41 protein-coding genes, 2 pseudogenes and 1 riboswitch (2 of these 44 cut by a window edge) are annotated in these 57,671 nt (G+C 70.3%); of the genes and pseudogenes, 23 read left to right on the top strand and 20 right to left on the bottom strand.

Going from position 1 to position 57,671, the window contains the following annotated elements:
* A protein-coding gene (locus EJG53_RS09220; RefSeq protein WP_125044456.1) for an MmgE/PrpD family protein crosses the window boundary here: on the bottom strand, window positions 1-500 show its beginning. Its footprint begins 1,018 nt before the window's first position; 500 of the gene's 1,518 nt are visible here — the first part of the coding sequence; it begins with the start codon at window positions 498-500; the stop codon falls past the left edge of the window.
* 198 nt (window positions 501-698) lie between these two features.
* On the opposite strand from EJG53_RS09220, the pseudogene EJG53_RS09215 reads away from it, so the two are divergent.
* Window positions 699-2,158, top strand: a pseudogene (locus tag EJG53_RS09215) (short-chain fatty acyl-CoA regulator family protein).
* Here EJG53_RS09215 and EJG53_RS09210 read toward each other — a convergent pair.
* The 6 genes from EJG53_RS09210 to EJG53_RS09185 form a co-directional block, all read right to left on the bottom strand.
* Window positions 2,149-2,958, bottom strand: coding sequence for an enoyl-CoA hydratase (locus EJG53_RS09210; RefSeq protein WP_125044455.1), 810 nt, complete (start codon window positions 2,956-2,958; stop codon window positions 2,149-2,151). The pseudogene EJG53_RS09215 and the gene EJG53_RS09210 sit on opposite strands and share 10 nt — an antisense overlap.
* A complete protein-coding gene (mmsB, locus tag EJG53_RS09205) occupies window positions 2,955-3,926 on the bottom strand; it encodes a 3-hydroxyisobutyrate dehydrogenase (RefSeq protein WP_280526760.1) in 972 nt (323 codons plus the stop codon). The genes EJG53_RS09210 and mmsB overlap by 4 nt, the downstream gene beginning before the upstream one ends.
* Window positions 3,923-4,993 (bottom strand): enoyl-CoA hydratase/isomerase family protein, encoded by a 1,071-nt coding sequence (locus EJG53_RS09200; RefSeq protein ID WP_125044454.1) that lies wholly within the window; start codon window positions 4,991-4,993, stop codon window positions 3,923-3,925. The genes mmsB and EJG53_RS09200 overlap by 4 nt, the downstream gene beginning before the upstream one ends.
* Entirely contained in the window at window positions 4,990-6,201 is a 1,212-nt protein-coding gene (locus tag EJG53_RS09195) for an acyl-CoA dehydrogenase family protein (protein ID WP_371858670.1), read from the bottom strand. Before EJG53_RS09195 ends, EJG53_RS09200 begins: the two co-directional genes overlap by 4 nt.
* Before the next feature lie 5 nt (window positions 6,202-6,206).
* Entirely contained in the window at window positions 6,207-7,706 is a 1,500-nt protein-coding gene (locus EJG53_RS09190) for a CoA-acylating methylmalonate-semialdehyde dehydrogenase (RefSeq protein WP_125044453.1), read from the bottom strand.
* Between the two features lie 205 nt (window positions 7,707-7,911).
* A riboswitch (cobalamin riboswitch) is annotated at window positions 7,912-8,084 on the bottom strand.
* 76 nt (window positions 8,085-8,160) lie between these two features.
* A complete protein-coding gene (locus tag EJG53_RS09185) occupies window positions 8,161-9,570 on the bottom strand; it encodes a short-chain fatty acyl-CoA regulator family protein (protein WP_125044452.1) in 1,410 nt (469 codons plus the stop codon).
* Window positions 9,571-9,904: 334 nt separating this feature from the next.
* Here EJG53_RS09185 and aceA point away from each other — a divergent pair, with 334 nt between their 5' ends.
* Window positions 9,905-11,188 carry an isocitrate lyase gene (gene aceA / locus EJG53_RS09180; RefSeq protein ID WP_125044451.1) on the top strand — a complete coding sequence of 428 codons (1,284 nt, stop codon included), beginning with the start codon at window positions 9,905-9,907 and terminating at the stop codon, window positions 11,186-11,188.
* Between the two features lie 110 nt (window positions 11,189-11,298).
* Window positions 11,299-11,649, top strand: a complete 351-nt coding sequence (locus EJG53_RS09175) for a hypothetical protein (RefSeq protein WP_125044450.1) — start codon at window positions 11,299-11,301, stop codon at window positions 11,647-11,649.
* A gap of 106 nt (window positions 11,650-11,755) precedes the next feature.
* On the opposite strand, the gene EJG53_RS09170 is transcribed toward EJG53_RS09175, so the two are convergent.
* From EJG53_RS09170 to EJG53_RS09155, 4 genes are all read right to left on the bottom strand, one after another.
* A complete protein-coding gene (locus EJG53_RS09170) occupies window positions 11,756-12,772 on the bottom strand; it encodes a zinc-dependent alcohol dehydrogenase (RefSeq protein ID WP_167515081.1) in 1,017 nt (338 codons plus the stop codon).
* Window positions 12,769-13,728 (bottom strand): inositol monophosphatase family protein, encoded by a 960-nt coding sequence (locus EJG53_RS09165; RefSeq protein WP_125044448.1) that lies wholly within the window; start codon window positions 13,726-13,728, stop codon window positions 12,769-12,771. The genes EJG53_RS09170 and EJG53_RS09165 overlap by 4 nt, the downstream gene beginning before the upstream one ends.
* Window positions 13,725-14,993, bottom strand: coding sequence for an aspartate aminotransferase family protein (locus EJG53_RS09160; RefSeq protein WP_125044447.1), 1,269 nt, complete (start codon window positions 14,991-14,993; stop codon window positions 13,725-13,727). The genes EJG53_RS09165 and EJG53_RS09160 overlap by 4 nt, the downstream gene beginning before the upstream one ends.
* 627 nt (window positions 14,994-15,620) lie before the next feature.
* On the bottom strand, window positions 15,621-16,211 hold the full coding sequence (locus EJG53_RS09155; protein ID WP_125044446.1) for an HAD family hydrolase: 591 nt from the start codon (window positions 16,209-16,211) through the stop codon (window positions 15,621-15,623).
* Between the two features lie 164 nt (window positions 16,212-16,375).
* On the opposite strand from EJG53_RS09155, the gene EJG53_RS09150 reads away from it, so the two are divergent.
* The 15 genes from EJG53_RS09150 to EJG53_RS09080 all read left to right on the top strand — a co-directional run bounded on the left by EJG53_RS09150 (window position 16,376) and on the right by EJG53_RS09080 (window position 33,576).
* Window positions 16,376-17,134, top strand: a complete 759-nt coding sequence (locus EJG53_RS09150) for a DeoR/GlpR family DNA-binding transcription regulator (RefSeq protein WP_032927885.1) — start codon at window positions 16,376-16,378, stop codon at window positions 17,132-17,134.
* A 170-nt stretch (window positions 17,135-17,304) separates the two neighbouring features.
* Complete coding sequence (locus EJG53_RS09145; protein WP_125044445.1) at window positions 17,305-18,564, top strand: MFS transporter; 1,260 nt, start codon at window positions 17,305-17,307, stop codon at window positions 18,562-18,564.
* Complete coding sequence (locus EJG53_RS09140) at window positions 18,561-19,265, top strand: PTS sugar transporter subunit IIA (RefSeq protein ID WP_125044444.1); 705 nt, start codon at window positions 18,561-18,563, stop codon at window positions 19,263-19,265. Before EJG53_RS09145 ends, EJG53_RS09140 begins: the two co-directional genes overlap by 4 nt.
* Window positions 19,266-19,589: 324 nt before the next feature.
* Window positions 19,590-20,426 (top strand): vWA domain-containing protein, encoded by an 837-nt coding sequence (locus EJG53_RS09135; RefSeq protein ID WP_125044443.1) that lies wholly within the window; start codon window positions 19,590-19,592, stop codon window positions 20,424-20,426.
* Complete coding sequence (locus tag EJG53_RS09130) at window positions 20,423-21,286, top strand: hypothetical protein (protein WP_125044442.1); 864 nt, start codon at window positions 20,423-20,425, stop codon at window positions 21,284-21,286. The genes EJG53_RS09135 and EJG53_RS09130 overlap by 4 nt, the downstream gene beginning before the upstream one ends.
* A gap of 2 nt (window positions 21,287-21,288) precedes the next feature.
* Entirely contained in the window at window positions 21,289-23,469 is a 2,181-nt protein-coding gene (locus EJG53_RS09125; protein ID WP_244955063.1) for a hypothetical protein, read from the top strand.
* A 674-nt stretch (window positions 23,470-24,143) separates the two neighbouring features.
* Window positions 24,144-24,800 (top strand): Crp/Fnr family transcriptional regulator, encoded by a 657-nt coding sequence (locus EJG53_RS09120; protein ID WP_125044440.1) that lies wholly within the window; start codon window positions 24,144-24,146, stop codon window positions 24,798-24,800.
* A 148-nt stretch (window positions 24,801-24,948) separates the two neighbouring features.
* Complete coding sequence (locus EJG53_RS09115; RefSeq protein ID WP_125044439.1) at window positions 24,949-25,878, top strand: hypothetical protein; 930 nt, start codon at window positions 24,949-24,951, stop codon at window positions 25,876-25,878.
* Complete coding sequence (locus EJG53_RS09110) at window positions 25,875-28,058, top strand: hypothetical protein (RefSeq protein WP_125044438.1); 2,184 nt, start codon at window positions 25,875-25,877, stop codon at window positions 28,056-28,058. Before EJG53_RS09115 ends, EJG53_RS09110 begins: the two co-directional genes overlap by 4 nt.
* Entirely contained in the window at window positions 28,055-28,939 is an 885-nt protein-coding gene (locus tag EJG53_RS09105) for a hypothetical protein (protein ID WP_125044437.1), read from the top strand. The genes EJG53_RS09110 and EJG53_RS09105 overlap by 4 nt, the downstream gene beginning before the upstream one ends.
* A gap of 232 nt (window positions 28,940-29,171) precedes the next feature.
* Window positions 29,172-29,417 carry an S-type pyocin domain-containing protein gene (locus EJG53_RS09100; protein WP_125044436.1) on the top strand — a complete coding sequence of 82 codons (246 nt, stop codon included), beginning with the start codon at window positions 29,172-29,174 and terminating at the stop codon, window positions 29,415-29,417.
* The gene (locus EJG53_RS09095; protein ID WP_125044435.1) at window positions 29,407-31,434 is read left to right on the top strand and encodes a hypothetical protein; all 2,028 of its coding nucleotides are present in this window, start codon (window positions 29,407-29,409) and stop codon (window positions 31,432-31,434) included. Before EJG53_RS09100 ends, EJG53_RS09095 begins: the two co-directional genes overlap by 11 nt.
* A 208-nt stretch (window positions 31,435-31,642) precedes the next feature.
* A complete protein-coding gene (locus EJG53_RS09090) occupies window positions 31,643-32,176 on the top strand; it encodes a hypothetical protein (RefSeq protein ID WP_244955062.1) in 534 nt (177 codons plus the stop codon).
* Window positions 32,173-32,445 carry a DNA-binding protein gene (locus tag EJG53_RS09085; RefSeq protein ID WP_125044434.1) on the top strand — a complete coding sequence of 91 codons (273 nt, stop codon included), beginning with the start codon at window positions 32,173-32,175 and terminating at the stop codon, window positions 32,443-32,445. The genes EJG53_RS09090 and EJG53_RS09085 overlap by 4 nt, the downstream gene beginning before the upstream one ends.
* A gap of 249 nt (window positions 32,446-32,694) precedes the next feature.
* Window positions 32,695-33,576, top strand: a complete 882-nt coding sequence (locus tag EJG53_RS09080; protein ID WP_244955061.1) for a hypothetical protein — start codon at window positions 32,695-32,697, stop codon at window positions 33,574-33,576.
* Between the two features lie 662 nt (window positions 33,577-34,238).
* Here EJG53_RS09080 and EJG53_RS09075 read toward each other — a convergent pair.
* From EJG53_RS09075 to EJG53_RS09065, 3 genes and pseudogenes are all read right to left on the bottom strand, one after another.
* Window positions 34,239-34,472, bottom strand: a complete 234-nt coding sequence (locus EJG53_RS09075) for a hypothetical protein (protein ID WP_125044432.1) — start codon at window positions 34,470-34,472, stop codon at window positions 34,239-34,241.
* Window positions 34,473-34,833: 361 nt separating this feature from the next.
* Window positions 34,834-41,559, bottom strand: a complete 6,726-nt coding sequence (locus tag EJG53_RS09070) for a DUF3320 domain-containing protein (RefSeq protein ID WP_244955060.1) — start codon at window positions 41,557-41,559, stop codon at window positions 34,834-34,836.
* Between the two features lie 349 nt (window positions 41,560-41,908).
* Window positions 41,909-43,436: pseudogene (locus tag EJG53_RS09065) on the bottom strand (helix-turn-helix domain-containing protein).
* Window positions 43,437-43,537: 101 nt separating this feature from the next.
* Between EJG53_RS09065 and EJG53_RS09060 the strand changes: the two are divergent.
* The 3 genes from EJG53_RS09060 to EJG53_RS09050 all read left to right on the top strand — a co-directional run bounded on the left by EJG53_RS09060 (window position 43,538) and on the right by EJG53_RS09050 (window position 46,157).
* The gene (locus EJG53_RS09060) at window positions 43,538-44,584 is read left to right on the top strand and encodes a DUF1648 domain-containing protein (RefSeq protein ID WP_125044431.1); all 1,047 of its coding nucleotides are present in this window, start codon (window positions 43,538-43,540) and stop codon (window positions 44,582-44,584) included.
* A 1-nt stretch (window position 44,585) separates the two neighbouring features.
* Window positions 44,586-44,945 carry a GntR family transcriptional regulator gene (locus EJG53_RS09055; RefSeq protein WP_125044430.1) on the top strand — a complete coding sequence of 120 codons (360 nt, stop codon included), beginning with the start codon at window positions 44,586-44,588 and terminating at the stop codon, window positions 44,943-44,945.
* A gap of 123 nt (window positions 44,946-45,068) precedes the next feature.
* Window positions 45,069-46,157: an NAD(P)/FAD-dependent oxidoreductase gene (locus EJG53_RS09050; protein WP_125044429.1), complete on the top strand. Its 1,089-nt coding sequence runs from the start codon at window positions 45,069-45,071 to the stop codon at window positions 46,155-46,157.
* Here the strand turns inward: EJG53_RS09050 and EJG53_RS09045 are convergent.
* Window positions 46,136-47,083: a LysR family transcriptional regulator gene (locus EJG53_RS09045; RefSeq protein ID WP_125044428.1), complete on the bottom strand. Its 948-nt coding sequence runs from the start codon at window positions 47,081-47,083 to the stop codon at window positions 46,136-46,138. The two genes, EJG53_RS09050 and EJG53_RS09045, sit on opposite strands and share 22 nt — an antisense overlap.
* A 151-nt stretch (window positions 47,084-47,234) precedes the next feature.
* Between EJG53_RS09045 and dnaE the strand changes: the two genes are divergently transcribed.
* Entirely contained in the window at window positions 47,235-50,843 is a 3,609-nt protein-coding gene (gene dnaE / locus EJG53_RS09040) for a DNA polymerase III subunit alpha (protein ID WP_167515080.1), read from the top strand.
* 21 nt (window positions 50,844-50,864) lie between these two features.
* Here the strand turns inward: dnaE and EJG53_RS09035 are convergent, their stop codons facing one another.
* The 5 genes from EJG53_RS09035 to EJG53_RS09015 form a co-directional block, all read right to left on the bottom strand.
* Window positions 50,865-51,740, bottom strand: coding sequence for an alpha/beta fold hydrolase (locus EJG53_RS09035; protein ID WP_125044426.1), 876 nt, complete (start codon window positions 51,738-51,740; stop codon window positions 50,865-50,867).
* Window positions 51,737-52,165, bottom strand: coding sequence for a helix-turn-helix domain-containing protein (locus EJG53_RS09030; protein WP_125044425.1), 429 nt, complete (start codon window positions 52,163-52,165; stop codon window positions 51,737-51,739). Before EJG53_RS09030 ends, EJG53_RS09035 begins: the two co-directional genes overlap by 4 nt.
* Before the next feature lie 75 nt (window positions 52,166-52,240).
* Window positions 52,241-54,316: an iron ABC transporter permease gene (locus tag EJG53_RS09025; RefSeq protein WP_125044424.1), complete on the bottom strand. Its 2,076-nt coding sequence runs from the start codon at window positions 54,314-54,316 to the stop codon at window positions 52,241-52,243.
* Window positions 54,317-54,338: 22 nt separating this feature from the next.
* A complete protein-coding gene (locus EJG53_RS09020) occupies window positions 54,339-55,316 on the bottom strand; it encodes an ABC transporter substrate-binding protein (RefSeq protein WP_125044423.1) in 978 nt (325 codons plus the stop codon).
* Window positions 55,313-56,230, bottom strand: coding sequence for an ABC transporter ATP-binding protein (locus EJG53_RS09015; RefSeq protein ID WP_125044422.1), 918 nt, complete (start codon window positions 56,228-56,230; stop codon window positions 55,313-55,315). The genes EJG53_RS09020 and EJG53_RS09015 overlap by 4 nt, the downstream gene beginning before the upstream one ends.
* Before the next feature lie 264 nt (window positions 56,231-56,494).
* Here EJG53_RS09015 and acnA point away from each other — a divergent pair, with 264 nt between their 5' ends.
* Window positions 56,495-57,671: the 5' portion of an aconitate hydratase AcnA gene (gene acnA / locus EJG53_RS09010; protein WP_125044421.1), read on the top strand. It continues 1,541 nt past the right edge of the window; the window shows 1,177 of its 2,718 coding nt (coding positions 1-1,177); its start codon is at window positions 56,495-56,497; its stop codon lies off the right edge, out of view.

Below are 57,671 nucleotides of genomic sequence, written 5' to 3'. Positions count from 1 at the left end.
CGGTGCCGGTGCAGGCAGATGCCCCGTACGAGCGCGACGTGCACCTCGTACGCGGCGATGATGCCGCGCAGCAGGTCGGCGCCGCCGCGCCCGGTGTGCTGGGCGACGGCCAGCAGCGGCGGGATGCTGTCGCCCGGGTGGGCGTAGTCCGCGGCCAGGAACGTGTCGTGGAAGTCCAGCTCCCGTACGGCGGTGCCGTTGGCCCAGGCCGCCCACTCGGGCGAGGCCCGCAGACCGCCCGCACCGAAGACCGAGGCGCCCGGAGCGCCCGGATGCGGCCCGGCCTGGGCCCGGGCCACGGCGACCGGGCGGCGGCGCAGCGAGGCCATGGCCACCGCGGCGTTGTCGACGATCCGGTCGGCGGCCATCGCCGCCGCGTCCGGGTCGAGGTCCGGTGCGTCCTGGGTGCCGGTGGCGACGGCCGCCAGCTTCCAGGCCAGTTGCTCCTCGCGCGGCAGCCGGTCGGCGCTGGGGTGGACACGTACCTGATGATCGATCACGGGACTCCTCGGAGGCGGTGCGGAATGCGGCGTCCTACGCTGCCGAGCCTGCCCCGCCGAGCGCCCCGCCGCGACCGCTCCACCCTGCGGATTTCCTCCCGTGCCGGACTGCGGATCGGCGAAAGCTGCGAATCCTGCGGATGCTACGTTCGCACGAGGCGACGGAACGTCGGCGCACGCCACGAAGGGGGCAGCGGTATGACACGACCGCCCGTCCGCAAGATCTACGCGCACGCCAAGCTGCGCCGGCTCCGCCGCGAGCACGGCCTCAACCAGGTGCAGCTCGCCCGCGCGCTGGGCATCTCCACCAGCTACCTCAACCAGATCGAACAGAGCCAGCGGCCGCTCACCGCCCCCGTCCTGCTGCGCATCGCGGAAGTCCTGGGCGTCGACGCCGAGTACTTCTCCGAGGCCGGCGAGGAACGCCTCACCACCGACCTGCGCGCCGCCCTCGGCGACGAGGCGTGCGGCACCCCGCCGCCCGCCGAGGAGATCGCCGAGGTCGCCCGCGACCACCCCGAGGTGGCCCGCGCCCTGGTCGCCCTGCACCGCCGCTACCGCTACGCCACCGAACAGGCCGCCGCCCTCGCCGGACCGGACGACACCGCCGTCCTGCCGCCCGCCGAACCGCACGACGAGGTACGGGACTTCTTCCACGTCCAGCACAACCACGTCGACCCCCTGGACGCCGCCGCCGAGCGCACCGCCGCCGAACTGGGCCTGCGCCCCGCCAGGGCGGCCGACGCCCTCACCGCCCGCCTCGCCGAACGGCACGGCGTACGGGTCGTCCAGGCCGCCCCGGGCCGGTCCCCCGACGTCCGCCGCTACGATCCCGAAGCGGGCCTGCTCTTCCTCTCACCCTGGCTCACCGAAGGCCGCCGGGCCTTCCAACTGGCCACTCAACTGGCCTTACTGGAACAGGGCAGCCTCCTCGACACCCTCACCGCCACCGCCCACCCCTCCTCGCCCGAATCCGCCGCCCTCACCCGCATCGGCCTCGCCGACTACTTCGCGGGCGCGCTCCTCATGCCGTACACCGCCTTCCACGCGGCCGCCGAGGAACTCCACTACGACATCGAACTCCTCCAGGCCCGCTTCGGCGTCGGCTTCGAAACGGTCTGCCACCGCCTCAGCACCCTCCAGCGCACCGGCCGGCGCGGCGTCCCCTTCGCCTTCCTGCGCGTGGACCGGGCCGGCAACATCTCCAAACGCCAGTCCGCCACCGACTTCCACTTCTCCCGCCTGGGCGGCACCTGCCCCCTGTGGACGGTCTACGAGGCGTTCGCCGCCCCCGGCCGCGTCCTCACCCAGGTCGCCGAGATGCCGGACGGCAAACGCCACTTCTGGATCGCCCGCACCGTGACCCGAGGTGGCTTCGGCCACCACGCCCCCCGCGCCGACTTCGCCGTCGCCCTCGGCTGCGAACTCCGCCACGCCCACCGCCTCGTCTACGCGGCAGGCATCGCCCTCGACGACCCCGAGCGGCCACCCCCATCGGCCTCGGCTGCCGCCTCTGCGAACGCCGCGACTGCACCCAGCGCGCCCGGCCCCCGGCGGGCGGCCGCCTCGCGGTGGACCCGGATCGGCGGACGCATGTGCCGTATCCGGTGGTCGGGGCCCGTCCCGGCGTGGCGGGCCCCGAGGACGCTCACCGGTGAGTGAACTCCGCCGCCCGCTTCTCCACGAACGCCGTCATGCCCTCCTTCTGGTCCGCGGTGGCGAATACCGCGTGGAACAGGCGGCGTTCGAAGCGGACGCCCTCGGCGAGGGTGGTTTCGAAGGCGCGGTTGACGGCTTCCTTGGCCATCATGGCGACCGGCGCGGACATCGCCGCCACCTGTCCGGCGACGGTGCGGGCCTCGGTCAGCAGGTCGGCGGCCGGTACCACCCGGGAGACGAGTCCGGCGCGTTCGGCCTCCGTGGCGTCCATGGTGCGGCCGGTCAGGCAGAGGTCCATCGCCCTGGCCTTGCCGACGGCGCGGGTGAGGCGCTGGGAACCGCCGATGCCCGGGATGACGCCCAGTTTGATCTCGGGCTGGCCGAAGACGGCGGTGTCGGCGGCGAGCAGGATGTCGCAGAGCATCGCCAGTTCGCAGCCGCCGCCCAGCGCGTGCCCGGCGACTGCCGCGACGGTGGGGGTGCGGAGGGCGCCGAGGCGGTCCCAGGCGGTGAACCAGTCGCTGAGGTACATGTCCATGTACGACTGCGGGCGCATCTCCTTGATGTCGGCTCCGGCGGCGAACGCCTTCACCGAGCCGGTGATGACGATGCAGCCGATGTCCGGGTCGCGGTCCAGTTCCTCGGTGGCCGCCACGACCTCGGTCATCACCTGGAGGTTGAGGGCGTTGAGCGCCTTGGGGCGGTTGAGGGTGAGGGTGGCGGTGCGGCCGGTGCGCTCGACGAGGATCGTTTCGTACGGGTGGGTACGGGCGTCGGCGGGGGTGGTGGTGTCGGTCATGCGGTGGGGGTTCCGTTCTCAGTGGTAGTGCCGGTGCCTGTGCCCGTGCCGGAGCGCTGTCTGATGGTGCGGACGATGCCGGAGAAGTCCTCGGCCGCGCCGTCGCCCTCGGCGAACGCCGCGTACAGTTCGGCGGCCCGCAGGCCGAGTTCCGCGTCCACACCGGCGGCGCGGACCGCGTTGGCGGCCAGGCCCAGGTCCTTGGCCATCAGCGGCGCAGCGAACCCGGGGCGGTAGTCGTGGTTGGCGGGGCTGCCCGGGACCGGGCCCGGCACCGGGCAGTTGACGCTCAGGGCCCAGCACTGGCCGCTGGCGGTGGACGCCACGTCGTACAGGGCCTGGTGGGACAGGCCCAGGCTCTCCCCGAGGACGAACGCCTCGCTGACGCCGATCATCGATATGCCGAGGATCATGTTGTTGCAGATCTTCGCGGCCTGCCCGGCGCCCGCCGCGCCGCAGTGCACCGCCTTCTTGCCCATCGCCGCGAGCAGCGGTTCGGCGCGCGCGAACTCCGCCTCGCCGCCGCCCGCCATGAACGTCAGCGTCCCGGCCTCGGCCCCGACCACACCGCCCGAGACCGGTGCGTCCAGCGCCTGGTGGCCGGCCCGTACGGCGGCTTCGTGGGCGGCGCGGGCGTCGGCCACGTCGATGGTCGAGCAGTCGATGAACAGGGTGCCGGGGCGCGCTGCCGCGAGCAGCCCGCCGTCCTGGTAGAGGGCCAGGACGTGCCGTCCGGCGGGCAGCATGGTGATCACCACGTCCGCGTCCGTCACGGCGGCGGTCGCCGAGGCGGCCGGTGTGACGCCGACGTCGGCGGCGGTCGCCAGTGCTTCCGGTACGAGGTCGAAACCGGTCACCCGGTGACCGGCCTTGACCAGGTTGGCGGCCATCGGACCGCCCATGTTGCCGAGGCCGATGAATCCGACGGCGGTGGGTCCGCTGTTCCTGTGCGGTGTCTCCGTGCTCACCACGGCACCTCCTGTGGGGCGGCGCCGTCGGCGAGTCCCAGTTCGCGGGCGCCGAGCGGGGCGAAGAACCGGGCCACGTCCTGGTCCGTGACCTCGGTGAGGGTGGCGGGGGACCAGCGCGGCCGGCGGTCCTTGTCGATCACCTGCGCGCGGATGCCCTCGACCAGGTCCGGCGCGGTCAGCGCCGCGCACGAGACGCGGTACTCCTGGTCCAGGACCCGCTCCAGCGGCCCCAGGTCGCGGGCCCGGCGCAGGGCGGCCAGGGTGACCTTCAGCGAGGTGGGGGACTTGGCGAGGATCGTCTCGGCGGCCTCCTTGGCCTCCGGGACGCCGCTGCCGAGCAGCCGGTCCACGATCTCCTCGACGGTGCCGGCCGCGTAGCAGGGGTCGATCCACTCGCGGTGGGCCGCCAGTTCGCCCTCGGGCGCTTCCTGTACGTACCGGGGCAGTACCTCGGGCACCGCGTCGGCGGCGAGGTCCGTCAGGAGTTCCGGCACCCGGTCCGACGGGACGAAGTGGTCGGCGAGCCCGCACAGCAGCGCGTCCCCGGCCCCCACCGGCGCCCCGGTGAGCGCCAGGTGCGTGCCCAGTTCCCCGGGCGCGAGCGCCAGCAGATAGGTGCCGCCGACGTCCGGTACGAAGCCGATGCCGGTCTCCGGCATGGCGACCTTGGAGCGCTCGGTGACGATCCGTACGCTGCCGTGCGCCGAGACGCCGACGCCGCCGCCCATCACGATGCCGTCCATGACGGCGACGTACGGCTTGGGGAAGCGGGCGATACGGGCGTTGAGTCGGTACTCGTCGCGCCAGAACGCGGCGGACGCGGCGCCGCCGCCGGAGCGCGCGTCCTCGTGGATGGCGCGGATGTCGCCGCCCGCGCACAGCCCGCGCTCACCGGCACCCGTGATCACCACGGTGCCGACCGCCGGGTCGTGCTCCCATGCGTCCAGGGCCGCGGCGATCCGGCGCACCATGGCGTGGTCGAGGGCGTTGAGCGCCTTGGGCCGGTTGAGGGTGAGGTACGCCGTGCGGCCCTCGGTCCGCAGCAGTACGGAGTCGTCGGTCATCGGGCGGCCCCCGCCCCGGCGCGGGTGCCGCCGGTCTTCGCCCCGGTCAGCCCGCGGGCCACGATCACGCGCATGATCTCGTTCGTCCCTTCCAGGATCTGGTGCACCCGAAGATCGCGGACGATCTTCTCGATGCCGTACTCACTCAGGTAGCCATAGCCCCCGTGCAGTTGCAGCGCACGGTCGGCGACGGAGTAGCCCGTGTCGGTGGCGAACCGCTTGGCCATCGCGCAGAGCTGCGGCGCCTGCGGGTCGGCCCGGTCCAGCGCCTCGGCCGCCTGCCGCACCAGCGCGCGGGCGGCGGCCAGCTCGGTCGCCATGTCGGCGAGCCGGAACTGCAGCGCCTGCGCCTCCAGCAGCCGGCCCCCGAACGCCTCCCGGTCCGCGAGGTACGCCTGCGCCGCGTGCAGCGCGCTCTGCCCGCCGCCGAGGGAGCAGGCGGCGATGCCGAGGCGGCCGCCGTTCAGCCCGCTCATCGCGATACGGAAGCCGTCGCCCTCGGCACCCAGCAGCCGGTCGGCGGGGACACGCACCTCGTCGAGGAGCACCTGCCGGGTGGGCTGCGCGTTCCAGCCCATCTTCTTCTCGTTGGCGCCGAACGACAGCCCCGGATCGTCCCGCTCGACCAGGAACGCCGAGATGCCGCCGGGCCCGTCCTCGCCGGTACGGGCCATCACCACGTACACCTGCGAGGTTCCGGCGCCGGAGATGAACTGCTTCACGCCGGTCAGCACGTAGTCGTCGCCGTCGCGCACCGCGCGGGTGCGCAGCGCCGCCGCGTCCGACCCGGCGCCCGGCTCGGTCAGGCAGTAGCTGCCCAGGTCGGCCATCGAGCACAGGCCGGGCAGCCAACGGGCGCGCTGCGCTTCGTTCCCGTACCGGTCGATCATCCAGGCGACCATGTTGTGGATGGAGAGATAGCCCGCGATGGACGGGCATGCGGTGGCCAGTACTTCGAAGACCAGCACGCCGTCCGCGCGGCTCAGCGCGGACCCGCCGTGCTCCTCCCGTACGTAGATCCCGCCGAGCCCGAGCCCGGCGGCCTTGCGGAGCACGTCCACGGGGAAGTGCTTGTCCTGGTCCCAGGCCACGGCGTGCGGCGCGATGTGCTCCTGCGCGAAGTCCAGCGTCGTCTCGACGATGGCGAGCTGGTCGGCGGTGAGCGAGGTCAGCGCGGCGGCCGGGGTGGCGGTGGTCATGACGCTCATCGCTCTCAGCCCATCGTCGGGAGGGTGAAGCTCGCGCCCTCCTTGACCCCGGAGGGCCAGCGCGAGGTGACGGTCTTGGTGCGGGTGTAGAAGCGGATCGCGTCCGGGCCGTGCTGGTTGAGGTCGCCGAAGCCGGACCGCTTCCAGCCGCCGAAGGTGTGGTACGCGACCGGCACCGGGATCGGCACGTTCACGCCGATCATGCCGGTGTTCACCCGGCGGCTGAAGTCCCGCGCGGTGTCGCCGTCGCGGGTGAAGATGGCCACGCCGTTGCCGTACGGGTGCTCCGTGGGCAGCCGCAGCGCCTCCTCGTAGTCCGCGGCCCGTACCACCGACAGGACCGGGCCGAAGATCTCCTCCTGGTAGATCCGCATGTCCGGGGTGACCCGGTCGAAGAGCGACGCGCCCGCGAAGAAGCCGTCCTCGTGGCCGGGGAGGGTGAAGTCCCGCCCGTCGACGACCAGTTCGGCGCCCTCGGTGACGCCGAGGTCCACGTAGGCACGGACCCGGTCCAGCGCGTCCCGGCTCACCAGCGGCCCGAAGTCGGCGTGCGGGTCGTCGGAGCGGCCGATGCGCAGCGTGCCGACCCGCTCCTTGAGCCGCGCCACCAGCGCGTCGGCGGTCTCCTCGCCCACCGGCACGGCGACCGAGACCGCCATGCAGCGCTCGCCCGCCGACCCGTACCCGGCGCCGACCAGCGCGTCCACCACCTGGTCGAGGTCGGCGTCCGGCATCACGATCAGGTGGTTCTTGGCGCCGCCGAAGCACTGGGCGCGCTTGCCGTGCGCGGCGGCGGTCGCGTAGATGTGGGCGGCGATCGGGGTCGACCCGACGAAGCCGAGCGCCTCGACCCGCGGGTCCTCCAGCAGCGTGTCCACCGACTCCTTGCCGCCGTGCACGACGTTGAGGACGCCCGGCGGCAGCCCCGCCTCCAGGAACAGCTCGGCCAGCCGCAGCGGCACCGAAGGCGCCCGCTCGGACGGCTTGAGGATGAACGCGTTGCCGCAGGCGACGGCCGGCGCGATCTTCCACAGCGGGATCATCGCGGGGAAGTTGAACGGGGTGATCCCGGCCACCACGCCGATGGGACGGCGCAGCGAGTGCACGTCGATGCCGGTCCCGGCGTTGTCGGTGAACTCGCCCTTGAGCAGGTGCGGGATGCCGGCCGCGAACTCCACCACCTCCAGGCCGCGCTGGAGGTCGCCGTGCGCGTCCGCGACCGTCTTGCCGTGCTCGCTGGACAGCAGCCGGGCCAGCGCGTCCCGCTCGCCCTCCACCAGGCGCAGGAAGTTCAGCAGGACGCGGGCGCGCCGCTGCGGGTTCCACTCGCCCCACTCGGGCTGGGCGGCCGCGGCGTCGGCGACGGCGGCCGCCGTCTCGCCCGGGTCCGCGAGCGGCACCCGGGCCTGCACGGTGCCGGTGTTGGGGTCGTACACGTCGCCGTAAGCACCCGATGTTCCCGGTACGTGCTTGCCGCCGATGAAATGGGTCAGTTCTCGGACCATGGGGGCCTGCTCTCGTCAGGTGTGATCCGGGGATGGCACGGCCGGGCCCGCGGGCCGCGCGGATGGCGCGCGGTCCGTGGCGGGGCCGTGGGACGCGAAAGGCGTGGAACCGTCAGCGCGCGGGCGGTGCCGCGGGCCGGGCCGGATCACCTGGGCTGGGGGTACGCACCGGTGCCATGCGTGTCTGCTCCATCCTCGTGGACAACACGGAACAACACCCGCGGCCGGTATCCTGGCTTCCGGATCTCCGTGCGCCGCCCGCCTTCCCGACGCACCCGCGTCAGTGGCGTGTTGCCCGACGTCGCACTCCCCGGTCACAGTGGCGGGACCACGCCGGATTCGCACCGGCTTCCCTGCACCGCGGGCCTACGTCACGAACATATAGTTGGACGTCCTAGTAAGTCCAGGGGGATCGGTGATCCGCAGGGTGCTCCGGGGCGCGTGGGTGGGCCCGTCAGTCCTCCCGCACCGGATACGGCACGAACGTGCTGCTGTTCTCGTCGATGACCAGCGCGCGGCCGAGGGGCGGCACGGCGCGCTGCGGGCACTCCAGGCGTTCGCAGACCCGGCAGCCCATGCCGATGGGGGTGGCGGCCCCGGCGTTGTCCAGGTCGAGGCCGTCGGAGTAGACCAGCCGGGACGCGTGCCGGATCTCGCAGCCGAGGCCGATGGCGAAGGTCTTGCCCGGGTCGCCCCAGCCGCCGCGGTGCCGGGTGACGGTGCGGGCCGTCCACAGGTAGCGGCGGCCGTCCGGCATGGCGGCGATCTGGACGTGGATACGGCTGGGCGCGGTGAACGCCTCGTAGACGTTCCACAGCGGGCAGGTGCCGCCCGCCCGCGAGAAGTGGAAGCCGGTGGCGGACTGCCGCTTGGACATGTTGCCGGCCCGGTCGACGCGGACGAAGGAGAACGGGACCCCGCGCCGGCGCGGCCGTTGCAGGGTGCTCAGCCGGTGGCACACCGTCTCGTACCCGAGGCCGAACCGGTCGGTCAGCCGCTCGATGTCGTACCGCAGCTCCTCGGCCGCGGCGTGGAACGGGCCGTACGGCAGCACCAGCGCCGCCGCGAAGTAGTTGGCGACCCCGATCCTCGCCAGCGACCAGGCCGTCGTGCCCTCCTCGAAGTCCTCGGAGGCGGGCCGCGACAGCTCCTCCCCGGCCTCCAGCAGCGCCAGTTGGGTCGCCATGCGGAAGGCGCGCTGCCCGGGCCGCAGCCCCGCCGACAGGCGCAGCACCCGGGAGGACGGATCGTAGTGGTGCAGCGGACCGTCGGGTGTGTCCACGAGGTGTACGCCGTGCCTTTCGGTGAGCCGGGCGGTCAGGGCGCGTCCCACCTCACCGGGGCGGATACCCAGCTCGGCGGCGAGTGCCTCGGCGGTGGTGTCGGCCTCGTGCAGATAGTTCTGCCGCCGGTAGAAGAACTCGCGGATCTCCTCGTGCGGGGAGAGCGGCGCGGCCGGGTCGCTGCCGTTGCCGTCCCGGCCCTCCGCCACCTCCGCCAGGCGCTCGGTAAGCGCCTGGTTGCGCTGCCCGAGGCCGAGCAGCACCGACGCCACCGCGGGCTGCCGGGAGGCCAGTTCGGACAGGTCGGTGGGGGAGACCCGGCCGGCGGCCAGCTCGTCGGCGAGCGCCTCGCGCAGGTCGGCCAGCATCCGGCTGGTGTCGCGCGCGGAGAAGAAGCCGGGGTCCACCCCGAAGGTCTCGGTCAGCCGCAGCAGTACGGGCACGGTCAGCGGCCGTGAGTCGTGCTCCATCTGGTTCAGGTAGCTGGGCGAGATGGCCAGGACGCGGGCCAGCGCCGCCTGGCTGAAGCCGCGCTCCTCCCGCAGCCGGCGCAGCCGCGCCCCGGCGTAGATCTTGCTCACGGTGCCCCCTCCGTCGCCGCCGCGCTCACCCTAGTCGCCGTACGGCAGTCGCAAACCTTTGCAACCTTGGCAAAAGTGCGCCACAAGATTGGCAGAACTTGGCGGCGGTCCACCGTTGCTGGCACCAAGTGCCACTGTCAGAGTCGGCAGTGCGGCCCCCGGCAGCATTGCTCACCCCGCCACCGGGACCTCCGGCGGGCCGCACTTCAGCAGTCCGGGGCACTGGTACGGCACTCGGTGCACTCAGTGCCCGGGAATTCGCACCCTTCACCAGTAGTCCACCACAACAGTCCACCCCAGAACAGCGGTCCGAGCGAACATCCGGGAGATGGTCATGGCACAGGCAGGTACCGAGACGGCCGAGGAACTGGCCCGGCGGTGGGCGACCGACCCGCGGTGGCAGGGCACCACCCGTACCCACAGCGCCGCCGACGTGCTGCGGCTGTCCGGCAGCGTCCGTGAGGAGCACACCCTGGCCCGCCGCGGCGCCGAGCGCCTGTGGCGGCAACTGCACGAGCAGGACTACATCCATGCCCTCGGCGCGCTGACCGGCGGCCAGGCCGTGCAGCAGGTCAAGGCCGGACTTCAGGCGGTCTACCTCTCGGGCTGGCAGGTCGCCGCCGACGCCAACCAGGCCGGCCACACCTACCCCGACCAGAGCCTCTACCCGGTCAACTCGGTGCCGCAGGTGGTGCGCCGCATCAACAACGCGCTGCTGCGCGCCGACCAGATCGCCACCGCCGAGGCGGCCGGGGACACGACGGACTGGCTGGTGCCGATCGTCGCCGACGCCGAGGCCGGGTTCGGCGGCCCGCTCAACGCCTTCGAGCTGACCAAGGCGATGATCGAGGCGGGCGCGGCCGGCATCCACTACGAGGACCAGCTCGCCTCGGAGAAGAAGTGCGGCCACCTCGGCGGCAAGGTCCTGGTGCCCACCTCGCAGCACATCCGTACCCTGGGCGCGGCCCGCCTCGCCGCCGACATCGCCGACGTGCCGACGGTGGTCGTCGCCCGTACCGACGCCCTCGCCGCCAACCTGCTGACCAGCGACGTCGACGAGAACGACGCCCGCTTCTGCACCGGCGAGCGCACCGCCGAGGGCTTCTACCGGGTCGAGAACGGCATGGCCCCCGCCATCGCCCGCGGCCTGGCGTACGCCCCGTACGCGGACCTGCTGTGGATGGAGACCGGCACACCCGACCTGGCCCAGGCCCGCGAGTTCGCCGAGGCCGTCCACGCGCGGTACCCCGACCAGTTGCTGGCCTACAACTGCTCGCCGTCCTTCAACTGGAAGGCGGCGCTGGACGACGACCAGATCGCCAAGTTCCAGCGCGAGCTGGGCGCGATGGACTACCGCTTCCAGTTCATCACCCTGGCCGGCTTCCACTCCCTCAACCACGGCATGTTCGACCTCGCCCGCGGCTACGCCGAACACGGTATGACCGCCTACGTCGACCTCCAGGAGCGCGAGTTCGCCGCCCAGCAGCACGGCTTCACCGCCGTCAAGCACCAGCGCGAGGTCGGCACCGGCTACTTCGACCTGGTCGCCGGCGCCGTCAACCCGGCCTCCGAGACGACCGCGCTGCGCGGCTCGACGGAAGAGGAGCAGTTCCACTGATCACGCGCTGCCCGGAAGGCGGGGGGCTCGCGGGACTGAGTACGAAGCCCACCAGGGCTTGAGTACGCGCACCGATGCCGCGGCGCCCCGCCCTGGGCACGCTGATGATCATGAGCACACCGGCCCCCGCACCCGCCCCCGCCGACCTGTCGGCGCACGATCCGTTCGCGCCGTCCACCAGGGCGCTGTGGGTGTTCGCCGCTCTCGGCCTCCCGCTGCTCGCCGTCGCGTACGTCCTCTTCATGATCATCGTGCTGGGTCAGGCGTACACCGGTGACGGTGCGAGCGGGCCGCTGGCCGGTGCCGCGAACACGGCGCTGGCGCTGTCGCCCGTCGCGGGCCTGATCGCGCTCTGCGTCCCGGCCGCCGCGATGAGCCACTCGGCACGGCGCACCACCGTGTGGCTCCAGTACGGCCTGCTCGTCGCGGGCCCGGTGCTGGCGGCCGTCGACTTCTCCTGACGGACTCTCCTGACGCGAACGGCCCCGTACGGGCACGCCGCGACGGCCCCTCCGGCCGGCACCGTGCGCCGGTCGAAGGGGCCGTCCGCCGCGGATCACCCGCGGATCACTCCGGTACGAGCACCACCTTGAGCGCCGAGTACGGCGTCCCGGGCGCCGCGGCCAGCGCCGCGAACGCCTCCTCGTGCCGCTCCAGCGGGAAGCGGTGGGTCACCAGCCGCTCCAGCGGCAGCCACCTGGCCAGCTCGATCGCCTTCGGGAACAGCCGGCTGTTGTAGTCACCGGCCCCGATGATCTGGAGCCCGCGCTGCAGGATCTCCAGCGGCCGCACGGTGGCCGACGCCTTGCTGTTGTACCCCATGATCACCACGCGTCCGCGGGCCGCGGCGTACTCCAGGCTCGGCTCCAGCAGACTGCCCACGGTGTCGACGACCACGTCGCCGCGCCGCGCCAACTCGGCCTCGTCCGGCGTGTGCACGGTCACCCGGCCGTCACCGTCCTGTGCGAACACCTTGCGGCACAGCTCCTGCCGGTACGGATCCGGCTCGATCAGCAGGACCCGGGCGCCGTAGTGCCGGGCCGCCATCGCGCAGACCACGCCCACCGGCCCGCCGCCGACGATCACCGCGGTCTCGCCCGCTTCCAGCCGGCCCGCCTCGATGTTGTTCAGCGCGCAGGCCAGCGGCTCCACGACCACCGCGCGGTCGAAGTCCATGCCCTCGGGCAGGGTGTGGACGAACCGCTCCGGCAGCCGGATGAACTCGGCGAACGCGCCGTCCAGGTCCAGCCCGACCTCCGTACCGGCCTTGTTGGCACAGAAGTCCCAGTGCCCGCGCAGGCAGGACGGGCAGTTGCCGCAGTACAGCGTCGGGTTGATGATCACCCGGTCGCCCGGTTTGTGCGCGGTCACCGCCGACCCCACCGCGTCCACGAACCCGACCGCCTCGTGCCCCATCACCACACCCGGCTCGGCGGGGAACTTGCCCACCAGCACGCTGCGGTCGGTGCCGCAGATGCCGGTCTGCACGACCCGCACCACGACGTCGGTGGGCGCGGACGCCTCCGGCTTCGGGTGGTCGACCAGCGACACCGTGCGCCGCTCGTTCAGGATCAGGGCCTTCACCGGGTTCCTCCTGTGGTGGTGGGGGTGGCGCCGGGGAGGTCCCACCGGATGGCGCCGAGCAGTTCCTTGTGGAGCTGGGGGGTGGCCGCCGCGATGCACGACTTCTGGTTCATCGGGTCCAGGTCGAGCAGTTGGGTGGTCCCCAGGTCGTCGCCGTAGGCGTCGGTGATGGTGACCCCGGCGCGCTTGGCGAGGTAGACCGCGGCGGCGATGTCGTACGGGAACAGGTGCAGGATCGAGCCGCGCCCGGCCTCCAGGAAGTCCGGCTCGGTCGCCGGGTGGTCGCGCAGCACGCGGTTGCCGATGTCCACGTACGCGTCGAGCTGGCCGGTGATGATGCGCGAGACGGAGAAGGTGGCGCTGTTGAACACGAAGATGCCGCCGGTGTTGGCGGACCGGTCCACCAGATGCGCGTACGCCGCCGTCATCAGGTGCATGGGGTGGCCGTTGAACTCGATCGACCAGAACATCTTCGCCGGGTCGGTGGTACGGCTGAGGCGGGGCAGCGCGTGCGGGAAGCCGCCGTGCGTCAGCCCCTCGTCGTCACCGTAGATCCACGCGCCCGACTTAATCTCCAGCAGGTACGCCGCGGTGACGTCGTCCAGCGTCGGTGCGGACCGCGCCAGCGGCGCCGCGGCGATCGAGACCATGCCCATCTCCAGTCCGGCCGAGGTCGGCCGGGTGCCGTCGATGGGGTCCACGACCAGCACGTACCGCGGCTCGGGTGCCAGCTCGACCAGCGAGCCGTCCTCGGTGTAGACCGCGAGCGGTACGTCCGCGTGCTCGCGCAGATACGTCAGGACGGCCCGCTCGGCCACCTCGTCCACGTCGAACTGCGCGTCGCCGCCGGGGGAGTCGCCGTGCACCTGCCGGGCCAGGCCCCGGTCGGCGTAGGTCGTCAGCTCGGCCCTGACGTGCTGTCCGAGCCCCGTCAGCAGGTTCTTCAGCCGGGTCATGCGGCCAGCTCCGCGCGGAAGAGGTTCTCCAGGCGGTCGCACAGCAGCTCGGCCTGGTCGAGGGTGAGGATCAGCGGCGGCCGGATCTTGAGGACGTTGCCGTAGCCGTAGCGGGAGGTGCGCAGGATCAGTCCGTGCTGCCCGGCCGCGCCCGCCAGGTGGTTGGTCAGCTTGACGGCGGGCTTGCCGTCGGGGTGGGTGATCTCGAAACCGATCATGAGGCCGACGCCGCGGACGTCGGCGATGGCCGGGTAGCGGGTCTGCATGTCCGCGAGCCGGCCGAGGATGTAGTTGCCGGTGGCCCGGACGTTGGCCAGGAACTCCGGCTGCCGGACGATGTCCAGGGTGACGTTGGCCGCCGAGGCCGCCAGCAGGTTGGCGCCGTAGGTGAAGGAGTGGTGGTTGGCCGGCAGGCCCGCCAGCCGCTCGTTGGTCAGGATCGCCGCGACCTGCGCGCCCGAACCGCCGAGCCCCTTCGCGGTGGTGATGGCGTCGGGCTCCACGTCGAAGTGCTGCGCCGCGAACATCTGCCCCGTACGGCCGATGCCGGTCTGGATCTCGTCGAAGATCAGCACGATGTCGTGCTCGTCGCAGAAGGCCCGCAGCTTCGGGAAATAGCCGTCCGGCGGCACGATGTTGCCGCCGTTGCCGGAGATCGGCTCCACGATGATGGCGGCGACCTGGCCGGTGCTGGCGTACTCCAGGAAGTCCTCGATGCGGTCGACGCACATCATCCCGCAACTGCCCTGCTCCTGCCCGTAGAAGCAGCGGAAGCAGTACGGGTCCGGCACCTGGAGGGTGCGCGGGAAGAGCGAGGGGAACGGCTCCTTGCGGAAGGCGTTGCCGGACATCGAGGTCATCATCATGGTCTGCCCGAGGTGGCTGCGGAACAGGGAGATGACCTCCGAGCGCCCCGTGGCGTGCTGCGCCATCTTGATGACGCCCTCGTTGGCGGTGGACCCGCCGGAGACCTTCGGGTGCACCTTGGTCAGGTTGTCGGGGGAGACCTCCACCAGCCGGCGGACCAGGCCGTTGATCGGGTCGCTCTGCACGGAGGAGGTCAGATGGGTGAAGACGTCCAACTGGTCCTTCATCGCCTGGATGACCGCCGGGTGGGAGTACCCGAGGCTGAGGTTGAAGGTGGCGGAGGCGCAGTCGAGGTATTCGTTGCCGTCCTCGTCGTAAAGGAAGATCCCTTCGCCGCGCACCATCTTCTGGGCGCTGACGGGGTAATAGAGCAGATCACGTACGTTGGTGGCGTCCATGAACAGTTCTCCTCGAAGAAGACATGCTGTTGCCAGATATGGATGACGGGATGCGCGGGCACGCCGACTCGGCCCCTTGCGGCCGCCGGCCGTGCGGGCCTGGAGGCCGGCCGGTGGCGGGGTGGCGGAAGGGGTGGCGTGCTGTCCGGTGGGGCCCGGACACCGCGGGATGGTCGAGCCCCGGCCGGGCGCTTCAACTTCTGACGCCAACGACACTAACAGTCGAGATGTTCGTTTTTCATGATCTTTTGTGAATCGGCTGGAATCCATCAGATCGGCGGTCGGCCGACGTTCCGGGTGAAGCCCTGATGAGGCGGTTGAGCTGCGCAGACGGGGTGGCACGGGGGAGGGGCGGAGTTCAGCCGTGCGGTGGCGCAGTTCCGTCGCCGGGGCCGCAGAAGACTTCGACAAGGCTCTAAGGGGTGGCATACGGAGAGCCGTCGTGTTCGTTTCACGGCCTTACGCAAATTTCAAACACTGTTGATGAGAACTTTGGCGTCGTTTTTGTCCGGGCCGGGCGCGCACGGCGAGGCGCCGGGGCGGGAGTGTCAGGTCCCCCGCCCCGGCGCCGGTATGGAAGGGTGCGCCGGGCGTCCGCCGGGCGCACCGGCCGGTCGGCCGTCGTCGTCAGTCCAGCGCCGGGCGCAGCTCCGCGAGCGACGTGAACAGATGGCCGCGCATCCCCAGGGCCTCGGCCGCCCGGACGTTGTCCGCCCGGTCGTCGACGAACAGGATGCGCTCGGGCGGCAGGCCGAACGCCGTACTGCACCACGTGTACGCGCCGGGCTCCGGCTTGGCGTGGCCGATACGGCAGGAGAAGGCCAGGACCGAGAAGTGCTTCAGCCACTCCTGGCTTTCCTCGTAATGCGCCGCCAATTCCGCCGGAATGTTCGACAGCAGGCCGATGGTGGTGCCGCGCTCCGCGAGTCCCGCGACAAAGTCCACCATCTCGTCGTCGATCCGGCTCCAGCTCGCCACATCGGCGGCGATGAGTTCCGCGACGCGTTCCTCGTCGAAATGCGTCCCGAGCGCCCCGGCGACCGTCCGCCAATAACGCGCACCGTTCTGGTCACCCCGGTCGTAAGGCTGCCGCAGTCCCCAGTAGCTCTCCCAGAACGCGGCACCCGACCGTCCGGCCGTCTCCTCCAGCCGGGCGCAGTCGGCGGGGGACTGCTGCCGCGCGAGCACGCCGAACAGGTCGAAGAGCACCGCGGTCATGACATCACCTCTCCGGAAGCCGACCCCGTACTCACACAGCGTGCGTGTGAGTACACACTCGGCATGGTCGGATGTCAACCGCCGATTCCCCGACCGGCCCGGAAGCCCAACGGGCGGAAGGGAACCAACTCGCAGCGGACGTGTTGATGTGCTACATCAGCGGCATGAATGTCTCCGAACGCCACCGGTTCATCCTGGCCCTGCTGGCCGAGCGCAACCGGGCCTCCGTGGCCGAACTCGCCCGCTCCACCCAGACGTCGGAGATGACCATCCGCCGGGACCTGGAGCTCCTGGAGTCCCGGGGCGCGCTCCGCCGGGTGCACGGCGGCGCCGTGACCGCCCTGCTCAGCGGGGTGGAACCGCCGTACGCGGTGCGGTCCATGGTCGGCAGCGAGACCAAGGCGAAGCTGGCGGACGTGGTCGTGCGGATGCTCAACGACGGGGAGACCGTCGCCCTGGACACCGGCACCACGGCGGTGGCCGTCGCCCACGCGATGGCGGGCCGCCGGCTCACCGTCACGCCGCTGTCCCTGCACGCGACCATGCCGCTCGCCGAACACGAGGGCATCCGCCTGCTGCTCCCCGGCGGCCAGGTCCGGCCGGGAGAGCTGTCCTTCTACGGCGAGACGGCGCTGCGCACCTTCGAGGACCTGCGGTACGACACCTTCATCCTGGGCTGCTGCGGGGTGGACGCGGCCAGCGGCGCCACCGCCTACAGCCTGGACGACGTGCACGTGAAGCGGGTCGCGGCGCGGGCGGCGCGGCGCATCATCCTGGTGGCCACCGCGGAGAAGCTGGGGCGGGTGGCGCTCGGCAGGATCTGTTCGGTCGAACAGCTCGACGTGGTGGTGACGGACGCGGCCCAGGGCACGACGGTGGTGGAGGAGATGCGCGCCGCGGGCGTGAACATCGTGCACGTATGACACCCGGCCGCGGCACACCCTCCAACCCCGGCGCCCGGCCGCCCAGTTGAACGCCGGCCGACACGCACCCCAGCCGGCCGACGCCACCGGCCCCACCCCCGACCAGGAACGCGCCGCAAGTCACCGAAAACCCTTACGCACACACTCGGTGTGCGTTATGGTCAGCCGTGATGAGTGAATCGACTGCCTCCACCACCGGGTCGCCGCCGTCGCGGCGCTTGCGTACGGCGCGCGCCTGCACCTTCGTGGCTTTCGCGCTCAACGGTTTCGTCATGGGGATGTGGATCGTGCACATCCCCGCGATCGAGCACCGGGTCGGCATCACCCATGCCGTCCTGGGCTGGCTGCTGCTCTTCCTGGGCGGCGGCGCCTTCGCGGGCATGCAGATCTGCGGGGCGCTGGCCGACCGGTTCGGCAGCCGCGCCATCGTGCTGGCCGGCGGCACCCTGTGCAGCGCCACGGTCCTGCTGCCCGGCCTGGCGGGCTCGCCGTGGGCCCTGGCGGCGGCCCTGCTGGCGCTCGGCTTCGGCAACGGCTGCCTGGACGTCAGTATGAACACGCAGGCTGTTCAGGTGGAGCGCGGTTACGGCCGTCCCGTCATGTCGGCCTTTCACGCGGTGTTCTCGGTCGGCGGTGTCATCGCCGCCCTGATCGGCGCCCGCACCATCAGTTGGGACTGGCAGCCCTCCCTCACCCTCGCCGTCGTGGCGGTGGCCGGCGTACTGATCACGCTCGCGCTGGTGCCGGGCATGCTGCCCCCGGAGCGCCCCGCACCGGCTCCGACCGGCCCGGACACGACGCGGTCCGGAGCGCCGGAGGCCCCGGCCCCGGCCGCCAAGCGCCGTACACCGTCCCAGGTCTGGGCCCTGGGCGTACTCGCCTTCATGCTCATGCTGTGCGAAGGCGTGGCGAACGACTGGAGTGTGCTGCACCTCAAGGACGTGCTCGACGCTCCCGCCGCGACCGCGGCCCTGGCGTACGGCGGATTCTCCACCGCCATGACCGTGGGCCGGTTCGTCACCGACCGGGTGGTGGGCCGCTTCGGCCGGGTCTTCGTCGTACGGTACGGAGCCGGCCTCGCGGCCCTCGGCCTGGCCCTCGCCTCGCTCTCCCCGTGGGTGCCCCTGGCCCTTCTCGGCTGGACCCTTTTCGGTATCGGCCTGTCCGGATGCATTCCGCAGTTCTTCACCGCGGCGGGCAATGTCGACCCGGCGTCGTCCGGCGCGAATGTCTCCCGCGTGGCGGGCATGGGTTATGTCGGAATGCTGGCCGGCCCCGCCATCATCGGCCCGCTCACCCACCTGGTGCCCCTGAACCTGGCCTTTTTCCTGCCCGTCGCCTTCTGCGTGGCCGCGGTGTTCTCCGCCGGAATTCTCCGCCCGGCCCACAAGACGGCGCCCGCTCCCGAACCGGAGCCGGCCGAGGCATGACCCGCGCCCGTACGGTGGCCGGCGGCACCGGCAGCCTCGCCGACTACCTGGACAAACGGCACATCCACCCCCGCGCGCAGGCCGCCACCCGGGACGAACTCCTCGAATCCCTGGCCGGCGGCCTGCACGCCGCCGGGGCCCTCGGCGACGTCCGCGCCTTCGTCCGCGCGGTACGCCTGCGCATGACACAGGGCGCCAACGGCTTCCACGGCATCGCCCTGCTGGCCGCCCAAAGCCGGGCGGTCAACGGCCCGGCGGCCGCCTTCGCACGGATACCGCCCGAACTCGGCTGGCGCGGCGCCGACGACCGCCCGGTCCGCGACGTGTTCCTCCTCGCGGCCCCCGCAAGCTCCGCGACACCGACTGCGCACGTGCCTACTCCGTCCTCGCCCGCCACACCGCCCACCCGGGCTTCCGCCGGATGCTGGCGGCGGCCCGTACCACCGATGATCTGTACGACCTGTTCCGGCTCGTCCGCTGAACGGCCGTGGCGGGTGGCGCCGTTCAGCTTCCGTACGGCCGGACGGGGGCACACCGCTCACCTCCCGTACAGCCCTACAACCACCCGTGCTCGTCCGCCATCCGCAACGCCTTTATCCGGTTGGTCCTTCCGCTTGCCTTCGCCGACACCGTTCACGAAGGGTCACGATGCGCGCCGGGGCGGTGCGCCCGATAGTGAGACCCCCATCGCCCGGGTATGACAGATGTCATGGGCCGAGCGTCATGAACGGGCCGCCCGAGACAGCAGGCGAAGGAAATGGGCGGGAACACGACTTTCCCCTCGCGCCCGCGTATCCACGTACCCACACGGCCAGCGCGAAACAGTGGCCCTGCCCTGCGCCACCGGGACCACTTCGGCCGTTCCCGCCCGTACGCCGAAGCTCCGGTACTACGATGCCCCGGGGGATCTCGTGGGGGGATCTCGCAGAAGTGAGAACTTGTGAGAGCGGCGCCCGGCAGGGACCCGCGTCCTCGGCCTTGTCCTCCCCGTCTTCCTCGCCTTCGCCACCCGCCGGGAGCGCACCGTGCCGTACACGGCCGAGATCAGCCGCAGCAATCCGACGAGCATCATCTTCCTCGTCGACCAGTCGACCTCGATGAGCGACCCCATCGGCGGGGAAATCCCGCAGCAGAAGGCCGATGTCGTCGCCGACGCCATCAACCGGCTCCTCACCGAACTGTCGGTCAAGTGCGCCAAGGAGGAAGGCGTCCGGGACTACTTCCACGTCGCCGTCATCGGCTACGGCGCCACCGTCGGCTCGGCGTTCGCCGGTCCGCTCGCGGGCCGGGACATCGTTCCCCTCAGCGAGGTGGCGGACCACCCGGCCCGGGTCGACGAGCGGAGCAAGCGGGTGCCCGACGGCGCGGGCGGCCTGGTGGAGACGACGGTCAACTTCCCGCTGTGGATGGACCCGGTGGCCAGCGGCGGTACGCCGATGAACCGGGCCCTGCGGTACGCCGCGAACCTGGTGGCCGGCTGGACCGAGCGCTACCCGGCCGGTTTCCCGCCGATCGTCATCAACCTCACGGACGGCGAGTCGACCGACGGTGAGCCCAGCGCGGCCGCCGAGGCCGTCACCTCACACGCCACGGCAGACGGCGCCGCCCTGCTGTTCAACCTGCACGTCTCCGCCGCCGGGGGAACGCCCACCGCCTTCCCCGACACGGCCGACGGGCTCCCCGACAGCTACGCCCGCACCCTCTTCGCCATGTCGAGCCCGCTGCCCGGCCACATGCGTTCGTACGCCGCCTCGCAGGGGCAGCGGGTCAGCGAGACCACCCGAGGCTTCGTCTACAACGCGGACATCACCTCGGTCGTCCAGTTCCTCGACATCGGCACCCGCGCCACCGAACTGCGGTGACCACGTCGCTCTCCTGCGTGTACGTCACGCACCTCGTGGCTCCCAAGTACGGGAGCACGGAGGCGGAATGCGAGGACGCGGTCGCCGTGCTCCCGGGCTGTGCGCACGACGACATGCTGCTGGGGCCGCTCGCCGCCGGGGTGTGCGACGGGGCGACGGAGAGCGCCCTGGCCAAGGACTGGGCCCGGCTGCTGTCCCGCACGGCGGCCGAGCAGGCCATGGAGTGCCCCGAACTGCTCGCGGGCGGCGCCGCGTTCGCAGCGTTCGCGTCGTCGGCCGTGGCACGGTGGGAGCCCTGGCTCGCGGCGTACACGCGGGCGCGCGTCGCGGACGGGCGCCCGCTGAAGTGGTACGAGCACACCAAGCTCGCCGAGGGCGCGTACGCGACCCTGCTCACCGTACGCATCGACCCTGACCCCGGCCCTGGACCCGCCCCCGACCCTGTCGCGTGCGAGTCGGCGGCCTGGCGATGGCAGGCCGCCGCCCTTGGGGACAGCTGCCTGTTCCAGCTACGTGACGACCGGCTGCTCCAGGCGTTCCCCGTGGCGACGGCCGACGCCTTCGGCACCGCCCCCGACCTGTTCGGCAGCCGCAACCACGACGCCGTCCTGCTGGCCCGCCGCGCCCGGTTCGCCCGGGGGCGGTGCGAGCCCGGCGACCGGCTGTTCCTGATGACCGACGCGCTGGCCGCGTGGTTCCTGACGGCCGCCGACCGGGCCGGCGCCGTACGCGAACTCCTGGACTTCTCCGGCCCCGACGACCTGGGCGCCTTCCGCACCTGGCTGGACGGCCTCAGGGAACGCCGGCAGCTGCGCAACGACGACGTGGCCGTCGTGCGGATCGACTTCGAAGGGCGGTGACCGTGGGCCCGCCCACCGGCCCGCAGCGGCAGTTCCCCAGCGGTGCCGCCTACGCGGAGGCCTTGCAGCACACCCAGTTGTGCTTCCAGCACCCCGAACTGAAGGGCGCCCGGACCGAACTGACCAGACTCGGCCTGCCCCGGGCCGTCTCCGGCGCCTTCGCGAGCGTCTTCTCGCTGACGTCCGCCGTCTCGGGGCAGCGGTACGCCGTCAAGTGCTTCACCCGCCACGTCCCGGACCAGGAGCAGCGTTACGAGGCGATCAGCTCCCGCCTGGCGCTGCTGGACCCGGCCGGGCTCTCCCAGCCGTGGAAACTGGGCTTCGAGTATCTCCCCGACGCCGTTCGGGTCGGCACGGACCGCTACCCCGTCCTCAAGATGGACTGGATCGAAGCCGTGACGCTGTCCGCCTGGCTCGACACCCACCACGCCGACCGCTCGGCCGTCAGCGGGCTGGCGGACCGGTTCGAGGCGCTGACCCGGGACCTGTCGGCACACGGCATCGCCCACGGGGACCTCCAGCACGGCAACCTGCTGGTCGCGGGCGACGGCACCTTCCGCCTCGTCGACTACGACGGCATGTACGTCCCCGCCCTGGCCGGCCTGGGCGGCACCGAACGGGGCCACCGCAACTACCAGTCGCCGCTGCGCGGGAACGACGACTTCGGCGCGGAGCTGGACCGGTTCTCCGCCTGGGTCATCTTCCTGTCGCTCAAGGCGGTCGCCGCCGACCCCGCCCTCTGGAACCGGCTGCACGAACCGAGTGGTGAGTTCCTGCTCCTGACCGAGGAGGACTTCAAGAGCCCGGCCGGCTCCACCGGCCTGCAGACCCTGCTCGCCCACGCGGACCGGGCGGTGAGCGACCTCGCGGAGCAGGTGAGATCGATGGCCTTCCAGCCGCTGGAACTGCTTCCCCCGCTGGCCAGGGCCGTACCGGGACCGCGGGCCGCCACCACGGCGACCGCCACGCCGCCGCCCGCGGGCGCGGCCGCTCCCGGCACCGGCGGACTGCCCGGCTGGATGACCGGGCGCCTCGCGGAACAGCCCGCGCCCGCACCGGCCGCCCCGCCCGCCCCGGCCTCGCCGGACGGCTTTCACAACCGGACGGCGCTCGATGTCGTCGTGGCCGTGCTGTGGCCCCTCGCCCTCATAGCGACCGTCCTCCTGCCCCTCGCCGGACTGCCGACGGCCTTTCCCCGTCTCCTCGCCCCTCTCACGCTCGCCGCCGTGGCCTCCGCGTTCGCCCGGAGCCGCCGTACCGAATGGGCCCGTTCACGGGCCGAGCTGGCCACACTGACCAAGCAACTGGCCCAGATCGAAGACCCGGCGAAAGCCGACGCGAAGCTGCGCAAGGAACGGTCGAGGTTCGAAGCGGCGGAAACCGACCGGCAAGCGGCCTACCCGCGGGCTCAGGACAGGCTCAAGGCCCAGTACCACGCCGCGCTCCAGGAGGTCGAGAAGCGAAAGACACGCGAGCAGCGTGAGATCGCCAAGAAGATTGACGGACTCTTGGAGGAACGCCGCAGGGCCCTGGCCAAGGCCCTCGCCGACAACCAGTCCGCCTACGTTCAGGACCAGCTCGCCCGGCGTCAAGTCTCGCAGTCGCCGCCGCACGGCATCGGGCCCAGGCTCGCCGGCCGCCTCGCCGCGCAAGGCATCCGGACGGCAGCCGACTTCACCGGCTACCGCACCGTACAGAACAGCTCCTACAACAGCACGGGAGCCGTACTCGTACGGCCCGGCGGCCGCCACACCAGCGTCCACGGCATCGGCGAGGCCAAGGCCGCAGCCCTGGTCGCCTGGCGCCAGAAGGCGGTCGCCGCCGCCGTCGCCCGGCAGCCGACCGCTCTCACCGCGCCGGAACAACAGTCGGTCGAGCAGCACATCGCCCACCGCCGGGCCCGGCTCACGACCCGGCGCACCGCCGTCGAGTCCGAGGCCGACACCGCCCGCACCCAGGCGAAGAAGCGCCTGGACGAGGGACGGGAACAACTCGCCCGGGAAAACACCGCCGCCGGGGACAGGGCCCGCCGACAACGCCAGGAATTCAGCCGCCGCACCGCCGAAATCCAGCGGAGCGGCGCCCTTCACGAGACTCTGACCACCGCCGTGGAGGCGGCTCGAAGCCGGCAGAGTGGGCTGACTTACGCGCGCTACGTACGTTTTTTGTACGGCGGCCGGTGAGCGGTAGGGCAGGCGCCGCTCAGATGCTCCGAAGGGAACGGAGTGCGGCTTCGATTTTGGTCTGCCGTGAACCGCCCATGCGTACGGGCATATCGTCAGTTGTTTCAGCTTGTCCTCGTCTATGTGGTCGCAAGCCTCAGAGCAATGCTCACGATATGCGACCGCCGGCGAGCTCCGTAAATGTTCTGAGCTTCAGCGCTGCCGCCTGCGATGCGTGTGACCACGCGACTCCAGATTTTCCTCGCCTTTATCGGCGTGCGCTGCCCTCATCAAGCTGATAGCTACCGAGTGCAACGAAGTCTTGGATGCCGGCTCACGACTTCCTGTCCCTCAGTGAGCGGTCGATCGCCGCAATCGGGATTGCCTCCAGGAGGGCGAACTCGCCTGTCCATTGCGGAGCCACCGCACCGCATGTTCTTGGGGCTTCGTCGTTGGCGGTGGTCACCGGCCTGCGCTCCGGGCTCCGGTTGCTCGGACCGGAGAGGCGTAACGGCGGTGTGGTCGGCCCGCACTGTGTATGGCGTACCCAACCTGACTGAAGGTGATGAGCGTTCAGATGTCCGTGTGAATGCGTTTTCGCCGAATGGAAAAGTTTCAGCCTCTTTGCATGTCCCGCAGGTGCGGGTAGGTAGAACCGTATGTGCCCGGAGGGCTCCCTCCTTTAGTGTGATGGCATGAGCGAAGATTCCTCCCTCTTGGTGTCGCCTTTTCGTGCTCTGGTGTCGCAGGCGGAGTGGGAAGGGCTGGCGTGTCATCGGCCACATACCTACCTGACAGGTGAAGCGCTGCTGAAGCAGGGAAGTGCGGGGACTCATGTGCTGGCACTTGTCGACGGTCTGGTGAAGGTTGTTCGTCGTGGCCATGACGGGCGGAAGTGGTTGCTCGCCTTCCGTGGACCGGGCGAGATCCTGGGTGAGATGGCACTCCAGTCCGGGGGTGAGCGATTGGCTGATGTGTGGGCCATGAGGAAATGTAGGGCGTCCGTGGTCTTTGCAAGCGAATTCCAGAGCTTCGTGCGTGAGCACCAGTTAGCCGATTCGCTGGCAAGGATGGCCGCCAATCGCTTGAAAGAGCAGACCGAGGATCGGGAAGGTGCTGTGCACGAACGTCTCGCCGTGGCTCTGCTCCGCCTTGTCGAAGTATCCGGCGGCCAGAGATCTTTCTCACTCACCAGGGAAGATTTAGCGCAGCATATCGACGTGGGCCGCAAGGCCGTCAGCAAGGCGCTGGGACGGCTCGGGCCGGAACGGGTGGAGGCCGGTAAGAGCCGGATCGACGTGATCAGTGTGGAAGGGCTGCGGCAGGTGGTCGCCGGCCGCGTCGGCACCTGAGGGCAGTGTGTCCCACATCACTCTTCGTCTGGGCCTGTGGAGCGGAGAGCCTTCGCGCTCACTGTGAGGGTCGAAACGCGTGACACCACACGCACGAGCGTCCCCACCCGATCTCCGAGGGGTCGGGCGGGCTTCACAGAGGAGTGATATGCGCGAGTTCGACAGCCAACTGCCCCAGCGGATCTCCGGCCCGTACACCCGCAGCCGTCCGCTGCCGCCCTACCGGGGCGTCTTGGCCGTGGATGCCAAGGACTTCACGGGCCGCCCGGCGATCGAGCACGAAGCGGTCAGCCGTGCCGTACCCGAACTCCTCAAGACCGCATTGTCCAGGGCGGAGCTGCGGGATCTCTGGGACGACCGCAAATTCCCCGCCTCGACCGGTGACGGTTACGTCTTCGGGTTCGACCCCGCATGCCTGCCCTTCGTCATCCACCCGCTACTGCTCACGCTGCAGGACGTACTGACCGACTTCAATGTCCTCTCCCACGGGGCGGTGCCCATCAGGCTCCGAGTCAGTTTGCACGTGGGCCCGCTGCCCGAGACCGGAGATGAGTTCAGCGGCAACGGGACAGCGCGCAATGACACGCACCGTCTGCTCGACTCGCGCCCCGTCAAGGCTGTGCTCGCCTCGCACAAGGAGAACATCACCCACGTCGCGGCCATCCTCTCCGACCGCTGCTACGAAGATGCAGTCGCCGGCGGGTACACCGGGCGTCACCCCGACCACTTCGTGGAGGTGGCCGCCACGGTCGACGGAAAGCGGTTCTCCCAGCGGGCCTGGATCTACGTCCCGCAGCCGTCCGGACCTTTGTACGAAGAGCCCGTGGACGCGGAGGCAGGCACCACCCAGGAGCCCGCACGGGAAGCCACCCGACCGACCGGTCGGAACGACATGCGGATTCCTCATGAGAGGAACAGTGCCCCCAATGGCAACATCAACACCGGCACGGTCCACGGTGGGCAGAGCGTGGGCAACTACCATGTGGCTGGCGACCACGTCGAAGGCAACAAGGCCGGCCGTGTCCGCGGCTTTCAGGGGGACCAGGTCCGCGGCAACAAGCTTCAGGGGCGACAGTGACCCCGGATGCGGATGCGGATGCGCGGTCGGCGGAGCTGCCCGGTCCCACATCGGTCGCGCCGGATTCCCAGCCCGATGACGAGCTGCACCGTACGGAAGCCGAGCACGGTGTCTCCGATTTGATCGATGCTATCGGCGGTGCCGCGAGGGCCGCGGGTCCGTTCGTGTATGCCCCGCACGGAAACATCAACGCCGGCTCCGTCCATGGCGGTCAACGCGTTCACAACAAACCTGCGAATGACGGGCGGAGGCTGCGGGAAGGCAGGGTGCGTGAGGGGCCTGTCCCGGAGGCGGAGGTGCAGGCCGCTGCCTTCGGGTTCGCGCGACCCGACTGGTTCGACGCGGCCCTTGAGAAATTGCAGCAAGAGCCGCTGTTCCTGGCCGGTCGGCCGGGGTCCGGGCGTCGTACTGCGGCGCTCAACCTCCTGCGCGTCAGCTGTGGGGAAGGAGCCACGCTGCGAGCGCTGGACAGCGTCATCGAACTGGACCGCTGGCAACCCACCGATACGTCGGCGCGGGGCTACCTGATGGACGGTCTGTTCCCCTCCCGCCCTCTTGGCCCCGGTGTCCTGGGGCACGTGCGCTCATTGCTGACGAAGGCCAAGGCGCGCATGGTGATCGTGCTGCCTGACGACGCGGCCCTGCTGCGTCGCCTCGAACAGGACCTCCATGTCAGTCCCACGGTGTGCGTGCCGCCGCCGCCCGCGATGGTGTTCGGCAGTTACTTCGAAGCAGTGATTCCGGATCAGTGGCAGCGGGAGCGTCTGCTGTCAGCGCTGAACCGGCGGCATGAGTTGAGCGACCTGCTGGTCCCGGAGCTGGTGCCTACCGAAGTGGTGGAGCTGGTGACGGCCATCGTGACGGCCGACGGCGACCCGAACGCGCTAGGTGACCTGGGATCCCGGCTGAGCTACCGAGCCGAGCGGGAAGTACCCGAGCTCTTGCAGGAGTTGCGCGGCGACCCGGATGCTCTGGCCTTCTTGCTGACTGCCTGTGTCTATGAGGGTTTGGACCACCGACTTGTCAGAGAGGAAGCCGGACGGTTGTTGAAGCTCTCCGAGGACCGCCTGACCGCCGTGCTTCCGGGGGCGGACGCTTCAGGAGCCGAGAAGGTCGAGCGGCCCAACCCGGGCTTCGTCTTCCGGAGCTCGCTGACGGAACTGCTGCATGCTGTTCATGCTGTCCGGCAGGAGCGTGAGATCCGCGCGGAAGGGGCCTACACCCACAGCGTGGAAGCGGTCGTGTTCGTCAGGCACCGGCAGGCCGAGGCGGTGCTCAGGCACGTGTGGCGTGAGTACGGACAGTTGTCGGAGCTCTTGGTCGAGTGGCTGCGGGAAGTCGAACGGTCCCCCGAGCTCACCCGTCTGGCAGGGCAGTTCATGGGCAGGGCGGCGAGGTGGGGAGGTGGACGGCGTGCGTTGCGGCACATCCAGGCTCTGGCTGAGTCGGAGCGCACAACCAGCCGTCTCATCGCGGCCAATGCGATGGGCATCGCGGCCGAGGACCCCGTACTCGTGGCGGAGGTGCGCTATCGCCTTCAGCGGTGGAGTCTGACGGCCGACTTTCGTCTGAGGACGACGGTGGCGTACGCCTGTGGCGCTGAATTCGGGCTTTCACGTCCGGATCTGGCTCTGCAGCTCCTTCACGCTCTCCTCCTCGGCGTACGGGGCTGCCAGGACGGGGAGGGGCGCGGGGGTGACGACAGGGTCCTGCTGGCCGTGCGGGTGGCGATCCTGAGCCTGTTCCAGGCCGGCAACGAGGCGAAGGTGTTCAGTCGGCTTATCGAGTGGCTGGACGCGGAGCAATGCCACCCGGAGCAGGTGCTCGCGCTGTTCGGCCAGTTGTTGGGGTCACCGCAGTGGTTCAAGAGGAAACTCGCCGACGAGGCACCGGAAGAGGAGGCGATAGTCAAGCTTGTCCGCCGTGCGTTGAACGCGGATAATTCGTTCGACGCGACCTGCGCGGCATTGTTGCGCTGGGCCGACTGGGGGCGATGGGACGAAACGCTGTCCAGGGCGGTGGAGAATTTATTTGTCGCCTTGGCCCGGTCCATGCGATGCGGCGAGTTCCGGTTGTTCGTGGAGATGGACGAGAAAGGCGCGGACGGCTGGGCCGGGTTGGCTACGGCGCGGGCTTCGCTCAGCAGTTGGCGGGCCGGCGAGCAGTGGGAGGCAGTATGAGTGAAGAATCCGCCGAGCGTCTCTATTTCCGAACCACCAGGCCGCCCTGGCGGGAAATACTCAGTCATCGCTGGTCTGCGGCGAAAGACGATTCGCTGGTGCTCAAAGACGCGGCCGGGAACTACTTCTTCCTCGGCCGTCGTGGGGATCCGGACGACACAGATGCCTACGTGCCCATGCCGGACGAAGCCGCAGCGCCCGGCCTGCGTGGAATCTACACCGATGCCTTCCGGGTGGACACGTCCGAGCACGTGGACACCCGGGCGGTCGGTCTTCCCACGGTGTACGGCACCGAATCGGTGGATCTGTGGGTCTCGTGGTGGGTCCATGACCCCGTGCGCGTTGTGCGCACGAGAACCCTGCACGGCTGGCATGTGGTGCGGACCCACCTGACGAGCGCACTGCACCACTTGGGCGAAGCTCAGGCGGTGGCCGGCAGTGGGCTGGGGGCCCCGGAGATCACGCAGCATCTCGGCATGCCGCAACGCCTGGAGGCAACGGGACTGAGTTACCGGGTGTTCGACGTGCGACTCCGGGAAACCGGTGAGGAACTGCTCCTCGGTCATGAGGAAGGTGAGGGAGTCCGTTATTCCTGGACTACCAGCCGTCGTGGTGAGTACGAGTTCTGCCTCCAGGCGCTTCGCGCCGGGCCGGTGTCACTGGCGGCGCTCTGGCTGCTCAGGCACCCCGACCAGGTGAGCCAAGTGCTGGACTGGGCTGTCGATCACCAGGATCTGCTGAGCCCTCCGCGCACCGACTGGCAGGAGGAATTGGCGGTGTTGTTGGGCACGCTGACGGAGCAGGAACGCAAAGAGATTTCCTACCTCCTGCGCGATCGGATTTCCGCGCTCGCGCGCCCGGTTCCCGGCGAAGCGACCTGACTCATCCGTCTTACCTGATAAACGCATCAAGGGCGAGTGCGCTGCCTTCGGGTAGCGCACTCGCCCATTTGTGTTCGATGCCCTGCTGCAGGCCCTTTCAATGTGTGACTACGGTCACCTGGTTTCTGGGCATCGGGAGCGGTGTCGGGAACAGACTCGCGGGACTCTCGATGTGTCCAAGAGGCGGGCGCCCGCTCAACCTTCAGGGCGTTCAGAAGCATGGAAGGACGACATGCGAGCAGAAGAAGATCGCAGTACGGACAACGTCAGTGTGTTCCGTCGGCCGCAGGGGGTCGCCGAGGCAGGAGCCGTCCATCGCGCAGTGCCGGAAGCCCACTGTGAGGGGGCAGCTCCGCCTGCGACGGTCTTGAACGCCGAACGCGGGATCATCAACACCGGCACCGTCCACGGTGGCCAGCACATGACCGCCATCGAGATTTCCGGCCACTCTGACGGTGGAGCCGACAGTGGCAGCTGAGGTTCCACAGGTCGGCGACCTGGACACGCTCGTAGCGGCTCTGGCCGGCCGGGAGATGGTGGTCGTGGCTCCGCACGGCACCGTCAACACTGGCCTGGTGACGGGTGACCAACGGCAGGTCGTGTCCACCGCGACGGAGGGCGGCACGACCACCGGACCGATGCGGCAAGGCCCCGTACGGGCCAGGTACCTGAAGACGGCGAGGCGGCGCTTCGTGCGGCCACCGTGCTTCGAGGACGCGCTCGTCGCGCTCGACTCCAATATCGCCGTGCTCATCGGGGAACCAGGGACCGGGCGCGAGACACACGCCCTCAACCTGCTGGCCCACGGCAAGGAGGAACCCGTGCTCGTCCAGGTGGACGGGGCTGTCAACCTCTCGAGGTGGGGGCCGCGGGCTCAGGGTGTGCACGGATATCTGGTGATGGAGCCTCCGGACCCGTTCGCGCTTCGTGCATGGGACCTGTCCCGCCTGGAGACACTCTTGGCTGACGCGGGGGCGCATCTCGTCATCGTGCTGGCGGATGCCCCAGGACTGGCCGGCGGATTGGGGGACCACCTGGGCGTGCCGGTCGTGCGCCACCGCCCACCGGACTCGCGAAAGGTCTTCACCGCCCATCTCTCGGACGGCTGCTCCGACGAGGAGGCGTGCGCACAGTGGTTGAAGGCTCTGGAGCCGGGGCAACTCGATGAGCTGTTGCCTGAGGGACTTCCGCCACGTCACGCGGCGCAGGCAGCGGAAGCCGTACTACGGCTGGGGGTCGCGAGCGGAGCCTCCGGTGCGGAGATCGTACGTCTCTTGGCCCGAGCCGAGGCTCCAGAAGTCGTCGCTCGGGCCCAGGCGGATTTCGCTCTCCTCGCCCATCTGCTCTCCATCAACGTCTACGGAGGCCTGCACCGCAGCGTTGTGATGGAGCGGGCCGGGGACCTGGTGTGTCTGGCGGGAGCGGGAAGGGAGCAGGACCCTGGCGCGCGGGGTGCGCGTGAACACTCGGGCGACGCTACCCGGCAGCGGCCCTTGTGCGAGACCCTGCGGCTCCTCGGTGCGCACCGTGTGCAGCGCGCCGGGAAGGAGGCCACGGACACAGTGTCCTTTTTCTGGCCTGCGGTGAGTGAGCCCGTGTGGGAGATCCTGTGCCGTGATCACACGGAGCTCGTGCCCCTGCTGCACACCTGGCTTGCCGGTCCCGACCACGAAGCGGACCAGATCGAACGGGCCGGCCGGGCGGTCGCCGCCATGGCAGTGGCGACAGGCGGCCGGTCCATGGGACTCCTGCGCGACCTGGCGCTGACCCCCTCGACATTGGCTCCTGAGGTGGCCGCATGGTGCCTGGCGTCGGCTGTTCACGATCCGGTTACGGCACGGAGAGCGGTTGACCTGCTCGAGCAATGGAGCGTCGCGAGCGAGACGCCGTTGCGCAAGGCAGTGGCATACGCCTGCCACTCCGACCGCGGCCGGGTCACGGACGAGCAGGCCCTACGGTGGCTGCAACGGCTGATGGGGACATCGGCCGACGACGCGGAAGACCTGTCCGTCGTCACCGTCATCACGCATGTGCTGATGCAGCGCTTCGAAGCCGGCGACTCCATAGCCAGGGCAACTGTCCTGCGCCGCATGCGTGACTGGACGGAGTCCGACGGTATTCCCAGTCTGCTGGCAGCCCTCACCTTTCCCTTAATGGCGAGCACGGACCTCGCGTGGTGGAGCGACCGAATCCGCACGGACGCCGAGTTGGCATCGAACACGGTTCAGCTGGCAGGACATGCCCTGAACGAGTCGATCACCTTCGTGGACATGCGAGACGTCCTCCTCGTCTGGTGCTCCGAGGCGGACGGTGCGGAGCACCGGACCCGGGCGCTGAGAGAACTTCTCGATGGCTTGGTGGTTGCCCGGCAGCCCGGCTTCCTTCGCTGGCTCCTGGCTGTCGAAAGGGGCCCGGACACCATCCCTGGCAAGGAGCCGGCAGCCAGAGCGCTGGCTGTATGGCGCGGCAACACCCCGATGGCGCAGCCCGATTGATCAGGAGGACCGATGTCACTTCCCTGGCACCCCGGCATCTTCGCCACCGTCGAGCGTCAGTTCGTCGACAACGATCCGACGCCCCCCTTACGACTCTTTGGACGGGTCGGAACAGGACGGCGTGCCTCTGACCCTGGTGCGGGCCCGCCAACTGCTGTATGACCGCTCAGCGTGCCCCGCAGCACGTGCGGCCTTGTGGCGTCAGGTCGTGGAGCGCTTCCACTTCGACGTCGATGGATCCGCCTGGCCGACGGCGGTCGTGTGGCTGGGGCTCCCTGGGCTTCGCGGCACCGCTTTCAAAATCACCTGGCGTTTCCGCGCCGAACGAGGAGAGGTCGAGGCCGAGCTCGTCACCTGCTACCTCGAAGCGCTGGCGGAGGTCGTAGCAGAGGACCCCGACCCCGGCGGAGCAGTGCTGCGCTCAGCCTGTTCACGGGCGTGGAATGTGTGGCGCAAGGCTCGCCTCGACGTGCCCGTGGACGACGTGGAGAGCGTCGGCGGTGCTCCCATCGACGTGGACGCAGAAGACTACTGGCAAGCGGACTACGACCCGATCCCGCGCCGCGCCGGGCTCTCGGCCACGGTACGGATCACGGTTCCCGCTCACCGCGTCGAGGGGGTGCGACTCGGCGCGCTGGCCCGGACCTGGGGCGTGACCGGCACGGCCGCGAGCGTCGGATATTCGGGCCGGGGCCGTCAGGTCGCCACGATCTCGCTGCGGCGTGCGGGGAGGAGCGGATGACCGACCGCGTCGAGACACCCCTCACCTTCCGCGAGATCTTCAACCTTCCGGTCAGCGTCGATCTGCGAACGGCGGCCAGGGCGTTCGGTATGTGCCTGAGCACCGCCTACCGGCTGGTGGCGCAGGATGCCTTCCCCTGCTCCACGGTTCGGGTCGGCTGGCGCCACCGGGTGCTCACCGTGGAGCTGCTGCGTGCACTGGGCATCGAGGAGCATCCGGTCTTCGCCGACGAGGTCGCCGACGGAGTGGCGCTCACTCTCTTCGACTGACTATCCACTTCGCCCTGTCGGCTGCGTGGCCGCCGGCAGGGCCTCCCCGGACTCTTCGTGAAGGAGCCTGCCATGCCCACTTGCCTCGCTATCTGCGGGACGACGACCGCCCCCCATCCTTCTGATGACTGCATACCGGAGGCACAACACCGGTCCGCTGTCCTCTATGAGGAGCTTGTGCGTCCCGCGTGCCAACAGCTCGGTCTCACCTTCATACGAGCCGACAGGCTCAGGGAGGCCGGCTTGCCGATGAACCAGCTACTGCACATTCTCACCGAAGCGGACGTCGTCATCGCGGACCTCAGCGGATCCGACACAGAGCTGTCCTTCCGGCTCGGGGTGCGACATGCTCTCGGTCGGTGCACTGTCCATGTCACCAAAGGAACCGACCAGCCCCCGGGGCCCGATATGACGACGCCTCGCATCCCGTTCCCCTCGCACCCCGCCGATACCGTCGCCGCCCGGCAGCAACTGACGAGCGTACTGGCGGAGGCGATGCGCGGAGGCAGCGCACCGTCTCTACCCATGGGGCCGGTTCCCCAGCTCAGCACGGAGCCCACCGTCGAGGACGACGAGGAGGCCCCTGGCCTGTTCGATCTGGTCGTCGAAGCAGAGGCGCAGTTGGAAGCCATCTCCGGCGACATGGCCGACGTGGAGTCCGCCATGACGGATCTCGGAGAGATGATGGGGTTGATCGGAGAGGACATGGCGCGTGTCAGTCACCCCGGGGCTTCGATGAGCATGAAGATGGTCGTGGTCAACCGCATGGCCAAAGCCATCGACGGGCCGGCCGATGACTTGGAGGCAGCGGCCAAACGCTTCGCGGAGCGCATGGGATCCAGCGTCGTCGCATTCCGTGCGTTCCTGGAGTGGGCCGGGAACACACCACGCTGCGAATGGCCGGAGGGTGCGGAGGGGGTGCTGGAGCAGGTTGCCATGGCCCCCATGGAAGTACAGGCTGCAGCGGGCTCCTTCCAGGAGGTGACGGCACTGATCAACATGTTCGGCGCCTCCAGCCGCCACCTGCGCCGACCCGCCCGGCGGATCACTGCGGCCCTCCAGGCCATGCTCCGGAGTGTGTCAGTGCTGGAAGAGCTGCAGGGCCTGGCTGTGGCGTTGAAGGACGCCTGAGCAGGTCCAAGGGACTTCGGACCCACGTCAAGGGTCGCCAGGGGGCTCCCCTGGCGGCCCTCAGGTTCGCTTCGGGGCGGCGCCTTTGAGGCCGATTGCGGGGTCCACGTCCACGCGGACTGATCCTCTTGTACTCGGGTACTCCAGGACTTCCGCGGACATCACCCCTCCGTCACCGCCGGTCCGGCCGGAGCGGTGGTCGGGACCATTGTGGCGACCGCCGGTTGAGCTGGCCCGAAGCCGCGGTGCAGCGCCGTTCACCGGGCTGTGGCCGCGCGGGGCCTTCCGTGGGCAGCGCGGTGTCGGTGCCTGGTGCGGGCTCGGCGGTGCCGGAGGGCTGCGCGCACTCCGTGGTGCCGGGGGCCGCGGCGGATTCCGTGGTCGCCCGGGCTTCGCGGCGGCGCCGGAACCGGCGGTTGCGCAGCCTTCCCGGCTTCCTCGTCGACCAGTGTGAAGACCCAGTCACCACGCTGCCGGCCGGTCCAGAGCAGCTTGTGTTGTCCCGGTATGTGGCCGTGGTGAAGCGCGTCGTAGTAAGCCGCCCGCCACCGACCCCGGGCCGCGGTCCCGGATCAGGGACAGTGAGCTTCGCACCGGCGGCGGACTGGAGTAGTGCGATCAGCTCGGCTCCGTCAGCAGGAGCGCGCTCGGCCTGTTCGGCGTCACAGGTCAAGCGCTCCTTCTCGGCTGGGGCCTCCCCGGTGCTTGAGGAAGTGGCGGCCGTTCGAAGTCACCACCGCAACGTGCCCGCTGTCGCGCCAGATCCGCTCGATCAGCCCACGCTGCTCAAGGCCCCAGGCCGTGTTCGAACTTTTGAGGGGGACGCGGACGGCGGCGGGTTCTGCGGCGATCTGGCGGAGCATGTCAGTCTGCTGTTCGGTCAGCGTGTACTTCACAAGCTCCGTTTACACCTCGACGAGCTGCGAACAGACCGCCAAGGTAGGGCCGATGAGCGCTTCCCGTCACCCGTTGGGTTCCACGCCCCGAACCTGGGCGCGTTGGGGCCAGCCGATGGTGTCATCGGACATCACGGACGGCTGGCGGTATCCCGGCGATAAGGACGGTCAGCACATCGAGGATGTCGTCCAAGATGCAGACTGAGGCTGCGGGCCCGGCGGTGGACGTCAGCAGCCCGACGTCGTCCTCGTCGTACAACGGTCAGCCAGCCTGAGCCCGTTCGATGGCGGACAGCCCCGGCCCGCAGGCGGGGCCATGCAGTGCACCCCAAGGCCGCTCGACGGCACTCTCCATGACGCCTCAGTCACCGTCCGCGGGCATCAGGGAGCCGTCGGCTTCACGAACCACCCCCTTCGCGACGAGCTCGTCCACATCGCTCGTGAGCGCATCCCTGATATCAGGGCCCAGCCGTGTCCACCCGAAGAAGCGCGCGACCTCACGGAGCAGCTCCTCTCGGTGGACGCCCGGACTTTCCTCGACGACGTGCCCCACGACGAGGCGCCGCTCGACCGATGGGATCTGCCCGACTTTGCGCGCCACGGTCGATGTCGGAGTGCGAGCGAAGGCCAGCTCCCGGCCGGGAACGTCAAACGCTTCGCCGACTCGTATGGTCTGGCCCGCGGAATGGATTTTTCGCAGCGCTCGACGAACCGAGTCCCGCACCACCACGCCCGCCCTCGAGATACCCCACGCAGAACGGACCCGGATAACCACCAGGTCCTCCGTCATCGGGCCCTCAACCTTGATCACGGAGAGGGCGACGTCGGCGACGACTCCCACGGCTTCCGGGTCCTGCAGCCCCCGATCCCGCATGCAGCGACGCTCGGCGGACGTGACTCGCAGGTTGACCAGTTGAGCGTCGGTGACTTCCTCGTACTCCCGGCTCCACGCCGGCGGACCGTCGTTCACCGCCACGAACGTCACCGCCGACCCCATGTCCACCGCCGTCTCCTGTGCGGCGAATCCCTCCGCAGGCGTCCCCTCACTGACCGGCTCATCCGGCATCACATGAAACGGATCCTGTGCACACGCCTCCTCCACCGCGGCGCGCAGGCGCGCCATCGCGTCCTGGCGGTTGCGGTACCAATCCGTGCCCCAGATGCGGTGCAGCTTCCAGCCGAGGTCACGTAGTACGGCCTCCCGCAGCCGGTCGCGGTCGCGGGCCGCGCGCGAGGAGTGGTACATGACGCCGTCGCATTCGATGCCGAGGGCGTAGCTGCCTGGGGCGGCGGGGTGCCGTATCGCCATGTCGATGCGGAAACCGGCGACGCCGACCTGGGGCTGTACGGAGTAGCCCCAGTCGCGCAGGACGCCCAGGACCTCTTCCTCGAAGGGGCTCTCCGGCGCGGCGTCCGGGTCGGCCGCAGCCGTCTCCAGGATGTGGGGGCCGCGCTCGGCGTACTGGAGGTAGCGCTTCAGGTGCTGGACGCTCTTGTTGGTGCTGTCGGCCAGCTCGGAGCCATGGAAGGAGGCGACGACCTCCATGCGTCGCCTGGCGCGGGTCACGGCGACGTTGAGACGGCGCCAGCCGCCGTCCCTGTTGATGGGGCCGAACGTCGAGAGCAGCTTGCCTCGGTGGTCCGGACCATAGCCGACGGACAGGATGATGACATCGCGCTCGTCGCCCTGGACAGTTTCCAGGTTCTTGACGAAGAAGCCGCCGAGGCGATCTTCGGTGAAGAAGCGATCGAGGTCGGGCCGGGTGGTTCGTGCCTTCTGGACGGCTTCCTCGATGGCCTCCGCCTGTGCCTTGGACAGGGCGACCACACCCAGGCTGAGCTCTGGCCTGGTGGCGAAGTGGTGGATCACGCGCTGCGCGACCGCTGCCGCCTCGCCCGGGTTGTTGCTTCGACCGCCCCGGTCGTAGACACCGTCGGCCTTGAAGAAAGCGACGCCGAGGTCCGGGCTCTGCTCGTAAGCGCCCGGAAAGGTCACCATGGTGTTGTCGTAGAAGTCGTTGTTGCTGAAGGCGATGAGGTTCTCGTGGCGGCTTCGGTAGTGCCATCGCAGCGGCAGGCCGTGCAGCACGCCGCTGGCCTTGCAGGCGTCGAGCACGGACTCGAAGTTGTCTGTGGCCTCCTCGTCCCATTCGTCATCATCGTCGCCTTCGCCGCCTGTGCTGAAGAACGAGGTCGGCGGTAGCTGCTTCTGGTCGCCTGCCACGATGAGCGCGCTGCCGCGGTAGACGGAGTTCACCGCGTCCTGCGGCAGTACCTGGGACGCCTCGTCGAAGATGACGACATCGAAGCGGAAATCCGCGGGCAGGAACTGGCTGACCGTCAGGGGACTCATCATGAAGCAGGGCTTGATGAGCTGCACGACGTCCCGTGTCTCGCCCAGTATTTGTCGTACCGGCTTGTGACGGCGCTTCAGTTGCGACTGTCGGCGCAACTCAGATGCGGGGCCGATGTTGGTTCGGCGCGGGCGGCGGGCATTGCATGCCGCGATGACCTCGGCGTGGGCAGCCTCCACAAGGGCGCGATCCGCGTCTCGGAATCGCTCGACGAGCTGATCGCGGTCCGCCGCACGCATGGGTTTGAGCCGGGCGTCGAGTCCGAAGCGTCGCTCAATCCAGGCAGTGAGGACCGCGCGTTCGACGGAAGCGGGGAAGTCGGCCGCGGACACGCCGCGCTGCGCGAGCTGGGAGGGCAGCCCGTCCAGGCCGTACCGTCGCAATTGCTGGAGTGCCTCGGAGCACGTGGTCCATGCCTCGGGGCCGAAGGGGTCACTGTCCAGCCGGGACAGGCAGGTCACAGCAGCGGGCAGCGACTCCCGGAGCTCGCGCTGCAGAAGACGGCCGCGTTGCACGTCGAAGTGGGCGACGAGGTTGTCCCGCTGGCGCTGCCAGTCGTCGTGGCGGTCGGCCACGGACGTGTCGGCGGGGGCGTCCAGCATCAGCCGGGCTGCTGGGGCGGCCAGAGGCGCTCCGTGGCCTCCGTGTGCTGTCCGGCGTACCTGCTGGGCCCAGTCCAGAGCGTCGAGTACAGCTCCCTTGTCGGTCGCTGTGCCCTGGTAGAGGTCACCGAGCAGCTCATCGTGACGTGGGGCGCCCTCGGCGAACCGTGTAGTGGCTGCCCGCGCGTCGACCACTGCCGTCACTGCCTGGCGAGCCTGCGAGAGAGACAGTTCACTGTCGACGCCGACAGCGGTGTCGGCGACGCGCGCCACAGCGTGGAGAAGGTCGGCCGCGTCCTCGAAGGGTTCGACGTGGGCACGCAGCCAGCGCGCCGCGTCGTGCAGCGGGCCGGCGAGCAGACGTTCGCCTGCGGCTGCGAGGTGCGGCTGACCGGCGTACTCCCGCCAGTTGTGCAGGTCGGTACGGAGCTGCGGCTCCGTCCGTCGCACAACGGCGTGCGGAACGGGACGTTCGTCCGCGAGGAAGGCGATAAGACGTGCCCGACGTGCGGGATCGGTGAGGGTGTCCGGTGCCAGCTGTTCCACGGTGTGCGCGGCTTCCAGGGCGTCCTGCAGCGCGGCGGTGTCGGCACCGCCGTCGAGCGCGTACCGACCGAGCAGCTTGCGCTGCTCCTCATCGGCGCAGGCGCCCAGGGTGGATTCGTGGCGGACCCAGGCCCGGTGCAGGAGTTCGAGGATGTCGCTCGGTCCCTGCGCTGCGTCGAAAGAATGCGCACGCAGCTCGGCGGGATCGGTGTCCAGTCCCTGGTACCAGGAACCGCACAGGCGACGGTGAGTGTCCTCCTCGGCCGCGAACCCGGCGGCCTCTCGCTGGCTCTCCTGTGCGGCGCCAATCGCCGCCCGAGCGCCTGCAAGCGTGTACGCGAAATCAGGACCGTCGTCGCGACCGCCGATGGAGGCGACCGTATCGATGACGTCGACGGCCCGAGCGAGCGGATCCAGGTGGTCGTGGAGCCAGCGGGCGGCGTCGGCAAGAGAGCACTTGGCGAGATCGTCCGCGACGGCCGTAAGGCGGGGGCGTGTCAAGGCCTGCCGCCAGGTGTTCAGGTTCTCGCTCAGGGCACTACAGTGCTCCAGCAATTCCGGGGCCGGGACGCGACCGTCCGCGACCTGGGCAGCAATCAGACCGCGATGGTGCGGGTCCAGGACCGTGTCCGGCGCGAGCCGGTGCACGGAGCCGGCGTGCGCCAGTGCCGCCTCCAAGGCAGGCACGTCGGGCAGATCCGTCCCCGTGTAGGGGCCGAGAAGAGCGGTGTGCGTACGGGCGAGAGTCCGCAGGCGGTCGTGAGCGGTGTGCCAGGCCAGAGCGAGCGGCAACCGGGCGTACAGCTCACTGCGCCACGAGCCCGCGATCGTCAATGCCCCAAGTGCCTTGCGGTCTGCGCGCACAGCGCTGGACAACAGACCGCCGATTCCGCGTGAGCCTTCGGACAAGCGGCCTATCAGGTCCGGCAGCCCGGGGGAGACGGCGGTCTCGGGCCGGAAGATGTCCTGCGCGGCCTGCTCGGCCTCAGCGAGCCGGCATGCGGCTTCGGTGATCTCCGCGCAGGCCTCCCGTACCTGAGACATCACCTGAGGATCGAGCCACGTGTCCAGCATCCGGTGCGAGGCCGTGGCCAACTGCACGAGGGCGATCAGCTCCTCGGCTTCCTGTGTGTTCCTCGGCCGGTCACGTCCGAGAAGTCGGGCCGTGGCTGCGGCATGCTGCTCGGCCGATTCGAGGGTCGCCCCCAGGCTCGCGAACGCATCGGAGATCTCTGCGGCCTGTGAACGTGTCAGAGGGCTCAGGTTCAAGCCGGACGGCTCCAGACCGGCAAGGTCCTGCTCGGACGCCGACGGTTCCATGTCGATCGTGGCGGAGATCGAGGCCCAGCCGGGCCCGGCCTCTGCGGTCGCGCGTGCATGGGCGGCCAGAACCGTGTCACGCCGGGCGAAGAAGGCGCGCAGACCGTCGGCGACGACGTTCACCGCCGCTCTGTCCGCTTTGGATGCTCCTCCGGGTACGAGCCACAGCTCGAGGGGCCGGTGCTCGGCTCCGGCCAGTGCGACGACATCGCAGAGTTCTTCCGCTGCCGCAGCGCTGTCCGGGATGTTCAGCCCCAGCCGCTGCGCGATCTCGGTGAGGCCGCGGTGCGTACGCTCAAGACTGTCCGCCGTCTTCTCGAACTCGTGGGCCAGCTCGATTGCGCGGGGCTCCGACAGCTCGGAGGGATCGATACCGGCCGGAGAGAGTATGGCCAAGGCACGCTCGGCTTCGCTCGGCACGGGGGTGAGCCGTGGTGACAGTTCCTCCCAGCGGCTCCCTGCCAGGGCGCAGGCCGTGGCCTGCGCCCTGACCACCTTCTTCAAAGCGGAGGCGAAGTCATCGACCGGGTTCTCCACCGTGTCGGCGAAGTCAGCAGCGGTCAGCCATGTTTCGGGCACCGGGCGGCGTGACTCGATCAGCGTGAGGAGCTTGATGAGCCGGCGGACGCCGTCCTCCGCCTCGATCGGCTTCCCGTCTTCCGAGAGATCCTGGTAACGCGCCACCGTCGCGACGAGCCCGTCCCGTGCGGCCATGGCCTGATCGAGCGCCGGACGGGGATGAGGACTTCCGGCCTTCAGGTCCCGCCAAGGAAAAGAAGGATCGGCGACCGCCTGCCAGGCACCGGCAATGGCTTTCGTCGCCTCGATGACGAGGTGCAGGTCCTGTCGGCTGATTGCTGCGGCGTCGAACACCTTCTGCTTCCGGGCGCTGCCGTCCGCCTCCGAAGCCAGGAACGCCACGTGAGCCTCGGACAGTTGCCCAACCCTGCCGATGACATCGTGCAGGCTTCGGCCGAGCGGCTGGCTGATCTCATTCATCGCCTCGGCGTAGGCGCTGAGGGCCTCGCGCGCCGCGCGGGCCCGGGCGACCGCCTCCTGGGAGAGCCGTGGGGCTCGCGGCTCCTCCTCCAGAGCCTTTCCCAGCTCCTGAGCGACGGCTCGGCGGCTGGTGTTGTGGCTGTGCAGAGGCAGGGCGTACGAGTCGAGTCCGACGGACTTCAGCCGATCCAGCACCACGTCGAGTGCGGCGGCCTTTTCACTGACGAACAGTACGCTGCGGCCCGCGTGCATCAGGCCGGCGATCATGTTGGTGATCGTCTGGCTCTTGCCTGTACCCGGTGGGCCGTCGAGTACGAAGGACTGCCCGGCGACAGCGGCCGCGACGGCCTGACGCTGCGACGCATCGGCATCGAGGACGAGCGGGCTCTCCTCCGGCGGAGCGAGCTCGTCGATCCGGTCGGCGTCGATCTCTTCGAAGTCGAAGCGGTCCGACGGAAGTCCTGCCTTGGGGCCGAGCGCCACTGCCCGTACGAGATCGCTGTTCAGGATGCGGGCCTCGTTGTCCAGCAAGTCCTGATACATCGACTCCTTGTGGGAGGCGAAGAGCGCCAGCACCACGCGCTTCGAAACCTGCCAGCCCGGTTTCCCCGCCACTGCCGTGGTGACCGCGTCGATCACGGCTTTGAGGTCTGTCGGATCCTGTTCCGTGACGGGCGACCAGTCGATGTAGAACTGCTCCAGTTTGACCCTGAGCGCGGGGTTGAGACGCGGTTCCTCGTCGTCGTTGACCACCAGGCGGACACGCCCGTTGCTCAACCGCTCGATACGCACGGGAAGGAGAAGGATCGGCGCATCGCTGCTCGTCAATGCGCCGTCCTCGTGCCAGCGGAGGACGCCGACGCCCAACTGGAGAGTCCACAGACCGTAGTCGTTGAAGAGCTGGGTGGACTTGCTGCGCAGGCGTGTCAGCGCACGCAGAAGCGCCGGACCCGTCGTCTTCTGGGTGACGATCCCATACGCGGTGCCACGCCGTTCGGCGAATCGTGTTTGCGCCTTGGCCCCGTCGGAGTCCTGGGCGTCGGGTTCCTCGTCGGGCAGCGGCGCGAAGTCCAAGCCGCGTTCCAGGCCCTCGATGAGTTCCTCGGCCGACGGATGCGCGATCTCCAGGGTGGTTGCCTTGGTGTGCCTGAAGTTGAGGAGCCGGTTGCGGCCACTCAGATCGACGAGCGATGTCCGCCAGTTGGCCAAGATCGCTTTGAACCGTTCCAGCTCTTCGCCGTCGCTAAAAGCACTCGGGTTTGCCACACTCGTCCTAGCTGCTCGTGATCTCTCGCTGGGGCCTACGAGAAGCGACGTGCCCTGATGGAGTTGCACAAGCCCAGGGCAAAGCCGCTCCCGAGAGAGTGGTGCCCTTCGGCTGCTCCAGTCCCGCCGATCCCCCTGATCGGGAAATCCTACGACTTGGGCCCCATGGCGTGAAGTGCGGTGCCTCCACCTCCTGGCCTCGCTGTCAGCGACGTGTCTTCTGTGACCTGGGCGACCGGGAACAGCCCGGTCCTGGGCCAAAGTCCCAGAGAGACCCCATAGGTGCCGCCGCATCTCCTCCAATGTCTGCTTCGCGCAGCTCAGGCAGGACGCGGCGGCATCCGCTCCATCAGATGTCCCGGAAGATCTCGATCTGCGCCCCGATCGAGTTCAGCCGTTCCGCCAGGTCCTCGTAACCCCGGTTGATGACATAGACGTTGCGTAGCACCGACGTGCCCTCGGCCGCCATCATGGCCAGGAGGATGACCACCGCGGGGCGCAGGGCCGGGGGGCACATCATTTCGGCGGAGCGCCAGCGGGTGGGGCCGTCGACGAGGACGCGGTGCGGGTCGAGGAGTTTGACCTGGGCGCCGAGGCGGTTGAGGTCGGTGAGGTAGATGGCGCGGTTGTCGTAGACCCAGTCGTGGATCAGGGTCTGGCCCTGGGCGCTGGCCGCGATGGCCGCGAAGAACGGGACGTTGTCGATGTTCAGGCCGGGGAACGGCATGGGGTGGATCTTGTCCAGGGGGCCTGGAGCTTGGAGGGGCGGACCGTCAGGTCGATGAGGCGGGTGCGGCCGTTGTCGGCGGCGTACTCCGCGCTGCGTTCGTGGTTGAGGCCCATCTCCTCCAGGACGGCGAGTTCGATCTCCAGGAACTCGACCGGGACGCGGCGGATGGTCAGTTCGGACTCGGTGACGACGGCGGCCGCCAGCAGGCTCATCGCCTCGACCGGGTCCTCGGACGGCGCGTAGTCCACGTCGCGGTCGATGCGCGCGACGCCGTGCACGGTCAGCGTGGTGGTGCCGACGCCCTCGACCCGTACGCCCAGCTCCTCCAGGAAGAAGCACAGGTCCTGGACCATGTAGTTGGAGGAGGCGTTGCGGATGACGGTGACGCCGTCGTGGCGGGCCGCGGCCAGCAGCGCGTTCTCGGTGACGGTGTCCCCGCGCTCGGTCAGCACGATCGCGCGCTTGGGGAGATGGAGCGGTCCACGTCGGCGTGGTAGGTGCCCTCGGTGGCGGTGATCTCCAGGCCGAAGTGGCGCAGCGCCGTCATGTGCGGCGTGATCGTCCGGGTGCCGAGGTCGCAGCCGCCCGCGTACGGGATCTTGAAGTGGTCCATGCGGTGCAGCAGCGGACCGAGGAACATGATGACGCTACGGGTGCGGCGCGCCGCCTCCGTGTCCATGGCGTCCAGGTCGAGTTCGGCCGGCGGCACGATCTCCAGGTCGTTGCCGTCGTTGATCCAGCGGGTGCGGACGCCGATGCTGCCCAGCACCTCCAGGATCCGGTAGACCTCCTCGATACGGGCCACCCTGCGCAGGGTGGTGCGGCCCGCGTTGAGGAGCGTGGCGCACAGCAGCGCCACGCACGCGTTCTTGCTCGTCTTGACGTCGATGCTGCCGGACAGGCGTCGGCCGCCGACGACGCGAAGGTGCATGGGTCCCGCGTACCCGAGCGAGACGATTTCACTGTCCAGGGCCTCGCCGATCCTCGCGATCATCTCAAGGCTGATGTTCTGGTTACCGCGTTCGATGCGGTTGACCGCGCTCTGGCTCGTGCCGAGCGCCTCCGCGAGCTGCGTCTGCGTCCAGCCCCGATGCTGCCGCGCGTCGCGGATGAGCCTGCCGATACGTACGAGGTAGTCGTCTGCCATGAGGAAGACGGTATCTCAGATATGAGATCGGCGAGTAGTCGGGGGTGAAGGAAGGGCTGCTCTATGGTTGTTCTATTACTACGCGAACAATGGGGGTGCTCATGAATGCCGCGCATGCCGGACCCGCCCTCGGGCCGCCCGATGCCCGTCGCCCCTGGCGGGCGCTGATCGCCGTACTGCCGTTCCTCCTCGCCTTCGCGGCCGTCGCCACGGTCTTCTGGACCCTGCGCGACCGGATGCCCGATCCGCTGGCCGTGCACTTCACCGCCGACGGCACCGGTGACGGTGTCGCCGCCGCCTCCGATTTCCTCATGACGTGGGCGGTGGTGCCACTCGTCTTCGGTGCCGTCATCGGCGTACTGGTGCACCGCGACGAAGCGGCGGGCGCCCTGCGCTGGGCGATCGGCACGGGCTACGGACTGGCGGGCCTGTTCGGCTGTCTGGGGGTGTCGAACCTGCTGGTGAACGCGGACGCCGACGACGCGTCGGCGGTCCGGTTCCCGATGACGTACCTGGTCATGGCCCTGGGGGTGGCAGTGCTCAGCGGGGCCGTGGGGTGGCTGTGTGCCGGACCCGACCGGGTACGGGCGGACAAGGTGGCCGGGCCGTCGCGGAGTACGCCGGCCCTCGCGCTCGGGGACGGCGAGCGGGCGAGCTGGTCGCGGACCGTCGGCTCGCCCGCCCTGCTCGTCCTCGGCCCCGGGCTCCTGGTCGCGGGGGTGTTCATCGGTGTCTCGGGGAGCTGGGCAGGGGCGGCCGTCTTCGCCGTCGTGTGTCTGCTCTGTGTCGCGTTCGCGGGGGTACGGGTCACCGTCGACCACCAGGGGCTGACCGTCGCCTCGTCCGTGGTGTCGCGTCCCCGCCTGCGCATTCCCGTCGCCCGGGTGGCCGAAGCGGGTGTCCAGCGGGTCAGTCCGCTGGTCGACTTCGGCGGCTGGGGGTACCGGATACGGTCCGGGCGCAGTGGCATCGTGCTGCGCGCCGGCGAGGCCCTGGCGCTGCGGCTGACGAACGGCCGTGTGTTCTTGGTGACCGTCGACGACGCGGCCACCGCGGCGGCGCTCCTGAACGCGCTCGCGGCCAGGACCCACACGACCGGCTCGGGCCCCGGCCCCGGCTCCGGCTCCGGCTCCGGCCAAGGAGGCTGACGTGCTCTTCCGTGTCGACCACACCTCCCCGGTCCCGCTCGGCGACCAGATCGCCGCCTCGGTACGCGGCGCGCTCGCCGAGGGCACCGTGCGGTCCGGCGAACGGCTGCCCGCGGCCCGTGCGGTCGCCGAGTCCCTGGGCGTCAACGTCCATACGGTGCTGCGCGGTTACCAGCGGCTGAAGGACGAGGGACTGATCGAACTCCGGCGCGGCCGGGGCGCCGTGGTGACCGGCGACGCCTCCCCGGCCCGGGTGCGTCTCACCGAGCAGGTGGGCCAACTGGTGGCCGAGGCCCGCACCCTCGGCCTCACGGACGACGAAGTCGTGACGCTGGTCCGGGCGAGGCTGTCGATGGGGTAGGGGAGGGGGCCGCGCTCCGACCGCCGGCGGTCTCGGGTGACGCAGTTCACTCGGGCCGCTTGTCACGGATGGGGGGTCCCGAGCTGTCTCGTGTGTGAGGTGACGACACAACGGGAGGCGCACATGCGGGTCTTGGTGGTGGGAGCGGGCTACGCGGGGACGATCGCGGCGAACCGGCTGGCCAAGAAGGTGAAGTCGGCGGAGATCACGGTGCTCAACCCCCGGCCGGACTTCGTCGAGCGGGTGCGGCTGCACGAGCAGGTCGCGGGGACCGGAGCGGCGGCGGTTCCGCTGGCGTCCATGCTGAGCGAGGGGATCGCGACGCGGGTGGGCACTGTCGACAAGATCGGCGACGGTGAGGCCGTTCTGGACGACGGGACGGGTCTTGACTTCGACCATCTGTTCCTCGCGGTGGGCAGCACGGCCGTACCGCTGCCGGGCACTGTCGCGGTGGGGACCTGGGAGGGCGCCGAGGAGGCGCGGGCCGCGCTGTCCGCGCTGCCCGGCGGGGCAGCGGTCACCGTCGTCGGCGGCGGGCTGACCGGCATCGAGACGGCGGCCGAGATCGCCTTCGGGCGGCCCGGCCTCCGGGTGCGCCTCGTGGGGGAGACGATCGGCGCGAGCCTGTCGGCGGGCGCGCGGAAGCGGGTGCGTACGGGGCTGGAGCGGTTGGGCGTGGAGGTCGTGGAGGGGACTGTTGCGCAGGTTGATGCCGGTGCCGGGGAAGAGGGCGGTGCCGTGGTGCTCCAGGCGGGGCGACGGTTCGCCTCCGACCTCACGCTGTGGGCGGTCATCGGGAGCGTGCCCGATCTGGCCGCCCGTAGTGGACTTGAGGTGGACGGCGACGGGCGTGCGGTGGTCGACGGATATCTGCGCAGCGTCACCGATCCGCGGATCTTCGTCGTGGGTGACTGCGCGGCGGTTCCCGGTGCGCGGGCGGCCTGTGCGACGGCCATGCCGCAGGGCGCGCACGCCGCGGACACGCTGGCGCGGATCGTCCAGGGGCGCGCGCCCAAGCCGTACGCCATGGGGTACACCGGGCAGGGGGTGTGCCTGGGCCGTCGCGACGGGCTGCTCCAGGTCGACCGCAGGGACGGTACGGCGCGGCGGCTCCACGTCGCCGGGCGCGCGGCGGCGGTGATCAAGGAACGGGTCTGCCGTTACGCGAAGTTCGGCGCCCGCACCGCCGTCTACACCTGGCCGCGGTCCTGAAGCGTCCACTCCGGAACCCATGTCCCGCTCTCGGGGCGCCCGGGGTACGCGGACGTGAGGTGCTCGCGGAGCGCGGCGAGGGCGGGGTGCGGGTTGTCGGCGCGCCAGATCAGTGAGTGCGGGTAGACCGGGGTCGGGTCGTGCAGGGGGATGCTGCGCAGGTCGTGGCCGGCCGGCCAGACCAGGGGGGTCTGCTCGCTGACGAAGGTCGCCAGGGTCGAGGAGGCCGCGATCGTGTCGAGGAGGTGCTCGATGCCGAAGTTGGGGCCGGTCGCCTCGACGGTGAGGCCGAAGGCGGCGGCGAGTTCGTCGTAGTAGGCGGCCCACTCGGTGCCGGGCATGTTGCCGGGCATCCAGATCCGGCGCCCGGCGAGCTGGGCGGGTGAGATCGCGCGGGCGGTGGCGAACTCGTGCGCCGGTCCGGTGAACAGGTGCAGCGGTTCGTCGAAGACCGACGTGGCCCGCAGCTCGTCGGGGAGCCGCCGGCCCGGCATGGTCACGGCGCGGAAGGTCGCGTCGATGGTCCCGGACCGGACGGCGGCGACGGCCGTGTCGAAGTCGAACAGGGTCACCACGTCCAGCTCGGTCTCCGGGTGCGCACGGTGGAAGCCGCGCAGCAGCCCGGCCACCGAGACCCGGCGGCCGATCACGTCCACACGCAGCGCCCGCCGCCCCGGCCGTACGGAGGCGGCGGCCCGCTCCTCGGCCTGGAGGAGGGCCCGGGCGTACGGCAGGAACGCCTGCCCGTCGATGGTGAGCCGGGCCCCGCGGGCCGTACGGCTGAACAGCGGCACGGCGAGGTCCTTCTCCAGCACGGCGATGCGTTTGGAGACGGCCTGCGGGGTGATCGACAGCTCGGCGGCGGCTTCCTGGAACTGTCCCGCGTCCGCGGCGGTGACGAAGGTGCGTACGGCAGTGAGATCCACGCCGACATCCTAGGCGGACAACCGGTGGTTGATTATGGGTGGCCACTCGGTTGCTTGATCCAGGCGATCCGCGCTCGCTTGGATGTATCCGGTCAACCTGCGGTTTGGCAGGCCCCTGGCCCCCCTGGCTCCCCCCGGAGGCGATGCACCCGTGCCGGATTCCTTCGTCCACCTGCACAACCACACCGAGTACTCGATGCTGGACGGCGCGCAGAAGCTGCGGCCGATGTTCGGCGAGGTGGCCCGGCAGGGCATGCCGGCGATCGCCATGAGCGATCACGGCAACATGTTCGGTGCCTATGAGTTCGCGCAGGTCGCCAAGGACTTCGAGGGCGTCAGGCCGGTCATCGGCATCGAGGCGTACGTGGCGCCTTCGTCCCGGTTCGTACGGAAGCAGGAGTTCTGGGGGCCGGGCGGCCGGCGGGCCGTCGGCGCGGACGGTGAGGGGTCGAAGGACGTCTCGGGTGGCGGCCGCTTCACCCACCTGACCATGTGGGCGCGGAACAGCCAGGGCCTGCGGAACCTGTTCCGGCTCAGTACGCAGGCCAGTTACGAGGGCCAGTTCCCCGCCGGCAAGCCGCGCATGGACCGCGACCTGATCGCCGGGCGGCCGGAGGGCATCATCGCCACCACCGGCTGTCCCTCCGGCGAGATCCAGACCCGGCTGCGGCTGGGCCAGTACGCCGAGGCGCGGGCCGCCGCCGCGGCCTACCAGGACATCTTCGGCCGGGAGCACTACTTCCTGGAGCTGATGGACCACGGCCTGGCCATCGAGCGGGAGGTCCGGGCGGACCTGCTGCGCCTGGCCAAGGACCTGGACCTCCCCCTCCTGGCCACCAACGACGCGCACTACGTCACCGAGGACCAGGCCGACGCCCACGACAGCCTGCTGTGCATCGGTGTCGGCAAGAACAAGGACGACCCGGACCGCTTCCGTTTCAACGGCTCCGGCTACTACCTCAAGAGCGCCGCCGAGATGCGCCGCCTGTTCGCGGAGCTGCCGGCGGCCTGCGACAACACCCTGCTGGTCGCCGAGCGCGTCGAGTCCTACGACGAGGTCTTCGACCATGTCGACGAGATGCCGCGCTTTCCGGACGTGCCCGACGGCGAGACGCAGGAGTCGTGGCTGCGCAAGGAAGTGCTCGCAGGACTCGCGATGCGGTACGGGAGTCCGGTGCCGCCGCACATCCTGGAGCGTTTCGAGACCGAGATGGCGGTCATCGGCCCGATGGGCTTCAGCTCGTACTTCCTCGTCGTGGCGGACATCTGCCGCCACGCCCGGCAGCACCGGATTCCGCTGGGTCCGGGCCGGGGCTCCGCCACCGGCTCCCTGGTCGCCTACGCCATCCGTATCACCGAGCTGTGCCCCCTGGAGCACGGCCTGCTGTTCGAACGGTTCCTGAACCCCGAGCGCATCAACCCGCCGGACGTGGACCTCGACTTCGACGACCGGCAGCGCGACCGGATGGTCCGCTACGTCACGGAGAAGTACGGCGACGAGTACACCGCCATGGTCAATACGTTCGGCCGGATCAAGGCCAAGAACGCGATCAAGGACTCCTCGCGCATCCTCGGCTACCCCTACGCCCACGGCGAGCGGATCACCAAGGCGCTGCCGCCGGACCAGAACGGCAAGCCGGCCCCGCTGGCCGCCGTCTTCGACCCCGCCCATGAGCGGTACGCGGAGGCCGCCGAGATCCGGCGGCTGTACGAGAGCGAGCCGGACGTGCGGCGGGTCGTCGACACCGCCCGCGGGGTGGAGGGCCTGACCCGCGGCACCGGTGTGCACGCCGCCGCGGTGATCCTGTCCAAGACGAAGCTCACCGACCGCATCCCGCTGCACATGCGCGCCGCGGACGGTGTGAAGATCACCGGGTTCGACTACCCGTCCTGCGAGGCCATGGGCCTGGTCAAGGTGGATTTTCTGGGCCTGCGGAACCTGGGCGTGATCGACCAGGCCATCGAGAACGTCCGGGAGAACCGGGGCGTCAGCCTGGCCACCGTGGACCCGCTGGACGGCGACCCGGCCACCGTCGTGATCCCGCTGGACGACCCGAAGACGTACCGGCTGCTGGCCGAGGGCAACACGTTCGGCGTCTTCCAGCTCGACGGCGGCGGCATGCGCGTCCTGCTGCGGCAGATGGAGCCCACCCGCTTCGAGGACATCGCCGCCGTCAACGCCCTCTACCGGCCCGGCCCCATGGCGGCCGACGCGCACACCAACTACGCCCACCGCAAGACCGGCCGCCAGGAGATCACCCCGATCCACCCCGAGCTGCGGGAGGCACTGGAGCCGATCCTCGGCAACACCTTCCATCTGCTGGTCTACCAGGAGCAGATCATGGCCATCGCGCGGGAGCTGGCCGGATACACCCTCGGCGGTGCCGACCTGCTGCGCCGTGCGATGGGCAAGAAGAAGCCGGAGGTACTGGCCGCGGAGTGGGACAAGTTCCACGACGGCATGCGGAGCAACGGGTTCAGCGAGGAGGCCGTCAAGGCCCTGTGGGACGTCATGCTGCCGTTCTCCGGCTACGCGTTCAACAAGTCGCACACCGCCGGGTACGGACTCGTCTCGTACTGGACCGCCTACCTCAAGGCCAACTATCCGGCCGAGTACATGGCCGCGCTGCTCACCTCGGTCGGTGACGACAAGGACAAGGCCGCGGTCTACCTCGCCGACGCCCGCAAGAACGGTGTCCGCGTCCTCCAGCCGGACGTGAACGAGTCCGTCGCCGAATTCACCGCCGTCGGCGACGACGTACGGTTCGGGCTGCGGTCCGTACGCAACGTCGGCGAGAACGTCATCGCGGCCGTGGTCGACGCGCGCCGCCGGGAAGGGAAGTTCACCTCCTTCGCCGACTTCCTCGGCAAGGCCGGCCTGCCCGCACTGAACAAGAGGGCCGTGGAGTCCCTGATCAAGGCCGGTGCGTTCGACTCCCTGGGGCATTCACGCAAGGGGCTCACGGCCGTCCACGAGGAAGCCGTCGACGCCGTCATCCCCGTGAAGAAGGCGGCGAGTTACGGGCAGGACGACCTGTTCGCCGGACTGGGCGGAGACGGGGCCGGAGCAGGGAGCGGCGGGCCGGTCTTCGGCCTCGACTTCCCCGTCGACGACGCGGAGTGGCCCCGCAGGCAGCTCCTGGCGACCGAACGCGACATGCTCGGCCTCTACGTCTCCGCCCACCCGCTGGACGGCGCCGAACACATCCTCGCCGGCGCCCGGGACTGCTCCATCGCCGAACTGCTCGCCTCCGGCCGCACCACCGGAGAGGTGCGGCTGTCCGGGCTGATCACCGGCGTCCAGCTCAAGGTGACCCGGCAGGGCAACGCCTGGGCCGTCGTGCAGCTCACGGACCGCGACGCGGCCGTCGAGGTGCTCTTCTTCCCCGCCGCCTACCAGCTCGTGCAGCACGCGCTGGCCGAGGACAACGTCGTCTCCGTCCAGGGCAGGATCGACGACCGGGACGGGACCGTGCATGTCTTCGGCCGGGAACTCGCGGTACTGGACGTGTCCTCCGCCGAGCACGGCGGCCGCCCGCCCGTACGGCTCGCGCTCCCCGCCCACCGGATCACCGAAGCGTCCGTACGGGAGCTGAAACGTATCCTCGCGGACCACCCGGGCGACAGTCCCGTCCACCTCAGCGTCCGCGGTCCTCACAAGACGACGGTGTACGCCCTCCAGGCCACGGTGGACGCCGCCACCGTCGCGTCCGACGTGAAGGGCGCGTTCGGCGCCGACGCGTGGACGGGCCTCGCATGAGGTGCCCGTCCACACGCCCCCTCACCCCCGCAGGAACTCCGCCACCGTGTCCGTCTGCCCGAAGATCGCGTGCCCGACCCCGGGCAGCAGCCGCACCGTGGCGTCCGGGACGTTCTCCCGCACGCGACGGACGGTGTCCGCCGAGTCGAAGAAGGCGTCCTCCGTACCGGCAATCAGCAGCACGGGTACGTCCAGGCCGCGCAGCGCCTCGTCCGAGAACCGTGGCAGTCGCTCCGTACGGGGCTTGAACTGGGTGAACGTCAACACCACCTGGTCGAGGACCGGCCCCGCCTCCAGTGTGTCCAGCCCCGTGGCGCCGCGCACCGTCCGGTACGTCCCCCAGCGCCCGAACGGCCGCAGCAGCAGCGACTTGAAGAGCAGCCCCACCCGCTGCTTTCCCAGGCCGCCGGGGCACAGCAGGGCCAGGCGGGACACCCGGTCCGGGCGGCGGGTGGCGTAGTCCAGGGCCAGCCAGCCGCCCAGGGAGGTGGCGACGAAGGAGGCGACCGGGACGCCCAGTCCGTCCAGCACCTCGTCCAGCCACCGCGCGTACGCGTCGGAGGCCAGCGGCGGGCGGGACGGCGCGCTCAGGCCAGGCTCGCCGATCACGTCGACGGCGTACGTACGGAAGTGCCGCGCCCAGGCGGCTGCATCGCCCTGCCACATGGTCGCGTTGGCCCCCGAGCCGTGCAGCAGGACCACCGGCGGCGCGTCCGGCGGCCCGGAGACGAGCACGAAGGTCTCGCCTTCGCGGGTCGGTATCCGTATCCGCTCGGCGGGGACGGGCCAGTTGTCCAGCGCCTCCAGATAGCGCTGCCGGAGCTCGCGCTCCCCGGCTGCCGACTTGTAGATCGTGGCTGTGTGCGTGGCTGTGTGCGTGTCCGCGTTCGTGCTCATGAGTCGAGCACCCCCTCCATGTAGTCGAACAGCCGGGCCGTGTCCGCCAGACCGCCGAGAATGACGACCTTCATCCGGGCCCGCCCCGGGTCGTACACCGTCTCGATCCGCAGCGGCCGCTCATCGGGCCCGCGATGGGCCGCCGCACTGGTCAGGAGGGTGGACAGCCGGTCGGCGGTCCGGGCGTCGACCGCGTCGATCTCCACGACGCTCGTCACCTCGCTGTGCCGCTGCCCGGCCGGTTCCTCGGGCGCGGCGGGGACCGGGCGGCCGGTGAAGGCTTCCAGGTCCTCGTGCGCGATGCGGTACTGCTTGCCGATCCGGACCGCGGCGAGCCGCCCGTCCCGCACATAGCTGCGGACGGTACGGACGTGCAGGCCCAAGAGCTCGGCTACTTGGTCGACGGAGTAGAAGCGGTCGTTCACAAAAATACCCTAACCTTCCCTATGTGAGGGAGCAATAGGGAAGATTAGGGAATGGTGAGGTAGCGGCGAGTGCCGTTATCGCGCCGAGGTCCGGGTCCGGATCAGCAGCCACAGGAAGTACGGCGTGCCGATGACCGCCGTGAGCAGGCCCGCGCCGAGCTGGGCCGGGGCGATCACCGTCCGGCCCACCATGTCCGCCGTCCCCACCAGCACCGCGCCCAGCAGCACCGCCACCGGCACCACCCGTACGTGCCGGCGGCCCACGAGGGCGCGCGCCGCGTGCGGGGCGACCAGACCGACGAAGGCGATGGTGCCGGTCACGGCGACGGCCGCCGCGCTCAGCAGGACGCCCAGCGCCAGGAACCCGAGGCGCGCCCCGGGGACACCGAGTCCCAGCAGCCGAGGGGTGTCCCCGTCCAGCGAGACGAGGTCGAGTTCGGTGTGCCGGGCGAACGCCACGGCGACGCCCACCGCGAGGACGACGGCGAGCGGCAGCAGGTCGGGCAGCGTCCGCCCGTACGTCGAACCGGACAGCCAGGTCAGCGCCTTGGTGGCGTTGAACGGGTCGGTGAGGACGATCAGCAGGCTGATCAGGGCGGCGCTCGCGGTGGCGACGCCCATGCCGACCAGCACCAGGCGGTTCTGCCGGAAGCCGCCGCGCGCCGACAGCCCGAAGACGAGTGCGGAGGCGAGGGCGGCGCCCGCGAAAGCGGCGGCGGCGAGGCCCGCCGGCCCGGCCTCGGGCGCGGTCGTCACCAGGACCACCGCGCCCAGCGCGGCACCGCCGGAGACACCCATGACGCCCGGTTCGGCCAGCGGGTTGCGGGTCACCGCCTGGACCAGGGTGCCGGCCAGGGCGAGGGCGGCGCCCGCGAGGAGGGCGGCGAGCACCCGGGGCACTCGCGTGTCGAGGACGAAGGAGACGACCCGCCCGGCCCGGCCCTGCGCCCAGTTCAGGACGTCGCCGAGCAGCAGCTTGGAGTCGCCGAGCAGTACGGACGCGATGGTCACCGCGAGCAGCGCCGCCACCAGCGTCCCGGCCACGGTCACGAAGACGGTCCGGCTGCGGATGCGCAGCCGGTCGGGCGGGGCGGCGGCGCCGGTGTCCCGGCCCCGGGTCGCCAGCACCACCAGGAACACGGCGCCGACCAGGCTCGTGACCACGCCGGTCGGCACGGCCACCGCCACGTCGGACGGCACCAGCGCCCGCAGTGCGACGTCCGAACCGAGGACCAGGACCGCGCCGGTGAGCGCGGACCGCGTCACGCTCGCGCGCGTCCGGGACAAGCCGCGGTAGCGGCGCGCCAGCAGGCGGACGACGGCCGGGGCGCTCAGCCCGACGAAGCCGATCGGACCGGCGAGGGTGACGGCCGTGGCGGACAGCAGGGCGGCCAGGACGACGGCGGTGATCCGGGTGGCGCGCACGGACACGCCCAGTCCCCGCGCGGCGTCGTCGCCGAGCGCCAGGGCGTCGACCCGGCGGGCGACGAGCAGCAGCCCGGCCAGTCCGGCGACGGCGAGCGGCAGCATCCACAGCACCGCGCCGAAACCGTTCTGCGCGATGCTGCCCTGGTTCCAGGCGTACAGGCCCTCCGTCTGCTGGGGGAACAGCAGCAGCAGTCCCTCCGTGACGGAGCTGAGGCCGAGGGTCAGCGCGCTGCCCGCCAGCACCAGCCGTACGGTTCCGGCGCCCAGGCCGGACAGTCCGAGCACGACGGCCGCGGCCGCCAGGCCGCCGACGAACGCGACGCCGGAGGAGGCGAGCAGCGGCAGCGAGACGCCGGTCGCGGCGACCAGCCCGAGCGAGAAGTACGAACCGGCGTTGACCGCGAGGGTGTCGGGCGCGGCCAGCACATTGCGGCTGACGGCCTGGAGGGCGGCGCCCGCCATGCCGAGCACCGCGCCGACCAGGAGCCCGGCGGCCATCCGCGGCAGCCGTGAGGCGACGACGACGGAGGCGTCCGCCGCGTCGGCCTGCCCGGTGAGCGCCTTCCCCACCTCGGCGGCGCCGACGCCGGAGGTGCCTTGCGCGATGTCGACGAGGGCGAGCGCGGCGATCAGCAGGACGAGCACGGCCGTCACCGCTGCCGCGCCGCCTTTCCGGGTCGCCGCCGTGGCGGGGGCGGGGGGAGCGGTGGTGGTGACGGCCATGATGTCTACGCGCGCCTCGCCGTCACTTCTTCAGCGCGGCGACGACGGAGTCGACGTACGACTCCATCGACCCGGTGCCGCCGAACATCCACACACCGTCGGGCAGCCGGTGCACCTTGCCCGCCTTCACGAACGGGAGCGACTTCCAGACCGCGTTGCCGGCGAGCGCCCCGGTGAACGGGTTGCTGGTCTTGTCGTCGTCGCTGCCGATGTACGCGAACTGCACGTCACCGAGCTTGGTCAGCCCTTCGACGTCGGTGGTGCCGAGCCCGTAGGCCGGGTCGCCCTTCATGGTCCAGGGGTTCTTCAGCCCGAGCTTCTCGTTCACCGCGCCGACCAGCGAGCCACCGGTGTACGGGCGGATGGTGACCTGGCTGCCGTCCACGTAGCCGTCGGCGAAGGCGAACGCGGTGCCCTGGCGCCCGGCCTTCTCCAGCTCCTGCCGGCCCGCCGCGAGCTTCGCCTCGAAGCCCTTCTTCAGCTTGCCGGCCCGCTCCGTGGTGCCGGTGGCCTGGGCGATCAGGTCGAGATCCTTCGTCATCTGCCCGATCGGGTCGGCCGCATCGGCGGACTTCAGGTCCAGCACCGGGGCGATCTTCCGCAGTTGGGTGAGGGCGGCCTTGGGCAGGTCGCTGGTGGCGACGATGAGGTCGGGCGCGAGCGAGGCGACGGTGTCCATGCTCGGCTCGCCGCGGGTGCCGATGTCCTTCGGCTCGTTCTTCAGCGGTACGGCCTTGTCCCAGGACTTGTATCCCTTGACGTCGGCGATGCCGACCGGTGCGACGCCGAGCGCCACCAGGTGCTCGACGACGTTCCACTCGGTGCCGACGACCTTCTTGGCGGGCCCGTCCAGCTCCACCTTCGTCCCGGAGGCGCCGGTGAGGGTGAGGTGGCCGGTGGACTGCTTCGCCTGGCCGGCCGCGGGCTCGGTGGTGCCGCACGCGCCCAGGGTGAGCGCGGCGGCGGTGGCCGCGGCGACGGTGAGCAGGAGTCGTCTCATGAGGTGGCACCGAGCCTTTCGCTGTGCGCGGGGTGCGCGTCGTGCTTGCTGTCCTGTGTCGGGTCGCCGTGCGGCGTCCGCCGGGTGTGGTGCCGGCCGACCGCGCGGGTGCGCAGCCGTCCGGTCGACGGGTCGGTGGTGACCTCGATCCGGATGCCGTAGGTGTCCGTCAGCCGCTGCGGGGTGAGGACGTCCTCGGGCGGCCCGTCGGCGGTCACCCGGCCGGACCGGAGCAGTACGATCCGGTCGGCCACGGCGGCCGCCTGGTCCAGGTCGTGCAGCACCACACCGACGGCGATCCCGTGGTCGTCCGCCAAGTCCCGTATCAGGTCCAGGAGTTCCACCTGGTAGCGCAGGTCGAGGTAGGTAGTCGGCTCGTCCAGCAGGAGGACGCCGGTGTCCTGCGCGAGGCAGCCCGCGAGCCACACCCGTTGCAACTGGCCGCCGGAGAGGTGCTCGGCGCCGCGCTCGGCCAGGTCGGCGACCCCGGTCAGACGGAGCGCCCGCTCCACCGCCGCGGGCCCGTCCGGGTCGGCCCGGCCCCAGCGTCCCCGGTACGGATACCGCCCGAACTCCACGACGTCCCGGACGGTCAGGTCGCTGGGCGCGGGCCGCCCTTGGGGCAGCAGCGCCACCTGCCGCGAGAACGCGCGGGGGGAGAGCGCGAAGCCGTCCGTCTCCTCGCCGAGGGTCAGCGCCGCGTTCCGTGCCCGCTGGAGCCGTGCCACGGTCCGCAGCAGCGTCGACTTGCCGCTGCCGTTGGGGCCGACCAGTACGGTCACCTGCCCCGGCGCGAGCCGCAGGGACGCGTCGTGCACGACGTCGACACCGTCGTACGTCACGGTGACGTCCGTGGCGGTCAGGGTGTGGCCGCGGGGCTGCGCGGCCTGGGGGAGTTCTTCACCGGCCTTCACGCAAGGAAGGTTAGCCTAACCTAATTTGTGGCCGAATTCGGGTGGTTCGTAAGGGGTGTCCTCCCGTCGCGGACGGCCGGGCGCGCATGACCGCGCGGCGGGGATGTACTAGAGTTATCTCGACATCGAGATATCTGCCGGGAGGCGTACCGCTGCCGCGCTAGTAAGGCTTGCCTAACTTAGCCTTACCTTAGCTGATCGGCAAGGATCTGTGACGGCAGGATTGCGGTGGTACGCGCGAATCATGCATTGAAGGAGACTGTCGTGTCGGCGAACAGCTTCGACGCCCGCAGCACGCTGCGCGTGGGCGACGAGTCGTACGAGATCTTCAGGCTGGACAAGGTCGAGGGCTCCGCCCGCCTTCCCTACAGCCTGAAGGTGCTGCTGGAGAACCTGCTCCGCACCGAGGACGGCGCGAACATCACCGCCGACCACATCCGTGCGCTGGGCGGCTGGGACTCCCAGGCGCAGCCCAGCCAGGAGATCCAGTTCACGCCGGCCCGCGTGATCATGCAGGACTTCACCGGCGTGCCCTGCGTCGTGGACCTCGCCACCATGCGTGAGGCCGTCAAGGAGCTGGGCGGCGACCCGGCCAAGATCAACCCGCTGGCCCCGGCCGAGCTGGTCATCGACCACTCCGTCATCGCCGACAAGTTCGGCACCGCCAACGCCTTCCAGCAGAACGTGGAGCTGGAGTACGGCCGCAACAAGGAGCGCTACCAGTTCCTGCGCTGGGGCCAGACCGCCTTCGACGAGTTCAAGGTCGTCCCGCCCGGCACCGGCATCGTCCACCAGGTCAACATCGAGCACCTGGCCCGTACGGTCATGACCCGCAACGGTCAGGCCTACCCCGACACCCTCGTCGGCACCGACTCGCACACCACCATGGTCAACGGCCTGGGCGTGCTGGGCTGGGGCGTCGGCGGCATCGAGGCCGAGGCCGCGATGCTGGGCCAGCCGGTCTCCATGCTCATCCCGCGCGTCGTCGGCTTCAAGCTGACCGGTGAGCTCAAGCCCGGCACCACCGCCACCGACCTGGTGCTGACCATCACCGAGATGCTGCGCAAGCACGGCGTCGTCGGCAAGTTCGTCGAGTTCTACGGCGAGGGCGTCGCCGCCACCTCGCTGGCCAACCGCGCCACCATCGGCAACATGTCGCCGGAGTTCGGCTCCACCGCCGCGATCTTCCCGATCGACGACGAGACGCTGAACTACCTGAAGCTGACCGGCCGCTCCGAGCAGCAGGTCGCCCTGGTCGAGGCGTACGCCAAGGAGCAGGGCCTGTGGCTGGACCCGGCCGCCGAGCCGGACTTCTCCGAGAAGCTGGAGCTGGACCTGTCGACGGTCGTCCCGTCGATCGCCGGCCCCAAGCGCCCGCAGGACCGCATCGTCCTGGCCGAGGCCTCCCGCCAGTTCGCGCAGGACGTGCGCAACTACGTCA

Origin of the sequence: Streptomyces chrestomyceticus JCM 4735 (genome assembly GCF_003865135.1) — a bacterium.
Classification (GTDB): Bacteria; Actinomycetota; Actinomycetes; order Streptomycetales; family Streptomycetaceae; genus Streptomyces; species Streptomyces chrestomyceticus.
This window is presented reverse-complemented; position numbering and strand designations above follow the sequence as displayed.

Excerpts from the sequence above, each read along its gene's own strand:
- EJG53_RS09160 (WP_125044447.1), bottom strand. The coding sequence starts at position 14,993 with ATGGACGCCACCAACGTACGTGATCTGCTCTATTACCCCGTCAGCGCC.
- EJG53_RS09115 (WP_125044439.1), top strand. The coding sequence starts at position 24,949 with ATGCGCGAGTTCGACAGCCAACTGCCCCAGCGGATCTCCGGCCCGTAC.
- EJG53_RS09105 (WP_125044437.1), top strand. The coding sequence starts at position 28,055 with ATGAGTGAAGAATCCGCCGAGCGTCTCTATTTCCGAACCACCAGGCCG.
- EJG53_RS09140 (WP_125044444.1), top strand. The coding sequence starts at position 18,561 with ATGACCCGCGCCCGTACGGTGGCCGGCGGCACCGGCAGCCTCGCCGAC.
- EJG53_RS09190 (WP_125044453.1), bottom strand. The coding sequence starts at position 7,706 with ATGGTCCGAGAACTGACCCATTTCATCGGCGGCAAGCACGTACCGGGA.
- EJG53_RS09100 (WP_125044436.1), top strand. The coding sequence starts at position 29,172 with ATGCGAGCAGAAGAAGATCGCAGTACGGACAACGTCAGTGTGTTCCGT.
- EJG53_RS09150 (WP_032927885.1), top strand. The coding sequence starts at position 16,376 with ATGAATGTCTCCGAACGCCACCGGTTCATCCTGGCCCTGCTGGCCGAG.
- EJG53_RS09120 (WP_125044440.1), top strand. The coding sequence starts at position 24,144 with ATGAGCGAAGATTCCTCCCTCTTGGTGTCGCCTTTTCGTGCTCTGGTG.
- EJG53_RS09085 (WP_125044434.1), top strand. The coding sequence starts at position 32,173 with ATGACCGACCGCGTCGAGACACCCCTCACCTTCCGCGAGATCTTCAAC.
- EJG53_RS09050 (WP_125044429.1), top strand. The coding sequence starts at position 45,069 with ATGCGGGTCTTGGTGGTGGGAGCGGGCTACGCGGGGACGATCGCGGCG.
- aceA (WP_125044451.1), top strand. The coding sequence starts at position 9,905 with ATGGCACAGGCAGGTACCGAGACGGCCGAGGAACTGGCCCGGCGGTGG.
- EJG53_RS09145 (WP_125044445.1), top strand. The coding sequence starts at position 17,305 with ATGAGTGAATCGACTGCCTCCACCACCGGGTCGCCGCCGTCGCGGCGC.
- EJG53_RS09210 (WP_125044455.1), bottom strand. The coding sequence starts at position 2,958 with ATGACCGACACCACCACCCCCGCCGACGCCCGTACCCACCCGTACGAA.
- EJG53_RS09195 (WP_371858670.1), bottom strand. The coding sequence starts at position 6,201 with ATGAGCGTCATGACCACCGCCACCCCGGCCGCCGCGCTGACCTCGCTC.
- EJG53_RS09165 (WP_125044448.1), bottom strand. The coding sequence starts at position 13,728 with ATGACCCGGCTGAAGAACCTGCTGACGGGGCTCGGACAGCACGTCAGG.
- EJG53_RS09060 (WP_125044431.1), top strand. The coding sequence starts at position 43,538 with ATGAATGCCGCGCATGCCGGACCCGCCCTCGGGCCGCCCGATGCCCGT.
- EJG53_RS09035 (WP_125044426.1), bottom strand. The coding sequence starts at position 51,740 with ATGAGCACGAACGCGGACACGCACACAGCCACGCACACAGCCACGATC.
- EJG53_RS09080 (WP_244955061.1), top strand. The coding sequence starts at position 32,695 with ATGAACCAGCTACTGCACATTCTCACCGAAGCGGACGTCGTCATCGCG.
- EJG53_RS09175 (WP_125044450.1), top strand. The coding sequence starts at position 11,299 with ATGAGCACACCGGCCCCCGCACCCGCCCCCGCCGACCTGTCGGCGCAC.
- EJG53_RS09200 (WP_125044454.1), bottom strand. The coding sequence starts at position 4,993 with ATGACCGACGACTCCGTACTGCTGCGGACCGAGGGCCGCACGGCGTAC.
- EJG53_RS09020 (WP_125044423.1), bottom strand. The coding sequence starts at position 55,316 with ATGAGACGACTCCTGCTCACCGTCGCCGCGGCCACCGCCGCCGCGCTC.
- EJG53_RS09025 (WP_125044424.1), bottom strand. The coding sequence starts at position 54,316 with ATGGCCGTCACCACCACCGCTCCCCCCGCCCCCGCCACGGCGGCGACC.
- EJG53_RS09155 (WP_125044446.1), bottom strand. The coding sequence starts at position 16,211 with ATGACCGCGGTGCTCTTCGACCTGTTCGGCGTGCTCGCGCGGCAGCAG.